At 60.0% G+C, this 52,169-nt stretch carries 47 protein-coding genes and 4 pseudogenes (1 of these 51 only partly in view); 19 read left to right on the top strand and 32 right to left on the bottom strand.

All coding sequences use genetic code 11. The features are described 5' to 3' along the window. Positions 1-614, bottom strand: partial view of an AraC family transcriptional regulator gene (locus tag HV796_RS23955; RefSeq protein ID WP_175228990.1) — the 5' portion only. It extends 220 nt beyond the left edge of the window; 614 of the gene's 834 nt are visible here — the first part of the coding sequence; its start codon is at positions 612-614; the stop codon falls past the left edge of the window. A 706-nt stretch (positions 615-1,320) separates the two neighbouring features. On the opposite strand from HV796_RS23955, the gene HV796_RS23960 reads away from it, so the two are divergent. Beyond that, positions 1,321-1,878, top strand: a complete 558-nt coding sequence (locus HV796_RS23960; RefSeq protein WP_175228991.1) for an SH3 domain-containing protein — start codon at positions 1,321-1,323, stop codon at positions 1,876-1,878. Positions 1,879-2,035: 157 nt separating this feature from the next. Here HV796_RS23960 and HV796_RS23965 read toward each other — a convergent pair whose 3' ends face one another. Continuing rightward, complete coding sequence (locus tag HV796_RS23965) at positions 2,036-3,442, bottom strand: Do family serine endopeptidase (protein WP_175228992.1); 1,407 nt, start codon at positions 3,440-3,442, stop codon at positions 2,036-2,038. Between the two features lie 115 nt (positions 3,443-3,557). Between HV796_RS23965 and HV796_RS23970 the strand changes: the two genes are divergently transcribed. From HV796_RS23970 to HV796_RS23980, 3 genes are all read left to right on the top strand, one after another. After that, entirely contained in the window at positions 3,558-3,818 is a 261-nt protein-coding gene (locus tag HV796_RS23970; protein WP_175228993.1) for a hypothetical protein, read from the top strand. A gap of 510 nt (positions 3,819-4,328) precedes the next feature. Next, positions 4,329-5,606: a bacteriohopanetetrol glucosamine biosynthesis glycosyltransferase HpnI gene (gene hpnI / locus HV796_RS23975; RefSeq protein ID WP_175228994.1), complete on the top strand. Its 1,278-nt coding sequence runs from the start codon at positions 4,329-4,331 to the stop codon at positions 5,604-5,606. Between the two features lie 69 nt (positions 5,607-5,675). Next, positions 5,676-6,680, top strand: coding sequence for a lysylphosphatidylglycerol synthase domain-containing protein (locus HV796_RS23980; RefSeq protein ID WP_175228995.1), 1,005 nt, complete (start codon positions 5,676-5,678; stop codon positions 6,678-6,680). Positions 6,681-6,716: 36 nt separating this feature from the next. On the opposite strand, the pseudogene HV796_RS23985 reads toward HV796_RS23980, so the two are convergent. The 9 genes and pseudogenes from HV796_RS23985 to HV796_RS24025 all read right to left on the bottom strand — a co-directional run. Further along, positions 6,717-6,958 (bottom strand): annotated as a pseudogene (locus HV796_RS23985) (SDR family oxidoreductase); the annotation flags it as partial. Between the two features lie 148 nt (positions 6,959-7,106). Further along, positions 7,107-8,966 (bottom strand): carboxymuconolactone decarboxylase family protein, encoded by a 1,860-nt coding sequence (locus HV796_RS23990; RefSeq protein ID WP_175228996.1) that lies wholly within the window; start codon positions 8,964-8,966, stop codon positions 7,107-7,109. Between the two features lie 57 nt (positions 8,967-9,023). Next, positions 9,024-9,779, bottom strand: a complete 756-nt coding sequence (locus HV796_RS23995; RefSeq protein WP_175228997.1) for an SDR family oxidoreductase — start codon at positions 9,777-9,779, stop codon at positions 9,024-9,026. A 209-nt stretch (positions 9,780-9,988) separates the two neighbouring features. Then, positions 9,989-10,369: pseudogene (locus tag HV796_RS24000) on the bottom strand (acyl-CoA thioesterase); the annotation flags it as partial. A gap of 53 nt (positions 10,370-10,422) precedes the next feature. After that, the gene (locus HV796_RS24005) at positions 10,423-12,144 is read right to left on the bottom strand and encodes an AMP-binding protein (RefSeq protein ID WP_175228999.1); all 1,722 of its coding nucleotides are present in this window, start codon (positions 12,142-12,144) and stop codon (positions 10,423-10,425) included. A gap of 49 nt (positions 12,145-12,193) precedes the next feature. Then, positions 12,194-16,150 carry a type I polyketide synthase gene (locus tag HV796_RS24010; RefSeq protein ID WP_246356010.1) on the bottom strand — a complete coding sequence of 1,319 codons (3,957 nt, stop codon included), beginning with the start codon at positions 16,148-16,150 and terminating at the stop codon, positions 12,194-12,196. Between the two features lie 63 nt (positions 16,151-16,213). After that, positions 16,214-16,555, bottom strand: a complete 342-nt coding sequence (locus HV796_RS24015) for an acyl carrier protein (protein WP_175229000.1) — start codon at positions 16,553-16,555, stop codon at positions 16,214-16,216. A gap of 25 nt (positions 16,556-16,580) precedes the next feature. Further along, a complete protein-coding gene (gene ccrA / locus HV796_RS24020; protein WP_175229001.1) occupies positions 16,581-17,864 on the bottom strand; it encodes a crotonyl-CoA carboxylase/reductase in 1,284 nt (427 codons plus the stop codon). A 486-nt stretch (positions 17,865-18,350) separates the two neighbouring features. Then, positions 18,351-19,097, bottom strand: coding sequence for an enoyl-CoA hydratase/isomerase family protein (locus HV796_RS24025; RefSeq protein WP_175229002.1), 747 nt, complete (start codon positions 19,095-19,097; stop codon positions 18,351-18,353). A 364-nt stretch (positions 19,098-19,461) separates the two neighbouring features. On the opposite strand from HV796_RS24025, the gene HV796_RS24030 reads away from it, so the two are divergent. Continuing rightward, positions 19,462-19,941: a MaoC family dehydratase gene (locus HV796_RS24030; protein WP_175229003.1), complete on the top strand. Its 480-nt coding sequence runs from the start codon at positions 19,462-19,464 to the stop codon at positions 19,939-19,941. On the opposite strand, the gene HV796_RS24035 is transcribed toward HV796_RS24030, so the two are convergent. Beyond that, positions 19,914-21,023: an alkene reductase gene (locus HV796_RS24035; RefSeq protein WP_175229004.1), complete on the bottom strand. Its 1,110-nt coding sequence runs from the start codon at positions 21,021-21,023 to the stop codon at positions 19,914-19,916. The genes HV796_RS24030 and HV796_RS24035 overlap by 28 nt on opposite strands. A gap of 292 nt (positions 21,024-21,315) precedes the next feature. Here HV796_RS24035 and HV796_RS24040 point away from each other — a divergent pair, with 292 nt between their 5' ends. Further along, complete coding sequence (locus tag HV796_RS24040) at positions 21,316-22,209, top strand: LysR family transcriptional regulator (RefSeq protein WP_175229005.1); 894 nt, start codon at positions 21,316-21,318, stop codon at positions 22,207-22,209. Between the two features lie 287 nt (positions 22,210-22,496). Beyond that, complete coding sequence (locus HV796_RS24045) at positions 22,497-23,693, top strand: cytochrome P450 (protein WP_175229006.1); 1,197 nt, start codon at positions 22,497-22,499, stop codon at positions 23,691-23,693. 41 nt (positions 23,694-23,734) lie between these two features. Here HV796_RS24045 and HV796_RS24050 read toward each other — a convergent pair whose 3' ends face one another. The 5 genes from HV796_RS24050 to HV796_RS24070 form a co-directional block, all read right to left on the bottom strand. Next, positions 23,735-24,031, bottom strand: a complete 297-nt coding sequence (locus HV796_RS24050) for a DUF4148 domain-containing protein (protein WP_175229007.1) — start codon at positions 24,029-24,031, stop codon at positions 23,735-23,737. Between the two features lie 203 nt (positions 24,032-24,234). After that, the gene (locus HV796_RS24055; protein WP_175229008.1) at positions 24,235-25,659 is read right to left on the bottom strand and encodes an MFS transporter; all 1,425 of its coding nucleotides are present in this window, start codon (positions 25,657-25,659) and stop codon (positions 24,235-24,237) included. Between the two features lie 51 nt (positions 25,660-25,710). Then, positions 25,711-26,394: an SRPBCC family protein gene (locus HV796_RS24060; RefSeq protein ID WP_175229009.1), complete on the bottom strand. Its 684-nt coding sequence runs from the start codon at positions 26,392-26,394 to the stop codon at positions 25,711-25,713. 15 nt (positions 26,395-26,409) lie between these two features. Next, a complete protein-coding gene (locus HV796_RS24065) occupies positions 26,410-27,864 on the bottom strand; it encodes a UbiD family decarboxylase (RefSeq protein WP_175229010.1) in 1,455 nt (484 codons plus the stop codon). A gap of 139 nt (positions 27,865-28,003) precedes the next feature. Next, positions 28,004-28,441, bottom strand: coding sequence for a PaaI family thioesterase (locus HV796_RS24070; RefSeq protein ID WP_175229011.1), 438 nt, complete (start codon positions 28,439-28,441; stop codon positions 28,004-28,006). A 442-nt stretch (positions 28,442-28,883) separates the two neighbouring features. On the opposite strand from HV796_RS24070, the gene HV796_RS24075 reads away from it, so the two are divergent. Both HV796_RS24075 and HV796_RS24080 read left to right on the top strand, forming a co-directional pair. Then, positions 28,884-29,855 (top strand): LysR substrate-binding domain-containing protein, encoded by a 972-nt coding sequence (locus HV796_RS24075; RefSeq protein WP_246356011.1) that lies wholly within the window; start codon positions 28,884-28,886, stop codon positions 29,853-29,855. Positions 29,856-29,859: 4 nt separating this feature from the next. Beyond that, on the top strand, positions 29,860-31,497 hold the full coding sequence (locus tag HV796_RS24080; protein WP_175229012.1) for a class I adenylate-forming enzyme family protein: 1,638 nt from the start codon (positions 29,860-29,862) through the stop codon (positions 31,495-31,497). Positions 31,498-31,519: 22 nt separating this feature from the next. Here HV796_RS24080 and HV796_RS24085 read toward each other — a convergent pair whose 3' ends face one another. Then, positions 31,520-32,599 (bottom strand): purine-nucleoside phosphorylase, encoded by a 1,080-nt coding sequence (locus HV796_RS24085; protein WP_377692399.1) that lies wholly within the window; start codon positions 32,597-32,599, stop codon positions 31,520-31,522. A gap of 537 nt (positions 32,600-33,136) precedes the next feature. Between HV796_RS24085 and HV796_RS24090 the strand changes: the two genes are divergently transcribed. From HV796_RS24090 to HV796_RS24105, 4 genes are all read left to right on the top strand, one after another. Further along, positions 33,137-33,868, top strand: a complete 732-nt coding sequence (locus HV796_RS24090; protein ID WP_175229013.1) for a helix-turn-helix transcriptional regulator — start codon at positions 33,137-33,139, stop codon at positions 33,866-33,868. 125 nt (positions 33,869-33,993) lie between these two features. Continuing rightward, on the top strand, positions 33,994-34,617 hold the full coding sequence (locus tag HV796_RS24095; RefSeq protein WP_246356013.1) for an acyl-homoserine-lactone synthase: 624 nt from the start codon (positions 33,994-33,996) through the stop codon (positions 34,615-34,617). 357 nt (positions 34,618-34,974) lie between these two features. Further along, positions 34,975-35,604, top strand: a complete 630-nt coding sequence (locus HV796_RS24100) for a lectin OAA family protein (RefSeq protein ID WP_175229014.1) — start codon at positions 34,975-34,977, stop codon at positions 35,602-35,604. A gap of 651 nt (positions 35,605-36,255) precedes the next feature. Continuing rightward, the gene (locus HV796_RS24105) at positions 36,256-36,966 is read left to right on the top strand and encodes a hypothetical protein (protein ID WP_175229015.1); all 711 of its coding nucleotides are present in this window, start codon (positions 36,256-36,258) and stop codon (positions 36,964-36,966) included. 296 nt (positions 36,967-37,262) lie between these two features. Here the strand turns inward: HV796_RS24105 and HV796_RS24110 are convergent, their stop codons facing one another. The 6 genes from HV796_RS24110 to HV796_RS24135 all read right to left on the bottom strand — a co-directional run bounded on the left by HV796_RS24110 (position 37,263) and on the right by HV796_RS24135 (position 43,764). Continuing rightward, positions 37,263-37,655, bottom strand: a complete 393-nt coding sequence (locus HV796_RS24110) for a RidA family protein (RefSeq protein ID WP_175229016.1) — start codon at positions 37,653-37,655, stop codon at positions 37,263-37,265. 3 nt (positions 37,656-37,658) lie between these two features. Further along, positions 37,659-39,056, bottom strand: coding sequence for an MFS transporter (locus HV796_RS24115; protein ID WP_175229017.1), 1,398 nt, complete (start codon positions 39,054-39,056; stop codon positions 37,659-37,661). Between the two features lie 121 nt (positions 39,057-39,177). After that, a complete protein-coding gene (locus HV796_RS24120) occupies positions 39,178-39,675 on the bottom strand; it encodes a (2Fe-2S)-binding protein (RefSeq protein WP_175229018.1) in 498 nt (165 codons plus the stop codon). A gap of 3 nt (positions 39,676-39,678) precedes the next feature. Beyond that, positions 39,679-41,994: a xanthine dehydrogenase family protein molybdopterin-binding subunit gene (locus HV796_RS24125; RefSeq protein ID WP_175229019.1), complete on the bottom strand. Its 2,316-nt coding sequence runs from the start codon at positions 41,992-41,994 to the stop codon at positions 39,679-39,681. Next, positions 41,991-42,887: an FAD binding domain-containing protein gene (locus HV796_RS24130; RefSeq protein WP_175229020.1), complete on the bottom strand. Its 897-nt coding sequence runs from the start codon at positions 42,885-42,887 to the stop codon at positions 41,991-41,993. Before HV796_RS24130 ends, HV796_RS24125 begins: the two co-directional genes overlap by 4 nt. 40 nt (positions 42,888-42,927) lie before the next feature. Further along, positions 42,928-43,764 (bottom strand): alpha/beta fold hydrolase, encoded by an 837-nt coding sequence (locus HV796_RS24135; RefSeq protein WP_175229021.1) that lies wholly within the window; start codon positions 43,762-43,764, stop codon positions 42,928-42,930. Here HV796_RS24135 and HV796_RS24140 point away from each other — a divergent pair. The 4 genes from HV796_RS24140 (at position 43,764) to HV796_RS24155 (ending at position 46,871) form a co-directional block, all read left to right on the top strand. Further along, a complete protein-coding gene (locus tag HV796_RS24140) occupies positions 43,764-43,937 on the top strand; it encodes a hypothetical protein (RefSeq protein WP_175229022.1) in 174 nt (57 codons plus the stop codon). The two genes, HV796_RS24135 and HV796_RS24140, sit on opposite strands and share 1 nt — an antisense overlap. Positions 43,938-44,103: 166 nt before the next feature. After that, positions 44,104-44,895 carry an ABC transporter permease gene (locus HV796_RS24145; protein ID WP_175229023.1) on the top strand — a complete coding sequence of 264 codons (792 nt, stop codon included), beginning with the start codon at positions 44,104-44,106 and terminating at the stop codon, positions 44,893-44,895. 82 nt (positions 44,896-44,977) lie between these two features. After that, positions 44,978-45,970 (top strand): ABC transporter substrate-binding protein, encoded by a 993-nt coding sequence (locus tag HV796_RS24150; protein WP_175229024.1) that lies wholly within the window; start codon positions 44,978-44,980, stop codon positions 45,968-45,970. Between the two features lie 67 nt (positions 45,971-46,037). Further along, positions 46,038-46,871: an ABC transporter ATP-binding protein gene (locus tag HV796_RS24155; RefSeq protein ID WP_175229025.1), complete on the top strand. Its 834-nt coding sequence runs from the start codon at positions 46,038-46,040 to the stop codon at positions 46,869-46,871. Positions 46,872-47,010: 139 nt separating this feature from the next. Here HV796_RS24155 and HV796_RS24160 read toward each other — a convergent pair whose 3' ends face one another. Both HV796_RS24160 and HV796_RS24165 read right to left on the bottom strand, forming a co-directional pair. Further along, entirely contained in the window at positions 47,011-47,484 is a 474-nt protein-coding gene (locus HV796_RS24160) for a C39 family peptidase (RefSeq protein WP_175229026.1), read from the bottom strand. Between the two features lie 78 nt (positions 47,485-47,562). After that, on the bottom strand, positions 47,563-47,970 hold the full coding sequence (locus tag HV796_RS24165) for an RHS repeat-associated core domain-containing protein (RefSeq protein ID WP_343052970.1): 408 nt from the start codon (positions 47,968-47,970) through the stop codon (positions 47,563-47,565). Between HV796_RS24165 and HV796_RS24170 the strand changes: the two genes are divergently transcribed. Continuing rightward, entirely contained in the window at positions 47,870-48,163 is a 294-nt protein-coding gene (locus HV796_RS24170; RefSeq protein WP_246356014.1) for an RHS repeat domain-containing protein, read from the top strand. The two genes, HV796_RS24165 and HV796_RS24170, sit on opposite strands and share 101 nt — an antisense overlap. 100 nt (positions 48,164-48,263) lie before the next feature. Continuing rightward, positions 48,264-48,461 (top strand): annotated as a pseudogene (locus HV796_RS24175) (integrase core domain-containing protein); the annotation flags it as partial. Here the strand turns inward: HV796_RS24175 and comJ are convergent. The 6 genes and pseudogenes from comJ to HV796_RS24205 all read right to left on the bottom strand — a co-directional run. Next, complete coding sequence (gene comJ, locus HV796_RS45875; protein WP_377692411.1) at positions 48,374-48,679, bottom strand: competence protein ComJ; 306 nt, start codon at positions 48,677-48,679, stop codon at positions 48,374-48,376. The pseudogene HV796_RS24175 and the gene comJ sit on opposite strands and share 88 nt — an antisense overlap. A gap of 133 nt (positions 48,680-48,812) precedes the next feature. Beyond that, the gene (locus HV796_RS24185; protein ID WP_175229030.1) at positions 48,813-49,358 is read right to left on the bottom strand and encodes a hypothetical protein; all 546 of its coding nucleotides are present in this window, start codon (positions 49,356-49,358) and stop codon (positions 48,813-48,815) included. Continuing rightward, the gene (locus tag HV796_RS24190; RefSeq protein ID WP_175229031.1) at positions 49,352-49,840 is read right to left on the bottom strand and encodes an RHS repeat-associated core domain-containing protein; all 489 of its coding nucleotides are present in this window, start codon (positions 49,838-49,840) and stop codon (positions 49,352-49,354) included. The genes HV796_RS24185 and HV796_RS24190 overlap by 7 nt, the downstream gene beginning before the upstream one ends. A 44-nt stretch (positions 49,841-49,884) precedes the next feature. Beyond that, positions 49,885-50,112, bottom strand: a pseudogene (locus tag HV796_RS24195) (transposase); the annotation flags it as partial. Further along, positions 50,088-50,606, bottom strand: a complete 519-nt coding sequence (locus HV796_RS24200; protein WP_175229032.1) for a DUF4265 domain-containing protein — start codon at positions 50,604-50,606, stop codon at positions 50,088-50,090. The gene HV796_RS24200 and the pseudogene HV796_RS24195, both read right to left, overlap by 25 nt. Continuing rightward, positions 50,579-52,169: RHS repeat-associated core domain-containing protein (locus HV796_RS24205; RefSeq protein WP_175229033.1), on the bottom strand; the 1,591-nt coding region annotated here is incomplete at its 5' end. The genes HV796_RS24205 and HV796_RS24200, both read right to left, overlap by 28 nt.

Consider the following 52,169-nt stretch of genomic DNA (forward strand, 5'->3'; position numbering starts at 1 on the left):
TGGAAAGGCGGAATGCCGGACCTCGCCGACAGCGCGTCGAGCGTCACCTTTTCGGCAAGATGCTCCGCGAGGTAGGTGCGTGCCCGATCGACCGCGAGCGGCTCTCTCACCTGGTCAGGAATCCATACATTTGCATCTGAGTGACGCAGCAGCAACCGCGCGATCAAGGTGATCAACCACGATTGCCGGTCAAGCGCCGAGGTATCGGATTCAGAGCGCTTGTGCAACTCCAGCAACTCGCGGGCGGCAAGTGGATCGTCGAATGTGGGTCCAACGAATGCGATGGTCGACGCGGGGACCCATTTCCTGAGGTCTTCGGCAACACTTTTGACCATGTCCAGATCGAGGTGAATCGTTCGGCACCGCCAGCCTTCCTCGTTCACGGGCGTGCCGTAGTGCGCTTCCTCGGCGTTGATCAATGTGAACGACCCCGCCTTCGCTATGCCGTCGCGCGAACGGGTACGCAGATGGATCGCCCCTTCGAGGACCAACCCAAGACTGACTTCTTCATGCGAATGCCAGGGGTAAATGTGGTGCACATAAGTGCCCTTGAGCATCTCCGCGTCATTCAGGTCCGTCATCCTCCAGACCTTCACGCTGCTGTCGTGCGACATCTTTGCCTCGAAATTCAGATTCCAGACGCGTTCCTCGACGCAACCGTTCACGCTGGGAAAAGAGAAACCCGCCCTGCAAACCATACCGGATATTCGCCGTTTGCGCTGAGCGCTGCCGTGACGATGTTTTCGCCGCGAATCCTGTTCGCGCTATTCAGCGCGCGCGCATCGCCAGATAGGGACGTCGCGCGCACGCTACACCACCTTTCACTTTCAGCCTACCGGGCTGCGCGGCAATCAGTCTTGAAGAATTTTGCAACTGGGCGCGCGGCCCGAACGATCGCTGCGTGGCCGAAAAAGAGTATTTGATGCTCGTCGCGCCAACGCTGGGTATCGTGTGTCACGCGGAAAACGACGCAGAACGCCGGCGTGTTTGCTATCGAAGCCATTGGTAGGACGACCAGTGCTTTCCTGTTCGCCCGGATTTGACGCGATCGTCAAACACGTCCAGTGAAAACGATCGACGTAATAGCCGCAGCGTCGTTGGCGGCGGCATGCTGTTCGGAATGAGTGACGATGACCTGAATTGCAATCTCAGCGCGCTGCGTGGGCCGGCAATACGCGAAACAATGGCGCAGCGTCCGACGCATGTCACACTACCGTGACATCCTTAGGCACCATCTATTTTTCGAGCGTATTTTCGCCGTGTCGCTACCTGGCCCGCGTAGGCAGCGAGCCCGCGCGTACACGCACACAGGAACCCTTGATGCGTCGACCCACCGTACAGCACGCGTTTCTCGCAGTCGTGTCTCTTTTCGCATTTCCTGCCGTGGGACTGGGGCAATCGCAGGCGTTCACAAACAGGCCGGCCAATGTGCGCGCGGGGCCTGGCCGGGACTATCCGATCGTCACGCAACTTGCGTACGGTGCGCCGGTGACAGTGGCAGGCTGCCTGAGCGACTACTCGTGGTGTGATGTGGCTTTGCCTCGTTCGCGTGGGTGGGTCTACGCCAGGTCGCTGAATTATCCTTACCAGGGAAGCTATGTCCCGGTTATCTCCTACGGGCCTGCAATCGGCTTGCCGGTGGTTCCGTTTTCAATTGGACCGTACTGGAGCAGTCATTATCGCGGGAAGCCCTGGTACCGCGATCAATCTCGCTGGGCCCACCGACCTCCACCTCGCCCCGGTCCCGGACATCGGCCTGGCCACGTTCAACCGCGTCCACCCGGTGGCCGCCCTCCGAGCCATACCGGGCACCCGCCAGGTGGCTCACGTCCGCCTCACGGTGGAAGCGGAGGACGTCCTCCGAGACATCCCTCCTGACGTGGTAGCGGCACGCGTCCCACCGGAGGTCCATCACCCGGACCTGTCGCGTGCGCCCCGAACGGCTCCTGTCAAGCGATTGCCGGGTGCACTGTGCCGGTGTCGTCCCGCCACGCGGCGGACGGGGCAATTTCAGCCGTCGCCCCGTCTCATGCCGTTAGCCAAGGGTCACGGGAACCGACATCGTCGCACCTTCCCGGTTGACGGTGACGGACATACGTCCGCCCGTTTTCGCGGCCATCTGCACCAGTTGCCTGAGTTGCTCGACGCCGGTCACCGTGGTTCCGTTCACGGCGACGATGATGTCGCCCGCGTGAATCCCTGCTGCCGCGGCGGAGCCCGTCGACTGCTCGACAAACACACCTGCCCCCGGCGCGTCGTCCAGCTGCTCATTCTCGTTCAGCGGCCGCACGGCGACACCCAGACGCGGCTGATGCCTGTCATGCGGCCGCACCTGCGCTTGCGAAGCGGAGTCCGACTGGCTGCCGACCACCACCGTCAGCTTGCGGGCGGCGCCGTCACGCCATACGTCGATGGTGGCGGAGCTGCCAGGCGTCAGTTGTGTCACCTGCGACACCAGGTCCATCGGATCGGCGACGTCCGCGCCGTTGACACCGACGATGACGTCGCCCGGCCGCAGGCCGCTGGCCGCCGCCGGGCCATGCGCGTCCACCGCGCCGACCAGTGCGCCCTTTGGCGAGTCGAGACCCAGCGACTGAGCAATGTCAGGGCTGATCTCCTGTACGCTCACGCCGATGCGGCCTTGCCCCACGTCGCCATGCGCGACAAGCCGGTCCTTGACCCGCATCGCCTGGTCGATCGGAATCGCAAAGGACAGCCCCTGGAAGCCGCCCGTGCGCGAATAGATCATCGAATTGATACCGATGACTTCGCCGTCAAGGTTGAACAGCGGTCCGCCCGAATTGCCGGGATTCACGGGCACGTCCGTCTGGATGAAGCGCGTCGGGCCGCCATCGGAAAGCGTCCGTGCCTTCGCGCTGATGATGCCGGACGTCACGGTGTTGTCCAGACCGTATGGCGAGCCAATCGCCACTACCCATTCGCCAACCTTGCTCTTCGACGGATTGCCGATCTTCACCGTGGGCAGGTTATCGGCGTCGACTTTCAGTACCGCGACATCGAATGTCTTGTCGGTGCCGATCACCGTTGCCTGAAATCTGCGGCCGTCGGACAGCTTCACTGTGACACTATCCGCGCCGTCCACGACGTGGTTATTGGTCAATATGTAGCCATCCTTGCTGATGATGAAGCCCGAGCCGAGGCTGTCTCCACCATGATGTTCCCCGTCGCCGTCGTCGACATCGGCCGTGCGTTGGGCGCCGATATGCACGACCGCCGCCCCGTAGGCGGTGACGATACGCGAAAAGTCCGGTGCCGCAGTGCCACTGGCGCCGGACTGCACCGGGCCCGCAGGGGCCGGGAGTTGATCGTGGCTGGGCAGTTCGGATGCGTCGACATTCCGGTGACCGGCCGCATAGCCGCCGACGAGCGCTACCGCGACGACGGCGATTGCGCCGCCGCGCCGATATTTTCTGATACTCATAGGATGATCGGGACAACTGTTGCAGGAGGGAGCCGTAGGCTACTTTTAGCGTCTTAAACCGAACTTAAGAGTGAGAGCGGGGTGCGATTCTCAACCTTGCTTCACCTGCGCAGAAGTGATCACCGTGCCGGCGTTCGCTGTTGTGAAGCATTCCGAATCGCTTCTGTTCGAAGAAGCGACGTCGGTCCGAATGGTGTCCACGAGCGACTTCGACGCGACTCCTGTTGCATCTGCCACTCGGCCGCGCGACACTCCGCTTGCCGAACCGGCGAATGCATCCCGCAGGTTCGGCAACTTCAGGACGCTGGGCGCCAGCAACTTCGAAAAACTGATGAAACAGAACTATGTTAAAGATAGGAAAACGTCTGGCGATTGACAGTGCATCGAATTCGGGCGATACGGTAACGGCGCGTAATCAAACCCCGTGATAAAAATTACGTTGATGTAGCGTTACTTAAGATTTTCTTCAGATACTGTTGCTAGCCTCACATATTGCCGGGATGAATTCGTACTGCATAATTGAAATGTCAATATATAGAAATTGATTCGAAAGAATACCGAAGCACTCGGTTAACAGCACCGGCAACGGCGCCCTCCCCCTCAAACCCAGGCTCTCCATGAATCCGTCGACAATGGAACAATTGCGCGGGTATCTCTGTGGCTCACTGCCTGCGGCGACAGTCACGATGCTGGCGTCGTGTTTTTTCGCAGGCTTCTTCATGCCACTGTCATATATTTCGGTTGTGATGCCGGTAGTCGCCTGTATGGCGTTTGTCATGTGCGCGATCGCACACGTCCCAACGAAAGGATGCCGGCAACGGAGTCGTCCTGAAACCATCGGCGAAAGCGAACGGTCGTTGCAATCATTGCGTGCGTACGAGGCGTGATGAACGCGCGAAGCGACCCACGACGCCCGACGCGGGTACGCTCGAAAAGGTACGCCACCCTGTTCGCGTGCATCGTCGTTGTATTTTCGCGAGTCGCCGCGTCGTATGACGCCGCGCCGCATATCGCGCATATTCTTTGTGCCACACTGGCCGTCGCATTCGCCCTACCCGCCGTTCTCGGCGTAGGCTACACCTGCTTCGCCGCCCTGCTCGTGCGTGGCTTCTTCGCGCGGTCCTGCGCGCAGCCATCGAGCTTTCCTTCCGTCACGCTCGTGAAGCCGCTGTGCGGAGACGAATGGAATCTCGAGCACAATCTCACCAGTTTCTTTGAGCAGGATTATCCTGGTCCAGTCCAGTTCCTGTTCGGCGTGCACGACCCCGCTGACGTCGCGCTCAAGACGGTCGACATGCTGCGTGCACGGTATCCGAAGGCGCAGGTGGACGTCGTGGTCGATTCGCGGCTGTACGGCCCGAACCGGAAAATTGGCAACCTCGTCAACATGCTCGAACACGCGAAGTATGACGTTCTTTGCTTCGCCGATAGCGATGTAACCGTTGAACGCGATTACCTCCTGCACGTGGTCGGCGCGTTGCAGTGCCCCGGAGTCGGCCTCGTCACCTGCGTGTATCGCGGGCTGTGCGCACCGGGCTGGTGGCCAGGCTTTGCCGCGGCGGCGACGAATTACCACTTCCTCCCGGGCGTCGTGACCGGCCTTGCGCTCGGGCGAGCACGTCCGTGTTTTGGCCAGACCATTGCGATGGAGCGTGCGATGCTCGATCGCATTGGTGGTCTCACCCAATTCGCGCATCATCTGGCCGAGGATCATGCGATCGGTTGCGCGGTTCGGCGCACCGGTGCAACCGTCTCCATCCCGCCATTTACCGTACGGCACGCGTGTGTCGAGACTCGCTTCACGAAACTCTTCGCACATGAATTGCGTTGGAGCCGCACGATCCGTTCGGTTGACCCGCTGGGACATCTCGGCTCCGCCCTTATGCATCCGCTGCCGTTCGCCCTGCTGGCTGTGCTGATGTCGGAGGGCGCAGCGTGGGCGTGGGCACTGGCCGGTATCGCGCTCGTTGCCCGCCTCGTGCTCAAGTGGCAATCCGACCGCGCAGTGCAGCAAACTCATCGGGGTCTGTGGCTGTTGCCGATGTGTGACGTGCTATCGTTCATCATCTTCATCGCGAGCTTTTTCTCGTCTCGTGTCGAATGGCGTGGATTCAGCTTCAACGTCGACGGCAACGGGCTACTGTCTCCAGTACATGATGAATAGACCGTTATGCGAATTCCCTGGCGTGGTCGCGAGGATGGCGCGTCTCCACGCGTGACAACCGCTTTGCCGATGAAACATGTCGGACGCGCGACCGCCCTGATCGGTCTCGCAGTCGCGGTGTGGCTCGTGTGGCAAGAACACCCGGCGACGGTGTTTCGGTTGATGAAGGACGCGGGCGCCGGGCTGGTGGTCGCGGCTTTCGCGCATGTCCTGCCGATGCTGACCAATGCGTGGGACTGGCGCTCACTGATCAGGCCGCGGCAACGGCCGCGAGTGTCAACGATGTTGCGGCTCGTGTGGATCCGCGAATCGATCAATGGCCTGCTCCCGGTTGCGCGCATCGGCGGAGAGATCGTTGCGTTCCGCTTGCTGGGACGTCTGGGTGTGCGTCCTGCCGCGGCGGCGGCAAGCCTTGTCGTCGACACGCAGCTTACGCTGATCAGCCAGCTCATTTTTGCGCTCGCAGCCGTCGCCTGGCTGCTCGCCGACCACGCGTCATCCGAAGTCGTCCGCGTGACAGGGCAGTTGGTGCTCGGCATCGCCGTGCTCGCGCCGGTCCTGCTTCTCTTCGCACTCGTGCAGCACGCGCGCCCTTTCGAACGGGCGGCCCGCTTGCTCAACCGCGCGGCGGGCGGCAAAGTCTATGCGCTGGTCGGCCGCTCCGCACGCATTGACCAGTCGGTCAAGCTGATCTGGCGACAGCATGGTGTGATTGCACGTTATCTGTGTATCTGGCAGCCCCTTCAATGCGCCGGTTTTGCGTTCGAAATCTGGCTCGCGCTCCACTTTCTTGGTGCAAACCCGACGCTCGCCCAGGCATTCGTACTGGAAGCGCTGCTCCAGTTGCTGAGCAGCGCGGCCTTCATTGTGCCGGGCGCGCTCGGCGTACAGGAAGGCGGCTTCGTGCTGATCGGCGGCATGCTGGGACTGGATCCGGCGACCTGTCTTGCGCTTGCAGGCGCGAGGCGGATCCGCGATCTGCTGATCTACGTTCCCGGGCTCCTCGCGTGGCAGGCGGCGGAGTATTTGCCTGTGCTTCCGCATGGCATCAAAAACGCGTCGCCGATGCGATAAGTCGCTACCCATCCGGGAAATGCCGGGGGTGACGCCTTAATGCATATGCTGACCACCGTTGACGGCGATATTCGATCCGGTCACGAAGCCGCCATCATCCGAGCACAGGTATAGCACCAGGGCTGCGACCTCTTCCGGTTTGCCAAGACGACCGACAGGAATTTGCGGCAGGATTTTATATCCATGATTTCCTGCGGGACGGCCATGACCATTCTGGTGGCCAGATAGCCCGGCGAAATCGTGTTCACGGTTACACCTTTTTTCGCCACCTCGGATTTGCCGACGCCCGTGCGGGCCGCCGATACGATCACTACATTAGTCACGTTTGGATGCCTTCAGGCTTCGAAAGCCTGTTTATTTGCCTGCACCGACTTGCCATTGGAGCCTTGATCACGCAAAGTTCAGGCGGGTAGGCGCGAGCGTTGCCTACGAGGTGAAGGGTCGTTCCGCGCACGTCGTATACGCATACCCCATCGATTGCTTGACCGACAAAAAGCCCGCATAAGGCAGCATCAGCTCCATCGCTTCGGCGATCTCACACCACTGCACACCGACATCAATCGCCGCATTGACGTGTCTTTCAAGCGGCTCCATGTCGACCATACGCCCGGTCGCGGTCAGAGCCGCGATGATGGCGATCTCTCTCGTCTTTGCGTCCAGCTTGCCCAACCGGCCGGTCGCTCGCCCTCCAAAGAATTCAGCCGAATAGCGCGCGAGCACAGTGCCGATCTCGTCTGCGCCCTTGCTTTTCTGTTCGCGCGATGCTGAACGCGCGTTAAGCGTTTCGAGCCACTGCGGAACGGGAGATGGGGCTTGCGTTGCCTGTACGTCGAACGATTCTGACTCGACCGAAGCTAGCGATGTATCAGGTAACCCGTCTTCCTCGAAGCGATCGAAAACCTCAAGCGCCGGCCCCGTGACGGCCAACGTCAACGGCCAACCGATATACCCTGTCATCTGAATCAGCACTTCAACCAGTTCGGCCCGGGTCCAACCCAGCATCAGGCACCCCTCGACGTGCTTGCAGACTGCCGCAATGTGGTTTCCCTTCGACATCACCATCGCAAGCGTAGCAAGCTGTCGGTCCTTAACGGACAGACCCGGCCGGCTCCAGATTTCTCCGTACGCAAACTTTGCGATAAGTGCAACCAGCAGTGGCTCCATCCTGCCTCCCAGCGCGTCGTGGGCCACCATCAACTTCAAGACTTCCGCTGGAATTTCCCGGCTTCCACCCGACGGTTCATCCGGGGAGGATTCAAGCTCAATATTGCGTTCGCGTAAAACCTCACTCACCAGCTTTAGCGCACTCGACACCGCCGGAAAGCCCGCATACACCACTGCATGAAGTACGCTTTCCACCAGCTGCCGTGCACTCCACCCTGTATTCAACATTCCGCCACAGTGGAATTTGAGCGCCGCAGGTGCATTGCCTAGCGCGGTCAGTGCCGCTACGGTCACGAGTTCGCGACTCTTCAGGGAAAGGCCCGGTCGACTGACGATGTCTGCGTACCCCACCTCCACGAGCAGGTCGCCGAATTCCGGAGATAAGCGATTAAGCGTCTGGATAAATTGCTTGTAGTTGCCCCCGCCGCTGATGGCCTTGAGGGTCGACAACCCCCGATCGAATCGCGAAGGAGAGCATGCTGTATCAAGGCTTTCTCTCGACCGGCACACGTTTGCGTATAACGCTGGATCTGCGTGATTCTCCCGCTTACCCCGCCCCAGCGCGTCCAGCAGCAAAACAATCCATTCAGGGAAATCACCGCCTTCAACGCCCGTCACCAGATTGCGATCAACGACGGCGCCGCTCGGTGCGCTCTCAACGTATTCGGCTCCCGCGCGCCGGACACCGGCAGCAAGTTCGCGGGCACAGGTGACACGATGCCCACGGACGACGTCCGCCGCAACGAGCGCCAGCACGCCGCTACCCAAACCGATGACCGGCTTACCCGCTTCTTCGGCGAAAAACCGGATGATCCGCAATAAACGATCGTCTTCAAGGACGCCATCTGACGTGCGCCCGAAAGCCAGCACGAGCGCGTCAAACTCAGGCAGTTTCGCCTCCGCAAGGGTCGCGTTCAAGGTGATTGAGGCGTGCTCTTCATCGGGCTTTGCCGTCGTGGACCTGTTCGTAGCTCTTGGCAACGAAATTTTTTCACCTGCTTCCCGCTGAGGGCTCGCGATGTGCAACGTGTGACCAAACAGCGCGAGCACTCGAAGAGGCGTGAGCACTTCACGATCCTCGATAACATCGTCGATGAGAAACAGAATGTTCGTGCTTGACATGGGCTTCTTTATTTGAAGTTCATTTCAACATGCTTAAACCCAACGGCCAAACCGTGGCTACTGGGTCGTCCATGCTCCGTCTATAGGCACGGCCGCCCCGGTTATGAACGGAGCCATGTCGCTGGCGAGAAACAGAACGGTTTCCGCTACTTCCTCCGGCTTCCCAAAACGCTGCACCGGATGCATCGCCTGGAGTATCGCCGGATCAACTGCCTCAAACCATTCGTTGGCCATGTCCGTCGGTAGTATCCCAGGACATACGGCATTGACGCGGATGTTGCGGGTGGCAAAGTCGAGTGCGGCGGCCTTGGTCAGCCCCACCACTCCATGCTTCGTCGCGTTGTACACCGTGAGTCCGCCGTTGCACCCGACCAGTCCTGCAACAGAAGACATATTGACGATGGAGCCGCCGCCCCCTTTCAGCATCGCCTGAATCTGATATTTCATCGACAGGAACACCCCCGTCAGGTTGATGCTCAGAACCTGATCCCACTCATCCTCGGACAGTTCGGCAACGGTCTTTCCGAATGAAAAGATCCCCGCGTTGTTAAACGCTATGTCAAGTTTGCCGAATTTTTCAATTGTTCTCGAAACCAGATTTCTGCAATCTTCGGACTTCGACACATCGGTCTTGACGAAAATGGCCTCTCCGCCCAACTCCCTGATTTCGTCGACCACGGATTCACCGAGTTCATCCCGCCTGGCGGCAATCACGACTTTCGCCCCCTCCCTGGCAAACAACACGGCAGCGCTCTTGCCCAGTCCCACGCTGGCGCCCGTTACAATCGCAACCTTTCCCGTCAATCTATTCATTTTCCTAACCTTTCCAATATATGTTCATCGATACGCCTGACAGACTGCTGCTTCAAATATGACGATCAATCTGCTTTTGATAAGCTCACGGTATCTTGTGCGAAGTGCGGCATGCCCGCCAAAGCATGGTTTGGCATTCCGGCTGTAGCGGAAAGCACAGGATGCTTCGTTCCGCCCCAAACAGGCGGTTCTTTCGGTGAACCTTCCGTGATTGCCGGCAATGCGCGTGGTCTGCGATCGTCGTCGGTAGCCACGAAGGTAAGAGTCGCTTCAGTCACTTTTGCGACATCGGCTTCGAGACCCATACGCTGAGCGTAGACCTCAACCTTTACGGTGACCGATGTCCGTCCTGTCGCAACGATCGTCGCGTAAAAGCTCACGAGGTCCCCGATGTAGACGGGTTCCCTGAACACGCAGGAGTTCATCGCAATGGTGACGGCACGACCGTTGGCTCGACGGATTGCAGGAATGGATGCTGCCGTGTCGACATGAGTCATCACCCATGATCCGCTGACATCGCCGTATACGTTTGCGTCATTCGGTTGCGGCACCAGACATAGCGTGGGTATACCGCGTTCTTTTAAATCCATCACAGCAACTCCTTCGGGCATCGAACGAATGTTGGAACCTTGACGTGGCCTCTTTATGCGGTCCGTACGTCGGCTACGTCCAACTCTTCCATCATCTGTTTGCGCATCAGGTATTTCTGCGGCTTGCCCGAGGCCGTCATAGGCATGTCTTGCACAAAACGGACGACTCGGGGGACCTTGTACGACGCCATGCGTCCCTGGCAGAATTCGATTATTTCTTCTTGCGTGATATGAACACGCGGTCTAGGGATGATCCATGCACATACCTGTTCGCCGTATTTTTGGTCCGGAATACCAAATACCTGTACGGACATGACTTTTGAGTGCGTGAACAAAATCTCTTCGATCTCTCGCGGAAATATATTCTCGCCGCCGCGAATCAGCATGTCCTTGAGTCGACCGACAATATTGCAATAGCCATGCTCGTCGAGCACCGCAAGGTCTCCGCTATGCATCCATCCGTCGCGAATGGCAAGCGCAGTCGCGTCCTTGTCGCCCCAATAGCCCTTCATGACGGAATAGCCGCGTGTGCACAATTCACCTGCTACGCCGACCGGCACCGTATTGCCATGCTCGTCGACTATCTTCACCTCGATATGCGGGTGAATTCTCCCCACGGTCGTGGTGCGTTTTTCGATCGGATCGCCAGTCTCACTCTGGAACGACACGGGGCTTGTTTCCGTCATTCCATACGCGATGGTGATCTGCGCGAGATTCATCTGGTCGATGACTCGCCTCATCACCTCGATCGGACACGGCGAACCGGCCATCAGCCCGGTGCGTAATGTACGGAGGTCATATCGGGAGAAATTCGGGTGTTCCAGTTCCGCGATGAACATGGTCGGAACGCCATGCAACGCAGTGCATCTTTCTTCGGAGATCGCCGCGAGCGTGGTTTCCGGGTCGAATGCCTCTGCCGGGAATACCATGGAGGCCCCGACTGATACACAGGCCAGCGAGGACAACACCATACCGATGCAGTGATATAACGGCATCGTTACGCATAGCGAATCGTTGTGTGTGAGTCGCATGCACGACGCGGCATACCGCGCGTTGTTCACAATATTGAAATGCGAGAGCGTCGCGCCTCTCGGTCTTCCCGTGGTTCCGCTGGTGAACTGAATATTGATCGCGTCATCCGCGTTCAATTCAGCTTCGCCGCTTTCGAGTTCGCGCGTATCGAGACGTGTGCCTCCAAGCTTCATCACATCGCGAAACAGAATCATCCCGGGCACGGTGTCATTGCCCATGTGGATGACAATCCGGAGATCGGCCAGGCGAGCGGAATTCAGCGCACCCGGCGTAGCGTCGGCAAGTTCCGGTGCAATGTCGGTAAGAATCTTCGTGCTGCGGAACTGGGGCGGAAGGATCAACGCCTTACAGCCGGCCTTGTTCAACGCATACTCGAGTTCGCCGGCAACGTAGGCAGGGTTGAGGCTGACGAGGATCGCCCCGATTCTCGCGGTGGCAAACTGCGTAAGCAGGCACTCGTAACGGTTGGGCGACCAGAGCGCCACGCGATCGCCACGCTGAATGCCCAGTTCGAGCAGACCGCTCGCGAGAATGTCGACTTGTTCCGCCAGTTCGCGCCACGTCGAGCGAATCTGTTGCGAGCGGAAGACCACTGCAGTGCGACCGGGCCACTTTGACGCTGTGTCTTTAAGCAGTTTAGCGATAGTGGACCAGCTAAGCGGATCGTCATTCGCTCCGAAAACGTGCGATAGTCGAGCACGTGGTGCGATACGTCCGTGCTCCATTGCGAAATGAGTTTCCATGCGTCACTCCATTAGAAACCTGTTACTACGGTTGACTGAATGCGAGAAGTCATCTTGCGGCTACCGTCTCGACGAGTGAGTCGACTGCGCATGACGAGGCGTCCACCGAACCATTCAGGAAAGCAGCCAATCGAGTGACAGTCGGCGCACGCACAATCGAGTGATGGTCGTCTTCGAAGCCGCAGAGCCGAATTTGACCCTGGGTCATCCGGCGCAGAGGGTCGGTGACCTGGTCGCAAGAGCGACCGTTCCGGCCTTTGAGCGCGAGCGCGTACGAGATGGGCGTCCGGACGACCTTCGGTGAATGCCAGGCCGTCGCTGCCGCGGATGATGCGTGCAAATGCGACAGACGGGAAAAAGTTGTCGGCTCAAGCCGCTCCCGAACGCTAGCCAGACCGATTGCGTCCTCAAGCAACCTTTGAAAGCGCGTATCGGCTTTCAGCTGTTCAACGAGTTCGGTACCGCGAGACCAGTTCAGATCGCGCACGATGTTGCGCAGGCTTGCGGCAAACTCGCCATTGTGAAAGGGACTGTCAACGATCACTAATGGGGGCGCCGTTATACCGATCGTCTCCCATTGCGCGGCCATTTCGTGCGCAATAATGCCGCCAAACGACCAACCACCGACCACGTCTGGAAGACGGCCCAACGCTTTCACGAGTTCCTCGCGATAGAGGGCGGCCAGTTGCTCCACCGAACGATAGCGTGCGGCCCGTTCCCCATCGGACTCCGGGTGCCGGACGCCGACCACCGTCAAGTCACCAGGCCAGGCAGCAGCCAGTTCCTGATAGCACAATACGTCGCCACCGACCGGATGCACGAGTGCCACAACCGGCCCCTCTCCGTCACGGAGCGTGACGACGAGCGACTCCTCATCGATGGCTGTGCCGGACGTCGACGATCGCGACGGCTGGTCATCGCCGACGCCAACTCCGGTCACCGCAGTCGCCGCGTTGTGCGGTTGCGCGGCTGCCCTGCGCTGCTCATCCGAAGGTCTCTGCCCCGCGGCGAAAAAGGAAGCCAGGCCGTTTAACGACACCCCTTTTGCAAACAGCGACATCGGCGGCATGCGACCCAACGTCTGGTGCAACCGGACACGCAGCTCCGTCAGTGCCAGAGAGTCAAAGCCCTGTTCCCTCAGCGGTGACGCGTCGTCCAGTTCAGTGGAGTGCGTCGCCACCGAGCTTGCGATCTTTCGAATCGCAGCGAGAATCGTGTCGCCCGAATCGGAGCCGACCCATGCGGATTGGCCTGGCTCGTGAAATGCCGGTGCGGCGCTGCTTGCGTCTGCTTGAGCGTGGTCGCGAATTCCAGGCTGCGCATCCGCACCCGCGGCCGCCCCGCTCGGGGCAGCCGTTTTCGGCAACGGCAGTTCGAGGTGCACTGGTTCAAATGAATAGCTCGGCGCCTCAGCGGGAACCCGCGGTGCTCCGTAGAGCGGGTCCCACTTTACGGCGTGACCCACGCTGTACAGATGGGCGCATGCATGCGCAAAGCCGGTCGGTTCCGTTTCTTCATCTCCGTCGGGCCCATCGGCCAACGAAGAAACGGCGCGCTGCCAGTCGCCCGTCGCGGCACGAGCGAGATTCGATAGTGCGGCGCCCGGGCCCACCTCAAGAAACGTCAAGTCTTCTCCGACCAGCACCTTGAGTGCATCGGAGAATCTCACGGGCTGTTCCACCAGATCGAGCCAGTGGTCGACCGTGGCGACCTCATCGCCGACCATTTGCCCCGTGACCGTGGAAACGATACGAATGCGCGGCGAGCTGAAGTGAAGCTCACTGAGCGCTTGCCTGAATGGGGCGCGCATCGTGCAGAGCAACGGCGAATGGCCCGGTGTGTCGTACGTTTTGAGCAGAGACACGCGCCTGCCCATCGCGATCATGGTTGCTTCCGCAGCAGCAACGGCCGCCGCTGTACCGCTGACAACCGTCTGTTCGGGGCCGTTTAACCCCGCGACGAACAGTTCCTTGCCAAACTCCATCAGGGTCGATAGTTCATCGACGCTGGCTTGTACCGCCAACATCGCGCCACGCGGCGTTGCCGTGTCAAACAGCCGGCCCCGCGCCTCCACGGCCTTAAGCCCATGTTCCAGCGACATCACGCCCGCTATCACGGCGGCCACATGCTCGCCCAGCGAATGCCCGATCACGACATCAGGGATCTGACCCAGTTCGATCCAGGTTCTAGCCAACGAAAATAGAACAACAAAATGTGCGAGTTGTCCGGGATGATGACGAACCGACGTCGCGTTGTTCCCCTGGATCGCGCTTAGCACCTCGCCCGCGACCTGCGGCGTCAGCAGACTCAGACACTGATCGGCAGCCGCCCTGAAAATGGCGTTGTGCTGGTAAAGTCCGGCTCCTGCGCCGGGGCGCCACGCTCCCTGGCCAGGAAACAAAAAGGCAAGGCGCCGGCTTTTCCGGGTGTCGCCGGCATGCCAGGTTCCCGTGGGATCGGATGCCATGAAGTCGTCCAGCGCTCTGACGAAGTCGTCTTTCGAAGAACCGACGACAGCAAGCCGGAAATTCCAGTGGTCGCGCTTGACGCTTGCCGTATAGCAGAGGTCGCGCAAGTCAACCCGTTCTCGCTCGATCAGCTGCCGATATTCGTTCGCAAGCCGGAGTCGAGCCTTGGCTGACTTCCCTGAAACGGCTAGCACCAGTTCCTGCGAAACGGGTGCCGCAACTTTGTGACGCACGCCAGGCGCAAGAATCAAATGGGCGTTCGTGCCGCTAATGCCGAATCCGCTGATTCCAACGAAAACGTCTCGGTCGGGAAGCGCCTGGCCGACTGACGAGACCTGCACATGCGAACCGTCCCATCGGAACCGCGGATTCGGTTTTGCAAAATGGGCCTGCGGAGGAACAAATCGATGGCGCAGCACCAGAATGGCTTTTACCAGTCCGGGTATCCCGGCGGCCACTTCGAGATGTCCGAGCTGTGACTTGACCGAGCCGACCAGCAACGGGGCCTTTCTATCGACGCCCCGGGTGTAAACGTTACGCAGCGCCGACAGTTCAATGGGGTCGCCGAGAGGCGTACCGGTCCCATGCGCCTCCACGTACGCGATGTCTTCCGGCCGCGCATTCGCCTGCTTCAACGCGTGTCGGATCACGGCCTCCTGGGCCGCGCCGTTGGGCGCGGTCAACCCGTTGCTTGCACCGTCATTGTTGATGGCGGAGCCCGCCAGAATGGCGTCGACACGATCCCCCTGCCCGATCGCTTCGGGTAACCGCTTCAGGACGAATACCCCGCCGCCCTCGCCGCGCATGTATCCGTCTGCGTCGCTATCAAACGGACGACAGGTCTCGGTGGTGGACATCGCATGCAAGCGTGCCACGCCGATGGTCTCCTCCGGTCCCAGAATGAGGTTGACCCCTCCGGCAATGGCGAGGTCGCAGTCGTCCGTGCGCAAGCTTTGTGCGGCGAGGTGCACGGCGACGAGAGACGACGAGCACGCGGTATCGACGAACACGGCAGGACCCTGCGCGCCCAGACAATACGCGACCCGACCGGCCGCGACGCCGCGGTTCGACCCAAGCTTGGCATAAGTCGTAATCCCGCGAGCGTCCCCGGACCACACGGTTCGCCGGCCGTAGTCCACCTCGCCGACGGTCAGAAACAGGCCGACGCGCTTGCCTCGGATCTGGGACGGAGCAATGCCCGCATTTTCAAGCGCGGCCCAACACAACTCCAGCAACCAACGCTGTTGCGGGTCCATCTCGAGAGCTTCCGCCGCTGAAATCCGGAAGAACTCGGCGTCAAATGAGTACGGGTGCCGTACAAATCCGGCACGCCGGGAATAAGTCGTTCCCGGCACATCGGGATCGGGAGAGTAAAACGGTTCGATGTCGAAGCGGTCGGCCGGCGTATCGCATATCGCCGTTTCTCCCGAGTTCAGAAAATCCCAGAAGCGGGTCGCCGAAACATGATCGCCGGGAAAACGAAACGCCATGCCGATGATGGCGATCTGCTTCCCGGTAGCTTCAGTTGAATTCATCATTGCCTCGCAACGCGAACGTTATTGCCGTCACCATTCTTCCGTCACCGTCACCAACAGACCGTGTCAGGTAGCGGACTCTCCCGCGGCGCCCCGGCGTGCGTCGGACTGCGGCTTTCCCGATGCCGCGATCAGTTCAGCCACATACTGAGCGAGCGCGTCGACCGCCGGATAGCTGTAGACGATCGTCTCATCCAGCTCCACGCCGCACTCCTTTTCCAGGAACAGCGCTAACTCGGTGGAACTGATCGAATCGAGGCCAAGCTCCGCGAAAGTCAGGCGAGGGTCAAAGGAGTCCGTCAGATGCTGCGAGATAAGCCACGTCGAAATCGCTTTTTCTATTGAAGCTGACAACATTTTGGTGTCCTTAACCCATTCGCCAAGTTCGTTTTGTGAAATACGTCCCACAGCGCCAAGCGTCTTGCGCGTTTCGTTATGCCTGCGCCGCGGGTCGCGGCGTACGCCGTCCTGCGCCGCTACGGTCCGCATGCACGAGAACGGCCATATTGCCGGGGGCGTGCTTGTTCAGATGCATTTTCTGGTGAGCGAGCGCAAGCTGATCCCACGCGAAAACCTCCGACAGGCAAGGATCGATTTTGCCGCTCATGACAAGACGATTTGCCTCGGCAGCCTGCTTAAGATTCGCAAAGTGGCTTCCCTGAATACGCTTCTGACGCATCCAGACATATCGAGCGTCGAAGCCAATGTCGTATCCGCTCGTCGCCGCGCAAAAGACCACCATGCCGCCTCTTTTCACCACGAAGCACGACACGGGGAATGTGGCACGGCCCGGATGCTCGAACACCATGTCGACATCCCGCTTCTCGCCGGCCGCCTGCCATATTGCCTTTCCGAAACGCTTTACGTTCTCCATATAGAGCGCGTAGTCGGCTGGGGAATCCGTGGGCGGTACGCCCCAACAAGAGAATTTCGAGCGATTCAACACGCCCGTTGCGCCAAGCTGCTTGACGAATGCCTCTTTCGTTTCATCGGAAACGACGGCCAACGGGCGCGCTCCGACCATCGCCGCAAGCTGGATCGCCATCGAACCCAAGCCGCCCGCTGCACCCCAGATCAGCACCGACTGGCCCGGTCCGAGAACATGGGGGCGATGCCCAAACAACATGCGATACGCGGTTGCCAGCGTTAGCATGTAGCACGCGCTTTCCTCCCAGCTAAGGTGCCCTGGTTTCGGTACCAGTTGGGTTGCCTGTACGCGTGTGAATTGGGCGAATGATCCGTAAGAGGTCTCATAGCCCCAGATGCGCTGGCTTGGCGAGAACATCGGATCGCCTCCGTTGCACTCCTCGTCGTCGCCATCGACCTGACAGCAGTGGACGACCACCTCGTCCCCCACTTTCCAGCGGCGGACATTGGATCCCACCGCCCAGACAATGCCTGCGGCATCCGAACCGGCAATGTGGAACGGCTCATCATGAAAGTCCAGAACCGATACCGGGTATCCGAGGGCCGCCCATACACCGTTGTAGTTGACCCCCGCGGCCATCACCAGGACAAGGACGTCGTCGGGCCCGATGGAGGGAACATCCACGACCTCTCGCGCAAACGCGACCGATGGCTCACCATGCCGCTCACGCCGGATTGTCCATGCGTGCATCCGTTTCGGAACGACCCCCAACGGAATGTCACAACCGGGTTCAAAAATATCGTGTTGATCGACCCGCACCTCGACTGCTCGGTCAGCTAGCGCTTCCATAATCAGCTCCAAAACGGTTTCTTCGTTATCTGCTAAATTTCCGGACTCTATCTATTTAATTAGCATTACTAATACAAAGCACTGGCACTTCCGCTTTAATATCCACCTGGATCAGACCTGGTCCCGACAGCTTCGTGCTCTGCCCTTGCAAGCCGTGCCGTCGCGCGAACGATCTTCCGCTGCGTGATAGATCGACTCGTCTCCTCACATGACTCTCTATTGCACCGCACGATCATACGAGGTGAATCGGCGTTCTAAAAGTGAACAATTGTGAACGTCTCTTTAGCAATGCTTGTTAACTCAATTACCATGCATCGCGAGATACGATACTGCATACGCTAATTTTTTTATTCTGATGCGTGTTTTGGATTTCGACATTTAAGGAAATGTCATTTTCGATATTAAAAAAATGGGGTTCAAAACAAGCCACAACCAGAAATGCGCGGTATCTATGCAGTGCATAGCTTCCCCTTCTCCCCGGATCTTTCAACGTTTCCCCATATCCGAGATGCGGGACGCAAGCACCGGGCTTCGCAGAGACCGCTCATAGTCTGCCTTGTCAGATGCGGCCTTTTTATCCCCGGCGCCAATCGCGATGAACTGGCGCTTCATCGATCGCACGGTTCCCGTGTCGCACTCCATCAGTGCATCAAGGTATTGCGATATGCGGCCTGGGAGCGCGGGCGGGGCCACCCTCTCCGTGAGAAACCCGATCCGCACCATCTCGGCGGCATCAATAGCCATTCCTGTCAGCATCAGCCGCTTTGCTTGCATCAGGCCCAACTCCTGTGCGTATCGGCGCATGCCATCGGGGTAATAGTGCAGTCCGATGCGGGCAGCGGGCATGATCATTCTGGCGTTGTCGACACCAATGCGTATGTCGCAGCACAACGCCAGGTCGGTGGCTCCTCCATAGACGCTTCCGTTCAACGCGCAAATCGTCACAACGGGCAAGCGCTCGACTTCATTGAGAAACGCCTCAAAGGAGCCATCCATGCGACCGTCCGCAAGGGCCGATAGCGTGTATCCCGAGCTGAACGTTCGGGTACCCGAACCCGTGATCACTAACGCAAGGGCCTTCTGATCAACCGCAATACGGGCGATAGCCTCTCGCAGCGCGCTGATGTCCGAGGGATCAATACGGTTGTGCTGATGCTCCCGGTCAAGACGAATGGTATAAACACCGTCTTTCATGGAACAGACAAACCCTAGCAGGTCTATGGGTGCCTCCATTCAATATGCCCTTGCCTCTGTTCGACGAATACCATGGTCGAGCGAATGTGTGGTCGTCCTTCGTAAACCGCGAACCCGTTCCCCTCGAACGTCACGGGCTCACATTATCGAGCGTCGAGTGTAGCCGATACGTGTTGTAAAGCCGAGCGAATCAATCGCTTCGTCCATCGCCACGCACCGGTTCAGGAAGCACGCCGAACGTGGACCAACGCCGAATTGTTTGAGTTCCCCGCCTTTAAAGTGACAAAAGTTCACTTTGCCTGGTCCGAAGTTGTTCTACTCTTAGTGCTCGCCGCTTTTCGCCGCTCGAGCGCTTTTCCGTGGGAATACCGAGAGCCGCATAAACGACAAAAGGGATCCAGGCATGAACGACGCAGGTGGATACGATCTTGAAGATCTGGTGGTCGGTATGAGCGCGCAGTTCAAAAAGACCTTGACCGAACGTGATGTGTTTTTATTTGCCGGTGCAAGCGGCGACCGAAATCCGGTTCATCTTGATGAGGAGTACGCAAAGCGCACGCGATTCGGTGGACGTATCGCGCACGGCATGTTGTCCGCCTCAGTGATCTCCGCGGCGATCGCCGCGCGTCTACCGGGTCCCGGGTCGATTTATCTGTCGCAGAACCTGAGCTTCCGGAACCCGGTGAAGATCGGCGAAACCGTCTGCGCGACCGTCACCGTCAAGGAAATACTGACCGGCCGACGGCGGGCGGTGCTAGAGACGATCTGCGAGGTCGACGGGCGTATCGTGGTGCAGGGTGACGCCGTCGTCATGCCGACCTCTATCGCCGAGCGTTTGAAACAGGAAGCCGAGGTTCACGCCGCGACGTTCAGCTCGTCGTAAAACGGATAGTCGGTGTAACCCACTTCGGTGCCGCCAAAAAATGTTGGCCGGTCGTATGGGTTCAACGGCAAATTGCGGCGCAGACGTTCAGGCAGATCCGGGTTCGCAATGAAGTGCCGGCCGAACGCGACGAGATCCGCGTCGCCGGATTGCACCATGGCTTCGGCGCCTTTGCCATCGAAGCCGCCCGCTGCGATGATCCGCCCGTGGAAGTGTGCGCGAAGCTTCTTTGCCACAACCGGCTGCTGGTCACGCGTCCCATCCTCCACATTGCCGGCGATGCGTGGCTCAATAAGATGCAGGTAAGCGATACCGAGTTCGTTGAGCTCCGAAGCCACGTACGCAAACAAGGCTTCCGGGTTGCTATCGGACATGTCGCCCCACGAACCGCTCGGGCCCAGGCGAACCGCAACCTTATCCGAACCCCACACCGAGATCACGGCGCGCGTCACGTCGAGCAGCAGGCGCGCTCGATTGGCGATCGGGCCGCCATATTCGTCGGTGCGCTTGTTGCTGCCGTCCTGCAGGAATTGATCCAGCAGATAGCCATTCGCCGCGTGGAGTTCGATGCCGTCAAAGCCCGCTCTTATACCGCGTTCGGCGGCGGCGCGAAAACTTTCGACGATGCCGGGGATTTCCCCGGTCGCGAGTGCGCGATTCGGCGTGTTGGGCACCCAACCGGCCTCCGTGTACGCGAGGCCGCCGTGCGGCAATTCGGATGGCCCCACCGGGCGAGCGCCGTCGGGCTGCAGCTGGGCATTCGACTGTCGGCCCGCGTGATACAGCTGCAGAAAGATCGTGCCACCCTTTGCGTGCACGGCGTCGGTGATCGTCTTCCAGCCGGGAATCTGGCTGTCGTCGAACAGACCGGGCGCGCCCAGATAGCCGTTGCCGTTGGGCGCGGCGATGGTCGCTTCGCTGATCAGCAACGCGCCGGGCGACGTGCGCTGCGCATAGTATTTGGCCATCAGCGCACCTGGGCGCGCGCCGCGCTCGGCGCGCATGCGGGTGAGCGGCGCGAGAACGACGCGATGATCCAGTTCATAGGGGCCCAGTGTCACTTTCGAAAAGAGTTTCGACATCTTTGAATCTCCACACGTGCAGGTCGGCAAGGAATGGGAAGCCACTGATGAGACGGTGAGCGGCTTGGCTTGACACCACTGTAGACGTCGGCCGGCCTGGGAAAAACGGCTTGCGGGTCGAATGACTGCGGACACGGATGTCCGCAATCGCCCCGCTCAGATCGAAAATTCGATGCACAATCATCCTTGGTTCGACCTTTCAGGAATCCGTGTGATGGTCAAAATGGACGTCGCATCAACGAGGGCAGCTTCGCACACCGTACCGGTGGCGAACGGGCGGACGAGCGGCGCGATGGATCGCATGAGCGGCATGGCGATCTTTACGCGTGCGGCGGAAACGCTGAGCTTTGCGGAGGCCGGGCGCCAGCTCGGGATATCGGCGTCGGCGGTCGGCAAGGCCATTGCGCGGCTGGAAGCGCGCCTGGGCCTGCGGCTATTTCACCGCAGTACGCGAAGTGTGCGGCTCACCCCCGAAGGCGAGCTATTTCTGGCGCGCTGCCAGCGCATCCTCAACGAGATCCTCGACGCGGAGTCCGAGCTGGCCCAGTCGCGCTCGAACCCCGCAGGCCGCCTGCGCGTAAGCATTCCGCTGGTCGGCATGTTATTGATGCCGGTTCTGTCGGCGTTTATGCGCCAGTACCCCGATGTGCAGCTCGATATCGACTTCAGTGACCGCATGGTGGATGTCATTGAGGACGGTTTCGATGTGGTGCTACGCACCGGCGAGAGCGTGGATTCGCAACTCACCATGCGAACGCTCGGTCACTATTCGCACGTGATCGTCGCGTCGCCGGCCTACCTGTCCAAACGGGGCGTGCCGGCCACGCCCGAAGACCTGATTGCGCATGCGTGTTTGCAGCATCGCTTTTCCCGAAGCGGGCGGCTGAGGCGTTGGCCGATCATCCGCGACGGCGCTGCTTTCGACGTCGAGTTGCCTTCGACAGCGATCGCGAGCGCCGTTGAACCGCTTGTCGCGCTCGCCGAGCATGACGGGGGCCTGACCTGCGTGCCGGAGTTTACGGTGCGCGCGCAATTGGCACGCGGATCGCTCGTGACCGTGCTGCAAGAATTCACTGCCGACCGCATTCCGTTTCGCGCACTGTGGCCATCGGGGCGTATGACGCCGCTCAAGGTGCGGGTGTTCGTCGATTTCCTGAGCCAGAATCTGTTTCCCGACGCGGCCTGACCCGGCCGTTGCCGTTAGCTTAACAACCGTTCGTCACGCCAGCGTCGCGCTTATGGAATTTACTGGCACATTAATACGGATACCTACATACTTTATTTCGCCCTACACAACCTATCTGTTGAAACTTCTAAAATGCGATTAACTGGTTACACAAATTTTTGTGATTACCCGTTTTGGAATTTTTGGTTGTAACCGTCCCGTTACTGGCATCGGAATAGGCTCAACCGGTCGAGTGTTCTTTCGAACATCGGGTGCCCCGCCCACTTTCGATTGATTCGCCCGCGACCATGAAACTTGCCGATTTCTCCAGTCCCGAGTTCTTCCAGAACCCTTATCCGCTATACGAAAAACTTCGCGCGGAAGGCCCTCTGGTCCCGGTGGGCCCGAACATGATGATGTCGGGCCACTACGACGTGGTCGACACGCTGATGCACGACCGACGTATGGCTCGCGATATTGAAGGGTCGGTACGCGCCCGCTACGGAACGCAGGGTTTTCAAAACCCGGTGCTGCAGGCGTTGCGGAAAATGGTGTTCGCGCTGAACCCACCCGAACATACGCGCATGCGCAGCCTGCTGATGAAGGCATTCAACGCGCGGCAGGTCGACTCGATGCGCAACCTCGCCGACTCGATTGCGCATCGCCTGATCGACGGCTTTAGTGGGGACGGGGCCGCGGATCTGCTATCGGCCTATGCGCTACCGTTTCCGGTCGAGTTGATCAGCGCAATGTTGGGCGTGCCGCGTGAGCGAAATCCGGAACTCGCCGCCGCACTAAAGCAGATCACGAAACTGTTCGAAGCCGCGCCGGTGGATGCGGAAGATCTCCCGAACGTCAACGATGCCTATCTGATGCTCGAACGCTATTTCGGGGAAATCGTCGAAGCCCGCCGCAAGCAGCCGCGCACCGATCTTATTTCCATGCTGATCGGCGTCCAGGAAGACGACGAGAGGCTCACACACGATGAAATTGTCGCGAACGTGATCGTGCTTTATCTGGCCGGACACGAATCCACGTCGCATATGATCGGCAATGCGCTGATTACCCTTCAGCGTCATCCGCCGCAGTTCGAAGCATTGAAGAGCAATTTAACGAAACTGCCGAACGCGATTCTCGAATCGCTGCGCTACGAAAGTTCGGTGCACCTGGCGACCCGCGTCGCGACAGAAGATATGGAAATAAGCGGTGTGCCTCTGCCGCGCGGCACGCTTGTATTTATGTCGCTGGGCGCCGCGAACCGCGACCCGGCCAGGTTCGCGCATCCCGACCGCTTCGATATCGAGCGCGAACTGCCGCGCGCCATCACGTTTGGCGGCGGCATTCACCACTGCCTCGGCTATCGCCTCGCGATGCTGGAACTCGAAGCCTCGCTTCGTGTGCTGTTGTCCCGGCTGCCGGGCCTCACGCTGACCGGCATCGATAACCTGAACTGGTTCCCGCGCGGCACGCTGCGCGGTGTCGAAAAATTGATGGCCCGTTGGTAACGGTGCGCGCGCTACCGTGAACGAGTGCGAATGACTGAAAACTACTGCGAATTGACGCGCGGGTAAAAGTTACGCCCTGCTCCGGTCACCCTCGAAGCAGCCGCGACACTGTCGAACGTGCCGTCGGCCTGCATCGCGGCGAGGCGCCGCTGCGCGCTCTGGACGTTCTCCGGGTAGTCGGTCGAATTCGACGTCGACGGGTTGTAGCCGGCAATCTGCAGCGCGATCGTGTCCTGCCGAACCTGCTCGCGCGTCAGCGGTGTAGTCGATTGGGCATAAGCGGACAGCGACAGCAAGCAGGTTGCGCAAAACACAGCGCCTTTCGACAGGTCATTCATGGCGGTCTCCCGACAGGGTTGTAGCGTCAACCCCATCTTACCGCCCCAACGCGCGCACAACAGCAGCGCGCGTACGAAACCGCACGCGCGTCCGATGACAGCCAACCAGCAACCTCAGCTGCGTTTTATCCGGTATCTGTTTCCACTTTCATCGGAAATCGTCCTCGTTCATCGAATCAATGGATAACAACAAGCCTGGTCAGTCAGGGCGCAATCTCCTCGAGACTGCGCTCGCGTGTCTCGGTCATTTTCAACGCGCAAAGCGCACCGACCACCGCAACCAGCGCGAACATCAGGAAGACCGACCCGATCCCTCGTCTGTGCAACAGCAAGCCCGCGAGCGACGGACCGACCGCCGACGCGAGCCGCAGCCATGACGTCGCGAGCCCCGTGCTGGTCGCTCGCATGCGGGTCGGGTAGACCTCGGGCGTGTACAAATACAGCACGGCCGCGATCGAACCGACGAGCCCATAGCTCACGGTCGCCAGCACCATCACGCTCCACACATCGTGTGCGCCGAATAGCCTCAGGCACGCAAACAGCACGGCTGCCAGACAGAATGCGGACACCGTCCAGTTCCGTCGTCCCACGCGATCGATCACATAAGCACAGACGAGCAGCAGCGCAACCTGTGCGACATTCGTCAACGATGCGGCGCGCAGCGCCGTTTGCAGCGGCAAGTGATAGACCGATCGATACAACGTCGGCAGCCAGTTGTTCAAACTGTTCGCAATAAAAAACGCACTCGCCCACAGCACCCACACCACCAGCGTACGGCTGCGATAAAACGGCGACAGCAGCTCGCGCCAACCGGCGCGCGCATCGGTTGCCGCATGCGCCGCGTTGCGCGGCGCTTTCGGCTGACCAGCGGGAATGCGCCGCTCGGTACTCGCTTCCATCTCCTTGACGATCGCGTCAGCCTCGACGAGCCGCCCTTGTGCGATCAACCAGCGCGGCGACTCCGGCAAACGCGACACGAGCACGGCAATCAGAAGGCCCGGCACCGCACCGATCCAGAACATGATCTTCCAGCCGATCAGCGGCACGAGCCACGCACCCATCTGTCCGGCCGCCATCAGCCCGACCGGAAAGATCAACTCGTACAGCAGAAAGTACTTGCCGCGGCCATGCGCATTCGACAACTCGCTAATGTAGGTCGCGGCGACCGGCATCTCGCCGCCGACGCCGATCCCCTGAATAAACCGGCACACCAGCAGCAGCGGAAAGCTGCCGCTTAGCGCGCACCCCATGCTCATCACCGACATGATCCCGGTGGAGATCGTCGCGCTGCGAATCCGGCCATGACGTTCGGCGAACCAGCCAAATATCAGCGCGCCGATAAACTGCCCGATATAACTCGCGCCGATCAGCACGCCGATCGCGAGCGGCCCGATATGCCACAAGCCGATCAGCACCGGCAGCACAAACGCGATCGACAACGCATCAAATGCATCGAAGAATGTCGCGCTGCCGATAATGATGCGGGCCTTCGTGTGCCACCGCGAAAATGGCACGCTTTCGATCCGTCGCATCAGTGCCGCGCTCGCGGCATCCATCGACGACTGCGCGGCATGCGCGTCGGCGTCCGTGGACCTCACCGCCTCCTGCAGCGCGTTGCCGTCCTGCATCTTCGTCTCCTATCCGATGCCCTGCGGATACAGGCCACGTCGTGGTTGTTATCAATGCAACGCGTACGCCGCCACCAACGCAATGACGACCACCACGCCGAGCGCCCACGCCCATGCCTTGCCGGACAGAGCCGATCCGGCATGCGCGTGCGGATGACCGATTGCGGCGGCCGCCGCGGCGGCGGAACGCGGCACGGCAGAGCTGGCCGCGGCGTCATCTGAAGCAGAAGCGGATGTCGCCGTCGACGCTGCATCGTTCGCGCGCTCAGCATCGTTGGGCTGCTCATCCTGCGGCCCAAGCACGGCTACCTTGAAGCGGCCGAAAAACTCCTCGGCCATCTTGCGCGCGACGCCGTCGATCAAGCGGGCGCCGACCTGCGCGAGACGTCCGCCGACCTGCGCATGAGACCGGTACACGAGCCGCGTACCGCCGTCGCTATCGGCGACCAGATCGACATGCGCGCCGCCCTTGCCGAAGCCCGCCGCACCGCCGGACCCTTCGAAGGTCAGCGAATACGACCGTGGCGGCTGCAGATCGGTCAGTACCATCTTGCCCTTGAAGCGCGCCTTGATCGGCCCGACCGTCGCGGCCATCACCATCTGAAACTGGTTGTCGTCGACGCGCTCGAACGACTCACATCCCGGCACCGACGCCTTCAGGATGTCTGGGTCGTTCAATGCGGCCCACACACGTTCGCGCGGCAGCGGCAGAATCTGTTCACCCGTCAGTTCCATCTGTCATTCTCCTGATCAGCCGAGTAGGTGTTCCCAACGGGCGCGGGTCTTTTGCTGCAATTCCTTGCTGGCTTCCGCGACCTCCGGGAATTCGTGAAGGAAATCGTAAGGACGGCAAGCGTCAATGATGGCCTTCGAGTTAAACGGCGCCTTGTATGGGTTCGCAATCGACATCGGATCGTTTTTCGAACCCATGCCCCGCTTCACGATGTCGATATCGATGTCCGGGTCGGTACGCGTCGCGACAGCCCACATCACTTCCTGCAGATTCGCTGGATCGATATCGTCATCGACCACGATCGAATAGCGCGACATATACGCGCCGACGCCGCACTGGCTGAGGATATGCGCGGCCTGGCGCGCATGGCCCGCATAGCGCTGCCGGATCGACACGACGTTGAACATGCGCGCGCCGCCGATTTCATGCGCCCATACGCCGGCGACATCCGGCACACCCGCGGCCTGCAGCGCATCGACGAGCAGCGCCGAACGCATCACCGCCTTCGAATACGAATAGTCATTCGGCGGTTTCGCAGGCGGGCTGCCCATGATGATCGGGTTGCTGCGATGGTAGATGCGCTCGATCGTCACGACCGGCGCGGTTTCGGCCTTGCCTGGGTAGTAGCCGTGAAATTCACCGAACGGTCCTTCGACTTTCACATCACCCGGATGCGCATAGCCTTCGATCACGATCTCCGACGCGCTCGGAAAGGGCAGTCCGGTCAGCTGTCCTTGCACCACCGAAACCGGCTTGCGCAGAATCGCACCGATATAGTTGTACTCGCACATACCGTACGGCACTTCAATGCCTGAAATCAGATACCCGAGCGGATCGCATCCGATCACGATCGCCACCGCAAACGGCTTGCCGGCCTTCATATGCTTGTCGTACTGGATCGCACCGTGCTTGCCGGGAATCATGTCGAGGCCGACGTGATTGCGGTCGTGAATCATCACGCGATACGTGCCGACATTCACCCAGGCGGAGTCGAGATCTTTCGTCACAACCATGCAGCCCGTGCCGATGTAGCGGCCACCGTCCTTTTCATGCCACAGCGGCGCGGGGAAGGAGAACAGATCGACGTCGTCACCCGCCTGGACATGCTCGAAAACCGGGCCGTCGCCCACCGTGACGGGTTCGTATTCCGGCGCGTGCGCCTGCCATTGTTTAGGCTTGCCGCGCAGCGTCTGCACAAGGCCGCGATGGGTCGCTTCGTGCCCCACCCGCAGGATGGAAGAAAGCCGCGCCGCGCTTGCCGTGCTGCACGTCAGCACGCGATGCCCTTTCGGATAGCCTGGAATTTCATCGAATAGCAGCGCGTTCGGCCGCTCCTTTTTCACATTCAACTCGCTGATCGCGCCGAGTTCCAGATTCCAGTCCGCGCCCGCTACGTCGGTCAGTTCACCGAGCGTGCGAGCTTCATCGAGCCAGTGGCGCAGATCGAGCGAGTCCGTGGTCAAGTCCGTCACGTCGTGTGTCTCCAGATTTTTCTACTACTCCACATTGAAGGACCGCGATCGTGCACGCAAACGACCTTCGTTCATATCGAGGATGAGAAGGATTCATGTCGCCCGCGCAGATTGCGCAACCGTATGCCGGCTTACCCGGTCAATCGAGTTCGCCGCGCGGCGCATTCAATGGTTCGCGCCGTCCATAGCCGCCCGCATACTTGAACGTACCTTGCGCGGTCGCGATCAGCGTGGTCGCATCGATCCATGCTTCGCCGCGCGCGAAGAAGATCGAACGGCCTTTACGTTCGAGAAATCCTTTGCCGATCAGCGTTTCCCCGACACCTTTGTCAAGGAAGTTCAACGTTAGCGACAAGGTCACGCCGTGTATCGGCCGCTGCGGGTCGGCGCTATAGAGCCCCGCGTAGCCGCATGCCGCATCGAGCAGCGTCGCGACCACCCCGCCTTGCAGCACGCGCTGGCGGTTCAGCATGCCCGGCTGCAGGCGAAGACGAAACTCGGCATAGCCTTCACGCCACGCGGTGCGCGACATCCCGAGGCTCGCGAGGAACGGGTTTTCGAGTTCGTCGATCTCCACAAACGGCCTCCGCGTCAACGGGCAAACGGGCGGGCCCGCTCAACGGCCGCCGGCCGCTGCGGCATCGTCTGCGCGATCCGTTCGCGCCGCCTGTGCGCACGGTTGGGGGTCTTGGCTGTGCCGATCGTCATCGTGTTTCGGGTTTGTAATGATTGATTCGCGCGCGCCAATAAACGACGCTTGGTTCGACGGGCCAAGAGTGCATGAGCGCTTTCATCGCGCGCAAACTAACTTTTTTCATGCCCGCATGAGAAAGTTTCATTTCCTCGGGGCCTGTAACAAGCCGATCATCCGTGCATCCGGTGCGAACTTCGGCCGGCGTGCGAACCGGTTCCCGCGACGAGGCTGGCAGGTGTGCTGATAGCAAGACCTGCTGGCCATCGCATCGCATTGAAACCCGCTAGAATCCGCATCAGTGACCCTGCGCTGCGCTGACACTTGAATGAGACCCTACATTCCCTCTCTGCAGAGCTTGCTTGCGTTCGAAGCCGCATCGCGGCACCTGAGCTTCACGCGCGCCGCGCAGGAGCTCGAACTGACCCAAACCGCGATCAGCCATCAGATCAAAACGCTGGAAGACCGGCTCGAGGTCAAGCTGTTCGTGCGACGGCGCAACGTGCTGACGCTCACCCCTGCCGCGCGCGAGTATCTGAATTCCGTGCACGAGGCGATCAATCTGCTTTCAATCGCCACGGCGCATGCGCGCAAGAAAAAACCGAGCACGGTGCTGACGGTCACGTGCTTACCGACTTATGCGGTCAAATGCCTGATTCCCGCGCTGCCTGAATTTCAGCGCGCCCATCCGGACATCACCGTGCATGTCGCCACCAGTTCGACCTTCAATGAATTCGAGCGCAACAGCTATGACGTGGCGATCCGCTACGGCACCGGGCGTTGGGCCTCGACGCGGTCGGACCGGCTGCACAGCGAAGAGTTTTTCCCCGTCTGCTCGCCTGAAGTGCTCGCGGAAGCGGGCCGATTCGGCTCGATTGCCGAGGGACTCGCCCGCATGCGGCAGATCCGCACTTACTTCTATTCCATGTACCAGGACGACTGGCCTGCGTGGCTCGAGGCCGCGGTCCACGAGCCGGTCGAATTCGCCGGCGAATCCGTGTTTCATCTGCAACTGACTTCGCTCGCGGCGGCCGTCGACGGCGTCGGCATCGCGATCGGCCGTACGCCGCTCGTCAACGGCGATCTGCAAAGCGGCAAACTCGTTGCGCCGTTCGAAGTGCGCGTGCCGTCGAGCTCCGCCTATTTCGTCACATCGCCGATCGACAAGGCGCGCACGAAGAAAGTCGAACTGTTTCGCGAGTGGGCGCTCGCGCGGCTCGGCGAAAACCGCGAGCGTGCGGCACGCACGTCACCGCCGCGCGCGGTGGCCGCTGCTGTCGCTGCCGACGCCCCCTGTTGAGTTCATGGCCAGCGCCAATCCACCCGTAGCCGACCTACCCTGGCGCACCGTCGCGGCACTGCTCGAACACTATCGGCGTGAAACACCTCGGAAGGACGCGATTGTCGATGTCGAGCGGCGTGCGAGCCTCTCATTCGAACAACTCGCGAAGCGGGTCGACGGTATTGCGAGGCAACTCGCCCGGCATGGCGTGACACGGGGTGCGCGCGTCGTGCTGGCTAACTGCGAAGCGCGAGACAAGCTGCTGTTGTGGCTCGGCACATGGCGGCTCGGCGCTGTCGTCTGTCCGCTTGATGTGCCGTTTGTCGGCAGCGCGATTGCGCTCAAGCTGCTGGACACGCTGAGGCCCGCTCTCGTCGTGTGCCCCGCGGATAACGGCGACACGCTTTGCGGCATGACGGATACGCCGCTCGCGCGCTTCGCCGCGCATCCGCAAGCGGCGCATCACACCGATACCGATACGCGCCCGGATACCGATTCCACCCGTGACAGCCTGATGACGCTCGACGAAAATCCGCACGACGATGCACCGTTGCCCGACGCTGCAAGCGTCTGCGCCGCGCACGATATTGCATCGCTATGCTGCACGTCGGGCACCACCGGCATTCCGAAGATTGTTGTCTACGACCACGCGTGCTATTGGCTCAACGGTCTCGACAGTATCGACCTGCTTGGCCTGACTCGCGAGGACCGCATGCTCGAATACCGGTCGTTCGACTGGTACTCCGCACAAATTCTCAGCCTGATGCCGTTCCTGCAACTCGGTTCGACACTCTGCATTGCGCGCAAGTTTTCGCGCAGCCAGTTCGGCGACTGGATTCGCGACAACCGCATTACCGTCAGCGCCGGCGTGCCGACGGTGCTCAATCTGCTGCTCGAAGCGCCGCTCAATGTGAGCCCCGACACCTTCGCGTCGCTGCGTGCGATGACTTGCAGTACCGCGCCGCTGTCGCCGGTTCAATGGAAGCGGTTCGAAAAGCAATACGGCATCCGCATTCTGAATCTGTACGGTTCATCGGAAGCGGGCTGGATGTGCGGCAGCCGTTTGCAGCGCCGCAAGATCGGCACGGTCGGTTATCCGGCCGCGCGTATCCGCTTCGATATTGTCGACGCTGGCGGCCTGTCATGCGCGCCGGATATCGAAGGCCAGGTGGTCGTCGACGGCGCGAAGCTCGCGCTTGGCGTGTTGCAAGCGGATGGCGCGATGCTGCCCATCCGTGACGCACCGCTGTTCACACGCGATATTGCCGCACGCGATAAGGAAGGGTTCGTGCGCATGTCGGGCCGCATGGACGATCTGATCATTCGCGGCGGTGTCAAGATTGTGCCGCAGGAGATCGAAGATGCGTTGCGTGCGCATCCTCTGGTGCAAGACGTCGCCGCGCTAGGCGTGCCCGACCCGGTGTATGGCCAGGAGACGGTGTGCTTTGTGGTCGCGCAGCCCGGCGCCGCACCGGACGCGCAAGCGCTGCGCGTGCATTGCCGCGAACGGCTCGCGCGCGAGAAAGTGCCGAAGGACGTCTATGTGGTCGCGTCGCTGCCGCGCAGTTCGCGCGGCAAGATTCTGCGCGATGCACTGCGCCAGCAGTGGTGGCAATTTGTCAGTGCGCGGCCGGATTTGTCGGAGCCGGAGTTCGACTAAGGTCCGCGCCCTACGCTCGCACCTAGTGCCGCGGCACGCCGTCTTTCCATTCGCTCCAATGCGACACGATGTCCTGCACGAGCGGATTGCCTGCCAGGAAAAGGTTATCGAGTGCGATCGTAAAGCCGCCTTGGGACGCGTAGTTCAGCAGATTATCCGCGCTTGTCTGGCCGGCATATGGGCGGTCGAAGTCCGAGCCGGCGCGCAGCACCGCAACGCGCTGCAGATCGACCCGGTGATCCACAGCCGCCCGCTTCAGCGCTTCATAGGTCGCGTTGTCTTCCTGTTGCGTCGTGCAATAGGTGCCCTTGCCGTTGGTCATGATTTTGGTCCATTGACGCGCGCGTTCGCCAAGCGCGGTGCCAGACCACCACGTGTCGCCCGCCAGCGTGTCGCAGCGAATCACGCTCGGCGGACGGTTGGCCGGCGCATAGCTGAACTTCGCGCGCGCGGCCTGCGCCTGCGCGTCGTCCGATAGCGTCACCTGGTGCGACAGCGCGAAGGCCGCGTCGACCAGACGCGGGTTCAACTGAAACACTTCAGTGCGATAGTCGAGCGGCGGCTGATCGGTGGGGCTTTTGGTATTGATGCCGAGATAGCCGGTGCTCCAGTCGGCGGGAATCTCACGCGCATCGATCTCCCATTGAATCCCGAAGTCGACCAGATAGTCGGCCCAGGCGGCGGAGCCCACCGTGCCCTGCTGCGGATCAATTCCGGCGATCCCGGCCACCATGAAATACGTGTGCCGCAAATCGAAACGCGATGAAAACGTCAACGCCATTGTCGATGCCGCAGCATTCGCGTGCCCCATACCGGTTGTCATGACGCACACGTCCTGACGGTTGCATTGCACGGCCGGATAGTCCGGCGACAGGCCAGCTACCGGGATGGTCCGCCAGGGGCCGAGCCTATCCAGCCACACCTGTCCTTCCGGGCCGAACATTGAAATAATCATCACCTTGACGGGCTGTGCGCCGGACTCACCGTCGCCATGCGCAATGCGATCGTCATCTTGTGCGATTGCGGTCGTGGAGCAGGCGGCCATGCAGGCAGTCAATGCCCACGCCCACACCGTTGACTTGACCGAAATGCGATTTACCATGAATCCCCCTTTTGTCAATGTCTTATGCTGATCAAGTGATAAAGAACGACTGATACCTACCGGGTGACCGCTTAACTGATTGCGGCGAATATTATCCTCGGTAGCATCGTCAAGCATGCGCCGGAAAATAGAGTGCCCTTTTACGAATTTGCAATTGTCAACCGGCTTACAGATAATTCCATGCCAAGGCAGGCACCACGACTATCAACTCGAATAGCTACACGACACGCAGATTCAATGGCCGAGGCCAGTCGTCGGGTCCGAGACGGCGTATGACCAATTTGGAACAACAACAATCGTATTGCCTCGTTCGTGACAGCAAATCCGCGAATTGCAAAAAATTTGCGGCCGGTCTAAGCTATAAATCAACGACTATAAACGACGTTCTTTGAACATTTCGCCAATGCGAAATGAGTGTCGCGCCGCGCTGACACGGATATTTTCCGACGCATTCAAAATCATTAAATAAAAGAAGAAAAATTACCGGATATCCAAAGCAGATATCGGTATGACCTACGCATGTAACAGGGGGAAAGCATGTCATCAAGCATACTTAGCCAGGACGCATTGGATCAACTTTCGCGAGCTAAATCCGAGGAAGATGCCAGGAACCAATTGAGCAACATCGCCGGCACGCTCAATTTCGACTTTTTCCTGTATGCAGAGATCTTCAGTTTCGGAAAGCAAAATTCAATCGTAAAAATTATCTCAAACTACCCGAGAGAATGGCGATCGAAATACGATTCGGATAATTACATCAATATTGATCCGATCATGGATCACTGCGAGCATCGACTGGTGCCTCTGATATGGAGCGATATCGTATACAGGTCTTACCGGCAGCAGGAATTCATGGAGGAAGCCCGTGGTTTTGGTCTGGTCACAGGGATCAGCTTCCCCAATCATTGGAAACATGGAGACGTTGGCGTCCTGAGCTTTGCAAGCCGGGCGGGCGCGGATTTCACGTCAGCCAGCCAGCACTTCGAACCGTTGACGATCGCGCAAGGAGCGTTGACGGCCGCATTCATGCACGATGTCATGGAGCGACTTCTAAACAAGCAGGAGAATGTGCTGCGCGCACCGCTAACGACGCGGGAACTCGAGTGTTTGAAATGGATCGCGATAGGAAAGACGACGTGGGAGATATCGTCGATACTGGGCATATCTGAACACGGTGTCCTCTATCACGTCCGCAACATCATGCTGAAGTTCGACGCTCAGACCCGCCACGTCGCGGTTTTAAAAGCTATGGCCTGCGGCCTTCTCTAGCGGCATATACCAGGGATACCGGACCACAGCATTCAGCGCAGGCACCGATCGCCCTGCAAGTTCTTGTAGTGGCGTTCAATGCGCTTCCGCGTTCAAATGTCACAGCCAGGACCGGGAGATGAGAGTTGGAAATACAATTCAAGCGTCTTAACGGCGCTTCGTGGACAAAGGATCACGAGGCGATGTTCAGACTGCGTCATCGTGTCTTTGTTGAGAGGCTCGGGTGGGAACTGCCGGGAACTGCATTGCTGGAAAGTGACAGCTATGATGCGGAGCAAACGCACTACCTGGTAGCGTTCTTACAGGACGTGTGCATTGGTTGCTGGCGTCTATTGCCCACTACCGGTCCTTACATGCTTCGCGACGAGTTTACCGCTCTACTTGGGGACAACATCCCGCCGCACGACGCCTGCGTCTGGGAACTGAGCCGGTTCGCAATCGAAAGCGAGCAGCAGAACGCTTTCGGTTTCGCGGATGCGACGCGGCAAATGTTCAGTGAAGTCCATCGGTTTGCGATGGATCACGGCATCAGGCGCTATGTAACCGTAACCACGGTAGCAATCGAACGCATGTTACGACATGCGGGAGTGGCGTGTGAACGCTTCTCGGCGCCCCAACCACTGGGGAATGACCTCGCTGTCGCCGTGAGTCTTTCACCAGCGGACTTTGGACGTGCGGGTGCCGCCGTACGCAAAGTTGGCACCATGGCCAAAGACGAGCACAATCTCCGGGATATGAGCGCTGCATAGTGGTCCACACCTGCCTCCTTTCGCAAAGACCACCTGCGCTGACTCCCAGCCATCCCCGAAGCAACGCACATTCTGGCCGATCCGGAGTCGCAACCTACAGATTGTTCTAGTTGCGCAAGGCAGTTCAGTTGATTACCTTCCGGTGGAAGCGGATCAGGTATTTAACGCTCCGCATGCTCGGCGGCTCCGTTTCACACACCACCGTATTTCAAAACCTGTTAAAGCGATATCACATTCAGTTAATTAGTATTTCCATATATTTAAATAGCAAGTCGTTCCGGTAAAACATGCAACGATAGATCACCCGCTAGCCGAAGCGCCTGTTCGTCGCTTCATGCACGAATACGAAGAAGATAGATGGCAAAGACGACCATGGGTTTTAACAATCTTCAGCATGTCCAGATTCAATGGGGTGAGATGTCAGCTCCGTGGCGCGAGGGCGGTATGTGGGTCATCGGCGGCCGGTCAGGCCAGAATGTTGTCGCGCTTGACATCAAATCCGGCGACAGCGGAAAAACGCTGACCGGAACGATGACCTATGCCGGGGAGGCCCCTATAGGCTTCCGCGCGGTGCTCGCGCGAACTAACACGTATCTGGTGGAAAATCAGTTGGGAGGCGGCGCCGCTCACTGGCATCCGGGGGGTACGTGGATTCTTGGTGGCCGCGATCAACCCGTCGTTGCTGTCGATATCTTCTCCAGCGACAGCGGTAAGACGTTGAATGGCGACATGACTTATGCAGGGGAACATCCCGTCGGCTTCGAAGGGATCTCGACCGCTGGCAACAATTATTCCGTCCAGATTCAATGGGGCGGCTCGTCCTCGCCATGGCACCCCGGCGGTGTCTGGCTGCTCGGCTGTCGTGCGGGCCAGAGTATTGTCGAGCTCAATGTTACGTCGGGCGACAAAGGCAATACGTTCAACGGTACTATGACCTATTACGGCGAGGGGCCGATCGGCTTTCGCGCTACCGCGTTGCCACAATAGTCATCGGCTGGCACGTGGGTGAGACAGTTCAGCGCATCGCATCACCATCCCAGCACCGCGCGCTATCGTTGAGTGCGCCCATGCCCGGTTTGTTCCATTTCCCAAGTTCCGAAATTGCCTGAAGCGACGACCCGGCATCCCTACCGCAGAGCTCGATCCAGACGCAGCGACGTGTCTACTCACGCTTCGTACATAACGCGTTTTACCCAGATTTAGCTCCATACACATTCTCTTAGGATATCAATTAATCGTGACGATGCCGGACGTGAATTCCGTTTTAAATCTGGTCACCTGCAAGGTCTGGTAGGTGACGACGCGGGGAGCGTCGATGATACTCGAAGCAATGCGTGCTGAAGCGCTCAAAGATATAGCGCAATACGCGGCGCTTGCGCCCGAACTGATTCCTGACGGCGTTTAGCCTATCGACGCGCATCGAGGATGCGCAGATGAACGCTGTCACCGCCGTTTGCCGGAATAGTGTGTGTGCTTGGGGACAATCAATTTTTGTTGCTGGCCGGGGATATCGCCACTCCGGATGCTGCGAAACCTGTCGCTGAATCCGCTCCCAGGTTTCATGGCGTAAACCTGGCGATCTACTACGGGTGCGAGCCTTTGAAAAGGCGAACGAATACACCTGTTCAGGAGGTTTCCATGGCTTCGACGAATTGGAATAATGGACAATTGATTACCCTGAATCCAGGCGACACTGCGACTTGCCAGAAGCTCAACGCGAACCAGATATATGGGCTTATCTTTTATAACAGCGCAGGCAACGACGCTGGAGCTAACATATCGGTCGTATGGAGCCAGTCGCAACCGCCGGCGCCCGTATATGTGCCGGGAACGACCGGTAATCAGGGCCTGGCATCGGTTCTGTTTGTGAATGGCTCTGACACCACGACGGTCTCAGCCGCAATGCTACAGAGCCAGCCGGGGGCACAGGTACAGACGTATATCGCCAGTGTCAAGATGCCCGTTGACACGAGCGGCATCAATAACCAACCTCTGCAGGCCGACGGCCAGACACACGCCTTCAGCAAATTCACTCGTTACTATACGGTGCCGGCTTCTCACTGGTATCAGGCGCAGATACAAAGCACCATCAATCAATTCATCACGATTCAGTTTACCGAACAGACGGCTACCGTCAACGTGGTCAATTCTCTGGTCGATCCTGGCACCCTCATCCAGGCGGTGGGCAGTGCGGTCGGCCAGGTCACCAAAAACATCGTTAAAAACCAGACGCTCTCGTGGCCACTGCAAGGCAACGGACAGCAGATTGTTTTCGTCAATGCCGACAGCGTTCAAAACTCGCAAAGCGCCAGCATTTCTTTGCAATCGCTGAGCGCGTTATATTCCTGATTCCGTAGAAGCGGACTGCATCTTCCTGTGAAGATGCAGTCCGCAATTCGCTCCCATTACCGCCCTTGCCCTCGCGTCACCGTCTGCGCTGGATAAAGGTTCGCGTTCGAACCCGCAAATGCACCTGTGGAACCTTTCAGAACCGGGCGGTGAGCTGCGATCCGAACCCCACGTGACACCTCCGCTTCTAGCGTCTTTGCTGAGCGAGTCATTTATCTGGTGCTCCTGGCATGACGACGACCACCTCCACGATAAAAGCGGTAATCCCAGGTGGCCCTTCAATTGCCGATTGGAGTCTACTCCGCACGCAGCAACGCGTCGCGATACGCAACCATCTGCAACTCCACAAGAAAACCATGATGCAGTTCGGGCACCGGCACCACTGCGCGCGCCGGTTTGTGCGCACCGAAACGCTCCGCATACAGCCGGTTGAATTCCGGCCAGTTATTCACGCCGACGATATACGCGGTGCACTGCACGACATCGGTCAGCCGGCAACCGGCCTCTTCCAGCACGCGTTGACAATGATCGAGCGTCGCACGCACCTGACGCGCGAAATTGTCCGGCCCGTCGAGCGCAACGCCCGGCCCTGGCAGCATGCCCGACACGAAGGTAAAACCGCCTGCCTGCACGGCTTGTGAATAGTGACCGCCAGGCGCCGGCGCTTTTTCGGTGAAGATAAAGTTCAAGGTTCAGACCTCTTCGGGTAGGCGTTGGCCTCGTGTCTCCGGCAACCATGGCGCCAGCACGAGACCCACAAGATAGATAAAGCCGACCATCACCGCCGCGTGGCCGTAGCCGCCGAAACGGGTAATCAGCGTGCCGGCGATGAGCGGCCCGGTCCACGCGAGAAAGCGCGGCACATTGAAGCACAATGCGATCGCCGTGCCGCGCACGCGTGTTGGGTAGAGCTCGGGTAGCCATGTCGGCATCCACGTATACTGCCCGAGGCTGAAGAAACCGGCGACGCACGCAATCGCCAGCAGCAGATAAATTTCATGCGCCCACATGAAGAGCACCGGCGTCAGCACGAACGCCATCGCGAAGAACAGGAAGGTAATCGACTTGCGTCCATACGCATCCGCGAGAAACCCGAGGCCAATATAGCCAGCAATCGCGCCAACGTTATACGCCATGCCCGCGAAGCTTGCCCACCTGGCAGCCGCCATACCCGCCTGCGCCGCGACGGAACCGATATAAGGCGGCACCCACGTCGAAATGCCCCACCAGCCGAGTGTCGTGCTAAGCGACATCAGCACCGCGATCACCGTGCGGCGGCGCAGCTTCGGGTCCGCCAGCAGGTCGAACAACGTGAAACGCACGAGCGCCTGTTCGCGATCGTCGAGGGTTGCACCCGCCCGCTTGCGCGCAAGCGTCGCCTTGCGATACGCGTTGACCCGTTGCCACTGATCGGACTCCGGAATGCCCGCACGCATCCATAAGGTCGCCAGTCCCGGCAGCACGCCAATCAGGTACATATATCGCCATGCGTGCTCGCCTGCCCCGCTCATGAAAAGCCACACGAATGAAGCGACGAAAAAGCCGGTACCGAGCCCACACTGCATCAGACCGGCGCCTTTACCGCGATGGCGGTCCGGCCAGAGCTCCGCGGTCATCGCGGTGCCGGTCGCCCATTCCGACCCCATCGCAAGGCCGACAATGAAACGCAGCGCGGCAAACGACAGCCAGTTCCACGATAGCGCGCTCAGTCCGGTCGTCAGCGAGTACGCCAGGATCGCGAGCATCATCATGCGCTTGCGGCCGATGTAGTCGGTGAGCACGCCGCCGATCAGGCCGCCGATGCCCCAGCCGAGCAGCGTCAACGCAATGACGAGGCCCGCATAGAATGGAATCTGCGCGTGCAGCGACGGTTCGAGCAGCTGGCCGAGCGCACCACCGACCGTCAGAATCAGCGCGTAGGTTTCATAGCCATCGAAGAACCAGCCGAGATTGGACGCAGCGAGCGCGCGCCACTGTTGCGCATTGATCGACCGATACCACACAACGTTCAAGGCCATATCGCTCGTTGCACAAGGCGGCGCCTGTACGCCACGCGCGCCGCCGTTCGACCTCTCCAGAGGTTGATGCATCGACCGTCTCCTTCGTTATTGTTCCGCGCGTCTTGTGTCTCCGTCGTCCTGGCGGCGCACGCGGTGTTGTCTGACCCGCTGATGCCGGTGCATGCACGATCGGCGTGCAAACCGCTGTGCTTTACTTCACGAGCTCAGCAGTGGACCTGCGCATCTGCGCCGCCAATTTCACGGCCTCGATAATTTCGGGGTAGGCCGCGCAACGGCATAGATTGCCCGACAGGAAATGCCGGATCTCCGCTTCGGTCGGATCGGGGTTGCGCTCGAGCAGTTGCCGGCTCATCAGAATGAAGCCGGACGTGCAAAAGCCGCACTGAAACGCGCCGCATTCGATAAATGCCTGCTGCACCGGGTCGAGTTCGCCATTCGCGTCCAGCGCTTCGATCGTGCTCACTTCGCCGCCATCGGCCATCGCCGCAAGAAACAGGCAGCCTGACACGCTCTCGCCATTGACGATCACCGTGCAGCATCCGCACAGTCCCTGCCCACAGCTTTCACGCGCGCCATACAGCGAAAACTGTTGCCGCAACACGTCGAGAATCGTGTGATGCGGTTCGATCCCCGCACTCACCGGTTCACCATTCAATGTGAAATGAATCATCAGCGAAGTCGCGCTCATCGGTTATTCCTCGGCTAGCGGTTCGTTACGCGCCGCGCACAACGCGCGGTAAACACGTTCAGGCGTCAACGGCAGCGACTTCAGCCGCACGCCGACCGCATCGTCGATCGCCTCGGCGATCGCCGACGCCACGCCGAACGTCGAGCTCTCGCCAACGCCTTTCGCGCCGAACGGACCGTTGTGCTGCACGGAATTCACCGTCTCGCGGCCAATTTTCGCGGGAATGTCATGAATGCCCGGAATCTTGTATTCGGCAAACGACGCATTGCGCAGTTGTCCGACCTCGTCGAACTCCATGCGTTCAAACATCGTGATGCCGAGTTGCATGATCGCGGCACCGGAAATCTGCGTATCGACCACTTTCGGATTGATCGGCGTGCCGCAATCGACCACATGTTCGAAGCGCAGCACGCGGAAATGACCCGTCTCCGTATCGACCTCGACTTCGACGCCGCATCCGCCGACCATCCAGTTCGGCGTAATGTTTTCCGACTGTCCCGTCTCATGCGACGGTGACTGGTAAGGCGGAATAAAACTGCCGATACCGACGATATTGCCCGCTTGCATCCCATACTTGCGCCGCAGCAGTTCGCCCGCGCGAATCGCGGGCACCGGCGGCACATCGAGTTCTTCGGCAAGCTCCGCGAGCTTGCGATTGACGTCCTCCGCGGCGAGGCGCACCGCGTGGCCCATATGGAAGGTCGAGCGCGAGCCGAGTGTCGCCATGTCGTACGGCGTCACGTCGGTGTCGGGCCGCATCACCTTGATGCGTTCGGCGGGAAGTCCGAGCACGTCGCCCGCCATCAGCGCGATCGCCGTCTCCGACGCCTGGCCCATATCGACCGTGCTCGAATACACGGTGCAGCTGCCGTCGCCCGCGAGGCTGATCATCGCCATCGAAGTCGTCGGTGCGACCAGCGCCTTAAAGCCGATACCGATGCCGCGGCCGCGCCGCACGGTGCCGCAGCCGCGCTCGAACGGCGCGCGCCAGTTCATCCGTTCGGCTACGCGCTCAAGGACCAGATCGATCGCCGCATCGTGCATTGGCGTGCCGGTCGGATGCAACTGTCCTTCGCGCAGAATATGGCGGCGCCGGAACTCGACCGGATCGATGCGAAGCGCCCGCGCGATCATATCGGCGTGGCTCTCATACGCCCACACCATTTGCGGAATGCCGAAGCCACGAAACGCGCCGGCAGGCGGCAGATTCGTGTACACCTGGTACGAATCGATCCACACGTTCTCGATATCGTACGGACCGGACGCGGTGAAACCCGACTTCTGCGTCACGCGAGGACCGATATCCGCATACGCGCCGCCGTTCCACCACACTTCGCACTTGCGCGCGGTAATGCGCCCGTCCTCGGACACGGCTGTCTTCATGCGAAAGGTGGTCGCGTGTTTGGTGATGGTGAAGAACTGCTCTTCCATCGTCAGCGACACTTTCACCGGGCGCCGCGCGAGCAAAGCCAGCGCAACCACCAGCGCTTCGAGCTTGATATACAGCTTCGCACCGAAACCGCCGCCCAGCAGCGCGGACTTCACGCGAACGCGGTTTTCGTCCCAGCCGAGCAGACGCGCTATCTCGATGCGCACGAACGACGGGCTCTGCGATGCGGTATGCACGGTCAGCGTACCCATGCCGGCATCGGGCTCCGCAATCGACACCATCGGCTCGAGCGGCGTGTGCATCACCTGCTGGGTCGTGAACGTGTCGTCGAATACCTGCGCGGCGCGCGCGAAGGCCGCATCGACATCGCCGCGACGTAACCGGAAATCGAGTGCGACATTGGTGCCCTTGCGTCCCGCCAGATGCTTCAGGTCGGGAAACGTGCCGGCCGGCCGCAGAAAATCGTGCACCAGCACGTCGGACCGCGCGGCCTCGACTTCATCGAACACGGCAGGCAGTTCTTCGTAGTCGGCCATGATCAGATGCGTCGCTTCTTCCGCGACATGCGGGTCGGCGGCGAGCACGACCGCGACCGGCTCGCCGACATAACGCACTTTTTCGAGCGCGAGAATCGGCTGATCGTGAAACGCGGGGCCGTAATACGGCTCCGGAATCACCTTCACGATATCTTGCGCTGTGTAGACGCCGAACACGCCAGGCAGTTCGCGCGCCGCGCTCGTGTCGATACTGACGATCTTCCCATGCGCGACCGTGCTGCGCAGAATCTTGCCGTATAGCATGCGCGGCAGCACGAGGTTGTGAATGTATTCGGCGCGTCCCGTGACCTTCGAGCGCGCCTCGAGCCGGTTCAATGAGCGGCCTACCTGCTTCTGTGCCGGCTGTTCATCCAGCTTCGTTTCAATCTTCATTCAGCGTGACCCTTGAGTTGGGCACCGCGTGCACTTGCGGCGTCAAGCGCCGTGCGCACCGCGCGGCCCAGATAGACCTTCAGCAGTTGCTTCTTGTAGCTGGCCGAGCCATGCGCGTCGCCGACGATATCCAGTTGCGCCGCGCCGGCTTCGCCCGCGTCGCGCAGAATCGCGTCGTCAGGCGATGCGCCACGCAGGAGCGTTTCCGCTTCGGTGAGGCGTGTCGGCCGATCGGTCGCCGCGCCGACAATCACGCTTGCCCGGCCGATTGCCGCACCTTGCATGTCCAGCACCACCGCAATACCGAGCGCGGGCCAGTCGTGCGCCGCACGGGTCGTGACTTTCATGTACGCAGCTGGGCGGCCCGCTTGCGGCGGCACCGTCACGCGCGAAATCAGTTCGTCGCGCGCCAGCACGGTTTCGTAATAGCCGGTGCACAACTGCTCGACCGGCACCGTGCGCTCGCCATTCGGACCGGAGATCGTCACGCGCGCACCCAGCGCGCTCAGCACCGGTGGCATGTCCATATGCGGGTCAGCGTGGCCCAGGTTGCCGCCGATCGTTGCCACATTGCGCACGCGCACATTGGACAAGGTCCGCAACGTGCGCGCGAGCAGCGGCCAGCCTTCCTTGACGAGCGGCGAATGTTCGAGCGTCGCCAGCCGGGTCAGCCCGCCGATCACCAGTTCGCCGTTCGCGCCGGGACGAACCTGCGCATACTCCGGTTCAACATCGCGCAGGCTTACGAGCCGCGTCGGGCGCAGCACCCCCGCCTTCATCATCAACATCACCGCCGTGCCGCCGCCCACTGGACGGATATCCGGGTCCTCCGGGTCCAGCAGCGCGATCGCCTCCTTCAGCGATCGGGGCCTCGCGAGCTCAAACGGAATCATCAGATGCGCTCCTTTGCGGACATGGCTATTTCTGGCAGCTTCAACGGGCACATCCTGCGCGATCGAGCAGCGTATGCAGTTCTCGCGCGACGATATCGGGTGTTTCAAGCGGCGTCAGGTGCCGCGCTTGCGGGATTTCGACGAAGGTCGATCCGGCGATGCCTGCGTGCAGCGCGCGCGCCATCGCGGGCGTGGCCGCATAGTCCTCTTCACCGACGATTACGCACGCGGGCACAGTCACGTGTTTCATCAGCGCGCGGCCGTCGAACGCACCGAGCATGCGGCCCGTTGCGGCAAACGGTGCAACGTCGTTGCGCAGGAACGTATCGACGCAGCGCTGCACCACCTCGGGGTTCGCCGCGCGGAAGGCGTCGCTGAACCAGCGTGTCGTCTGGAAGTCGACGAGCGGCGGCAAGCCGCCTGCTTCGGCCTTTTCCGCGCGCACGTTCCAGTCCTTCGGCGCGCTCTCGCCGTACCATGCGGTCGTATTGATCAGGCCTGCGGCGATCGCATCGGGATAGGTCGCGGCGAATTCCAGCGCGACGCAGCCGCCCATCGATGCGCCCGCAATCAACACATCGCGAAAGCCGGTTGCGCCTATCACGTCGTACACGTCCTGCGCAAAGAGCGTCACCGTATACGGCCCCGCCGGCTTGTCCGACGTGCCGTGACCGCGTGCGTCGATCGCCAGAACCGATGCGCGAGGCAACAGGCGCTCGATTGTTGGTGTCCAGAAGTAACGGTCCATCGCCAGCGAATGCACAAGGACGACGCGCGTCTCGTTCTGCGTGCCGCCATACAGGGTGTAGGTGATACGCGTGCCGTCCCGCACGGCGACATGAGACGAAACGACATTGGGACTGTTCGGTTGATTCATTGCATGCTCCGCTGGAAATCGGCTTCGAGACGTCGAGTCCGCAGCCGGATATTGCGGCGCCGCCGCAGGTGCGGCAAACGATGATCATTCATGCCCCGCATGAAAACTATTCATTGCGCGGCGAACAGGCGGCTCGCGCGATGCGCAGAGGCCGCGCGGCGGATACCGGATGAATTTCTCTCATGTTCGGCATGAACAATTAGCGTTTGCCCACGGCGGGGCACGCCTTCAATCTTGCGACAAGCCCAACGCGCCCGGTCGCAAACCGCGGCGCAACGTATCCATCAGCGGTTCCGCTGCAGCCTGTTTTCAGCCCGTCAACCCGAGAGGTCGAATGCCGTGAATCTCGCCAGGAAAATCCTGTACTCGCAGTGGGTACGCCCTCTGCTGTTGATCGTCGTGGTACTCGTCGCGTGGGATCTGGTGATCCGCATCTTCAAGATTCCGCCGTACCTCGTGCCGACTCCGGAGGCAATCCTGCAGCAGATCGTCGCGCAATGGCCGATGCTTTTGCAGGAATCGGTGCCCACGCTCTATGCGACCCTCGGTGGATTTGCGCTGTCGGTGCTGATTGGCGTACCAATCGCGATGCTGGTCGCCGCGTCGCCGCTGATCGAAAGCTATCTGTATCCGCTCGTGGTGTTCTCGCAAAGCATTCCGAAAGTCGCGATTGCGCCGCTGTTCGTGGTCTGGTTTGGCTTCGGACTCTTTCCGCGCATGCTGGTTGCCTTTCTGCTCGGCTTCTTTCCTGTGGTTGTGTCGACCGTGCTCGGCTTCAAATCGGTCGAGAAAGACCTGATCGACCTCGCGAAATCGATGGGCAGCTCACCGCTCAAAACGTTCTTCAAAATCAGCCTGCCGCACGCGTTGCCGTCGATCTTCTCGAGCATGAAGGTGTCGATCACGCTCGCAGTGGTCGGCGCGGTGGTTGGCGAGTTCGTCGGCGCGAACTCCGGGCTCGGCTTCGTGCTGCAACGGGCGAATGGCAACTTCGACCAGCCTTTGATCTTCTCAGCGCTGGTCGTGCTGTCGGTCATCGGCGCGCTGCTGTTTGTCGCGATCGACATGCTCGAGCGCATCGCGATTCCATGGCATTCGTCCCATCGCGCACGCCTGCTCGACCGGACGTAGCGCAGATCGCACACGTCACGCCTCTCGCGCGGCCCATGACACGCGCTTCGATATTCCACATCAGAAACAGGCAGGAGACGCTATGAAGGTGAAACGGCTGTTGCGCGCAGCGGTCACGCTGGGCATTGCCGCACTCGGTTGCGCAAGCGCTCACGCGCATGCAAAAGATTCGTTGACCTTGATGCTCAACTACACAGTCACTGGTGCGGTTGCCCCGTTCTATCTCGGCAAGGTCAGGGGCTACTACGACGCTGAGGGCATCGACCTGAAGATCGTCGAAGGCCATGGTTCCGGGCCTACCGTGCAGGCGGTGGCGACGCATAACGCCGACATCGGCTACGCCGATTTCAGCACGATGGTGAAAGTGGCGGCGATGGGCGCGCCGGTCAAGACAATCGGCGTGCTGATGCAGGAAAACCCGACATCGGTGGTCGGCCTCGCGGAAAAAAACATCAAGACGCCGCAGGACATCAAGGGCAAAACGGTGGCCGTCGCGCCGGGCGATGCATCGTCGCAGCTATGGACGATGTTCATGAACAAGGTGGGTCTTAAGGACAGCGACTTCAAGACGATCACCGGTAACCCGCAGACGACGATCAATGCGGTGATTACTGGACATGCGGATCTGCTGGTCGGCTTTGCGACCAATCCGCTGATTTCCGTTGAACAGGCGACGAACAAACCGGCACGTGCGATCCGCTTTGCGGACTATGACGTCAACGTTGCGACACTGAGCATCATCGCGCGCGACGATACGATCAAGGACAACCCCGATCTGCTCAGGCGTTTTATGCGCGCGACGGCGAAGTCAGTCAGCGAGAGCGAAAAAGACCCGGCCGCCGCGGTCGACGCACTGCTCAAAACACTGCCCGCGGCCGGCTCGCGCGACACGATGCTGCGCACGCTGCAAGCGACGATTCCGTTCTACCGGACGCCCGAAACCAAAAACCAGCCCATCTTCCACGTCACCACGCGGAACATCGACAGCTCGGTCGCCTCGATCGTGCAATACAGCAAGCTCGATCCGTCCGCGAATGCGCCGGCAAAGTACTACACGGGTGTGTTCGTGCCCTGAGGCACCACGGTTGACAGGTCGCCGCCGTGTTCTCCCCCCTTCTCCTTCCATTCAGGCCCGTTACGTTATGACCACCGTACTCAAGCTCGACGACACCCCGTACCGATCTCCCGCGGCGGCGCCGGCGCGGCCGCTGATCGAGTTGCGTAACGTGACCAAGCGCTATCGCAGCCGGCAAGGGATGATGCAGGCGCTGCGGCCGCTCGACTTCGATATCCGCGAGCGGGAGTTTGTGTCGATCGTCGGTCCATCGGGCTGTGGCAAGAGCACGCTGCTGAAAATGGTTGCCGGGCTGGAGCCGATCTCGTCGGGATCGATGACGCTGTCGGGCCATGCGATTCGTGGTCCGCAGAAGAACGTGGGCATTGTGTTCCAGAGCGCGGTGCTGCTCGCATGGCGCAATGTGCTCGACAATATTCTGCTGCAAGCCGAGATGCGTCATATGCCGAGACGCGATGCGCGCGACAAGGCGAAGCGGTTGATCGAAATGGCCGGGCTTGTCGGGTTCGAGGACAAGTACCCATGGCAGCTGTCGGGCGGCATGCAGCAACGCGTGTCGATCTGCCGCGCGCTACTGCATGAGCCGTCCGTGCTGCTGATGGACGAACCGTTCGGCGCGCTCGATGCGATGACCCGCGAAAGCATGAATATGGAACTGCAGCGCATCTGGCTCGACTCGAAGAAGACGGTGCTGCTGATCACGCATAGCATTCCGGAAGCCGTGTTTCTGTCGGACCGCGTGCTGGTGATGTCCGAGCGTCCGGGCGGTATTGCTGCGATCTACGATATCGACTTGCCGCGGCCACGCCCGCTTGAGGTGATGGCGACGCCGGCGTTTCTTCACTATACGAAGACGATCCGTGCGCATTTCAATGCGCAGGGGTCGCTGGATGATCACTGACGCCTGTCGCGGCCGCGCCGTCGGCCTCGGCGAACCTTCGTGGACAGTCGTGCGTAGCCGTGCATGAGCCGACGAAGGCGACGCCCGCCCGGCCACGCTCTCGACCTGCGGTGACAGGCCGCGTTAGGTGCGCACACACCTATTCGCGAAGCATGTACACCGTATGCCCCGGGCCACCCAAGCCTGTGAAGGCTTGCTCCGATACGGTCTTGACTTGACCGTCCCATGGGTCGAAATACGTCGTCTGGCCGTTGTCATCGTCGTAACCTAGCACCACGATGAAATGCCCCTGGATAAAAACCTGAATCGGCGCGAACTCGATCAGTTGCGTCATGTGGCCTTGCCAGGTATTGGTGGTCTTCATGACCCAGCCTTGCTTCGACAAGTAGTTCTTGTTGAAGAAGCCGACCAGCTGCTCCACCTGGTTCACTGTAATGCCTTCGATGCGCCACTCGTGGAAAAGACCCGTGACGTAGTTCTCTGTCACGTTAATACCGTGAACGCGCAGAACGACGGATAGCGCGCAGGCCCAGCAATTGCCGTCATGGCGTTGAATTTCGCCAATTTTGATGATCTGACGGAAATTCTGTTCCGTAATGCCTCGGTAACCCATGGTAGCCCTCCTGTTGAGATCTGGTTACGCTCAAAGGCGTGCCGGTATGGCGAGTCCGGCACGGGCAGTGGTGCGCTGTTATTGCGGCCTGGTTTCGCAATGCAGCGTGACATGCCTTCCATGGATACCGTAGCAGGCGGTGTGTGCGCGTTGATGATCGTTTCTGACGGGAGCCTGTTTCGACGCAAGGGCTGCTTCCGTTATGAACAACCGCATAATTGTGTACGTAAGGCACGCTTTGTACGTGGCCCTGCCCACGTACGCATACCAGTTCACATCATCCGTATACCCTACGGGATCCGTCTGCAGAAACCGCCCCAGCGCCGGCCAGTAAAACCGCGCCTTGTAGTAGTACAGACCCAGCGGCGCCAGATACTGCGGCCCCGTGTACCCGAAGCGGGTCGGCAATGTGCCATCCGTCTCGCCGAACGGTCCGTACCCCTGGCCACTGGTCGTCGCGCCTGTGCTGTTGGCCACCGCCACCACGCTGCCCTGCTGGTTCGCATACAGCCAGCTCTTCGGCGACGGCAGCCAGACGATCACGCACAGCTACGACGGTCTGGGGCAGCTCACGCAGACGAGTGCGGCGGGCCGGACGCTGCGCTATACGCACGATGCGGCGGGCAACGTGACGGATATCGCACGGTTCGCCGTCCTCAGCCGGTTATCGAGGTCATAGGCGTACGTCCACACCCCGTCGCCCGTCAGGTTGCCGTTCAGGTCGTACGTCGCGCTCCGTCCCGCCGCCACCGTGTACTGGTTCAGCGCGTTCGCCGTATACGCCGTGCATGGCAGAAAGCTTCAAGACGATGAAGCGCGACTACGTTGGGTTCATGCCGAAGCCAGACGCGGTGACCGTCCTGCGCAATCTGGCCGTTGCCTTCGAACACTACAACGAGAAGCATCCGCATAGCGCACCGAAATACCGCTCGCCGCCCGAGTTTCGACGCAAAACCGATTCATCAACCTTAGTGTGAGATGGTGTTGCGAAGTACGGGGGCAAATCCAACCTGCCTGGTCGCCAAGCAAATCCTTGTACAACGTGTCGATCGCTCCAGTCGTTATATGGCTGCGAAAACGCGCTCGCAAATACCGCAAGCTGACTATACGAAACTTCAAATTTAATCGTGATTGACATGCTAATCTCTAACCGTGATTCGAACACGAGGGCCATCGGGTAAGCCTCGGCATGCATTTCCAATGCAAGCGCCACGCTCCCGCGTGCGCATTACCGTCGAGCACCGGCGGCTTGTCATTACCCCAGCCTAAAAGACGAAGGGTCGCGCAATCGGCCCTTCGTCTATGCAACAGTATTCCTTAGTAATCGCTTAGGTTTTGTCCGGGTCACTCGCCGACTCAACCGCGATTGAGCCATCGTTTGTATAGCCTACGGACGATCCATCCTTGCAGTGGAGTCGCCATTGATCTTCGTCAGGATCGAGATCAGGATCCCTGTCGCTTCGTGACCATAATTTCAGATTTCCGCCAAGATCGAACTCCAGCGTGAATGTTTTCGTCGCCTCATCGACGCTTGCAGATACAAGATATTGCCCTTCAACGCCTCGGAACACATTCTCCATGTCTTCCGGCGCATCCGCCTGACAGACAGATCTCTGCTCGTTTGTCAGCGTCCAATTGCAATCCTGGACAAGAAGCGACCAAGTTCCCACAACGAAGACTCGGCGCCTGCGCAGACTGATCTTTGATTTCTCAGAAGCCCCCGGCCTCAGCACAATGGGCTCTCGAATTCGCAAATGGGGGTCCCCAAACTCGACGAAGAAACAGCTTCCATGAGTCTGTTTTAGAGAGAAAGCAATCTTCCCTATTACCGGAGCGAAAATCTCTTCCAAGCTTTCCATTTTTTTGCTCACCATTTGTTGAACATATCCTTCGCGCGCTCGAGCGCCTCGTGATATCCCATCCCCTGACCGCCGATCTCTCTATGGAGCTGTTGAGATTGATCTTTAGTCAAGCCGAGTTGGACCGCGATAGCACGAGTCTGCTTGTTCTGCGTATAGTTGTTACCGGGCATCCCGTCCGCGCCAGCTAATTGAATCGCCGGCTTATCCCCCACTTCCGACTTTGGCATGCTGAACGTCGGTGCACCCAGCTTCGCATCGCCAGTTGACGACTGGGCCGCAACATTCGCCGCCGCCGGCGACGACGTATTCGCGAAGTTGCCCGACGCCGACGCAATCATCCCGCCCGGATCCGTCAGGTTGATGGGGTTGTTCTTTGCATACGCATACCAGTTCAGATCATCCTGATACCCCACCGGATCCGTCTGCAGGAACCTCCCCAACCCCGGCGAATACATCCGCGCCTTGTAATAGTACAGACCCAGCTTAAAAGACATAGGGCCGCGCGAGCGGCCCTATGTCTTTTATCACCTACCAGATCGTGAGGCTGGCCGCGGCGTGCGATTTGAGTAGCGATGCCGGTGGCGTGTAGTGGGCGGCGGTATTTGTCGTGATCGTAGCCGCGGTCGCCCTGAACGACGCGCGGCTTTGAGAGTGGCCGGCCGCGCTTGCCGCGAACGGGCGGGATGGCGTCGATCAGGGGATGTAACTGCGTGACATCATGGCGATTGGCGCCAGTGAGGATCACCGCGAGCGGTGACCAGTCCGCCCCGTCTCGTACTGAAGCAAACCTTTTTCTTCGCTAACCTGCAAATAATTGGCGATTCTCTGCGCTTCGGCATTATCAGATGCGCTAAGTGCAAGCAAATTTTCTGAAGACCATTCCATTAAGGGTTTCATGGCTTCTATCTCACGCACCAATGCTTCTCGTGTCGCCTTATCTTGCGCACCAAACCATACCCTGAAGGTGATTTGGCCCGAGCTACGAACGACATGTTGAAGAACGCAGTTTGCATCGATTTCAACCTCATCGCCTAGAGCCACATCGTAAACGAAGAAGGGGATGCAACACACGATGAAACGTTGAGGCGTCACTTGCTGTCCCCACAACTGCTCCCATTCGTTCTTCCCATCCCTCGTCCCTTGATATGCTGCGAAGACGAAGTTGGCGCGATCACGCCAAATTGGAAACGAATGCACGGCTACGTGCTCACCCGTTTGGTATTTCATACGTATCAGTTTCCCCAGTGCGATGGTGGCCATTTGCCAAAGTAGTCCGGTGGCGGATTAGCAGGAAAGTCTCTCGCGCCTTTCGAAGCATTGCAGTGCGGGCACGCAAGTTGGGCATTGTCCAACGTAGCATTTCCGCCTCGCGCCTTCGGTATCGCATGATCAACTTGTGTCGCCACGCCCTCGCGACCACAATAAACGCAGACCTTCAGCGGGTTTTCCACGTTAGCAGCATCCTTGACAGCCTGCGGGAAGACCTTGCCTGCCGTTGCACCGCCCGCTGAACCCGCCTTAATAAGCGGAGCGGCAGCGTCGGCGGCAGCCCCCAAACCCTTAACCAGTCCCCCACCAATGAGCGGAACATCGCTATTGGCAATCTCGTTGACCACCAAACCGAAGACCGCAAGCGGCAACAACGGCAACGCTGCAACCTGAACGCCAGGACCAACATAGCCCGGAGTGTATGTGAACGCCCTCGCGTTCGCAAAGCCTGCCAATACCGAATCCAACCCTGTCGGATCACTGAAGTTGACCGGATTATTCCCCACATACGCATACCAGTTCAGATCATCCCTGTACCCCACCGGATCCGTCTGCAGGAACCTCCCCATCGTAGGCGAATACATCCGCGCCTTGTAATGGTACAGACCCAGCGGCGCCAGATACTGCTGCCCCGTGTACCCGAAGCGGGTCGGCAATGTGCCATCGGTCTCTCCGAACGGCCCATACCCCACTCCACCCGTCGTCGCGCCCGTGCTGTTGGCCACCGCCACCACGCTGCCCTGCTGGTTCGCATACAGCCAGCTCTTCGACGTGGTCCCCGCCCCTTCGTACTGCACCAGCGGCGCATCCACCCCAGGCCCGAACACATACCGTCGCGTCAGCGTTCCCGCGCTGCCATACTCCGCCGCCAGGTTCTGCCCGTCATACAGCAGGCTGGTGTCCACCCCGTTCACCGCCGTCTTCACCAGCCGCCCTTCCGGGTCATACGCCAGCGTCGCAGTGGTGCCCGCACGGCTCGCCGTTTTCAGCCGGTTATCGAGGTCGTACCCGTACGTCCACACCCCGTCGCCCGTCAGGTTGCCGTTCAGGTCGTACGTCGCGCTCCGTCCCGCCACCACCGTGTACTGGTTCAGCGCGTTCGCCGTATACGCCGTACTCGCCGCCACCGGATTCCACGCATAACGGCTGTTTGTCACACCCGCCTGCCGGATCTCCCCCAACTGGTTGCGTGTGAACGTCGCCAGCCAGTCCTCCGTGCTGCTTGTGAAGCGGTGGTTCAGCGTCGACAGCCCGCCCTGACCGTCGTACGCGAACTCCGTGCGCGTGCCGTTGCCCAGGTCCACCTGCGTGCGACGGTTCAGCGGGTCGTAGCTGTACTTCGCCAGACTCACCGTGCCGTTCTCCAGTATCTGCACCGGCCGCCGGTAACTGTCGTACGTCGTCGCCACGTGGAAGCCGTCCGGCCACGCGATATCCGTCACGTTGCCCGCCGCATCGCGCGTATAGCGCAGCGTCCGGCCCGCCGCACCCGTCTGCGTGAGCTGCCCCAGACCGTCGTAGCTGTGCGTGACCGTCTGGCTGCCGTCGCTGTAC

Origin of the sequence: Paraburkholderia humisilvae, assembly GCF_902859855.1 — a bacterium.
Taxonomy (GTDB): Bacteria; Pseudomonadota; Gammaproteobacteria; order Burkholderiales; family Burkholderiaceae; genus Paraburkholderia; species Paraburkholderia humisilvae.

Coding starts and splice junctions, on each gene's coding strand:
- HV796_RS24040 (WP_175229005.1), top strand. CDS start 21,316: ATGGATCGCATGAGCGGCATGGCGATCTTTACGCGTGCGGCGGAAACG.
- HV796_RS24010 (WP_246356010.1), bottom strand. CDS start 16,150: ATGATGAATTCAACTGAAGCTACCGGGAAGCAGATCGCCATCATCGGC.
- HV796_RS23965 (WP_175228992.1), bottom strand. CDS start 3,442: ATGAGTATCAGAAAATATCGGCGCGGCGGCGCAATCGCCGTCGTCGCG.
- HV796_RS24190 (WP_175229031.1), bottom strand. CDS start 49,840: ATGTCTTTTAAGCTGGGTCTGTACTATTACAAGGCGCGGATGTATTCG.
- HV796_RS24155 (WP_175229025.1), top strand. CDS start 46,038: ATGACCACCGTACTCAAGCTCGACGACACCCCGTACCGATCTCCCGCG.
- HV796_RS24060 (WP_175229009.1), bottom strand. CDS start 26,394: ATGGAACTGACGGGTGAACAGATTCTGCCGCTGCCGCGCGAACGTGTG.
- HV796_RS24150 (WP_175229024.1), top strand. CDS start 44,978: ATGAAGGTGAAACGGCTGTTGCGCGCAGCGGTCACGCTGGGCATTGCC.
- HV796_RS24045 (WP_175229006.1), top strand. CDS start 22,497: ATGAAACTTGCCGATTTCTCCAGTCCCGAGTTCTTCCAGAACCCTTAT.
- HV796_RS24005 (WP_175228999.1), bottom strand. CDS start 12,144: ATGGAAACTCATTTCGCAATGGAGCACGGACGTATCGCACCACGTGCT.
- HV796_RS24030 (WP_175229003.1), top strand. CDS start 19,462: ATGAACGACGCAGGTGGATACGATCTTGAAGATCTGGTGGTCGGTATG.
- HV796_RS24130 (WP_175229020.1), bottom strand. CDS start 42,887: ATGATTCCGTTTGAGCTCGCGAGGCCCCGATCGCTGAAGGAGGCGATC.
- HV796_RS24185 (WP_175229030.1), bottom strand. CDS start 49,358: ATGGTGAGCAAAAAAATGGAAAGCTTGGAAGAGATTTTCGCTCCGGTA.
- hpnI (WP_175228994.1), top strand. CDS start 4,329: ATGAACGCGCGAAGCGACCCACGACGCCCGACGCGGGTACGCTCGAAA.
- HV796_RS24035 (WP_175229004.1), bottom strand. CDS start 21,023: ATGTCGAAACTCTTTTCGAAAGTGACACTGGGCCCCTATGAACTGGAT.
- comJ (WP_377692411.1), bottom strand. CDS start 48,679: ATGCATGCCGAGGCTTACCCGATGGCCCTCGTGTTCGAATCACGGTTA.
- HV796_RS24080 (WP_175229012.1), top strand. CDS start 29,860: ATGGCCAGCGCCAATCCACCCGTAGCCGACCTACCCTGGCGCACCGTC.
- HV796_RS24085 (WP_377692399.1), bottom strand. CDS start 32,599: ATGGTAAATCGCATTTCGGTCAAGTCAACGGTGTGGGCGTGGGCATTG.
- HV796_RS23990 (WP_175228996.1), bottom strand. CDS start 8,966: ATGTCAAGCACGAACATTCTGTTTCTCATCGACGATGTTATCGAGGAT.
- HV796_RS24200 (WP_175229032.1), bottom strand. CDS start 50,606: ATGGCCACCATCGCACTGGGGAAACTGATACGTATGAAATACCAAACG.
- HV796_RS24135 (WP_175229021.1), bottom strand. CDS start 43,764: ATGAATCAACCGAACAGTCCCAATGTCGTTTCGTCTCATGTCGCCGTG.
- HV796_RS24055 (WP_175229008.1), bottom strand. CDS start 25,659: ATGCAGGACGGCAACGCGCTGCAGGAGGCGGTGAGGTCCACGGACGCC.
- HV796_RS24105 (WP_175229015.1), top strand. CDS start 36,256: ATGGCTTCGACGAATTGGAATAATGGACAATTGATTACCCTGAATCCA.
- HV796_RS24160 (WP_175229026.1), bottom strand. CDS start 47,484: ATGGGTTACCGAGGCATTACGGAACAGAATTTCCGTCAGATCATCAAA.
- HV796_RS24100 (WP_175229014.1), top strand. CDS start 34,975: ATGGCAAAGACGACCATGGGTTTTAACAATCTTCAGCATGTCCAGATT.
- HV796_RS24025 (WP_175229002.1), bottom strand. CDS start 19,097: ATGGAGGCACCCATAGACCTGCTAGGGTTTGTCTGTTCCATGAAAGAC.
- HV796_RS24115 (WP_175229017.1), bottom strand. CDS start 39,056: ATGCATCAACCTCTGGAGAGGTCGAACGGCGGCGCGCGTGGCGTACAG.
- HV796_RS23980 (WP_175228995.1), top strand. CDS start 5,676: ATGAAACATGTCGGACGCGCGACCGCCCTGATCGGTCTCGCAGTCGCG.
- HV796_RS23995 (WP_175228997.1), bottom strand. CDS start 9,779: ATGAATAGATTGACGGGAAAGGTTGCGATTGTAACGGGCGCCAGCGTG.
- HV796_RS24075 (WP_246356011.1), top strand. CDS start 28,884: ATGAGACCCTACATTCCCTCTCTGCAGAGCTTGCTTGCGTTCGAAGCC.
- HV796_RS23960 (WP_175228991.1), top strand. CDS start 1,321: ATGCGTCGACCCACCGTACAGCACGCGTTTCTCGCAGTCGTGTCTCTT.
- HV796_RS24120 (WP_175229018.1), bottom strand. CDS start 39,675: ATGAGCGCGACTTCGCTGATGATTCATTTCACATTGAATGGTGAACCG.
- HV796_RS24090 (WP_175229013.1), top strand. CDS start 33,137: ATGTCATCAAGCATACTTAGCCAGGACGCATTGGATCAACTTTCGCGA.
- HV796_RS24050 (WP_175229007.1), bottom strand. CDS start 24,031: ATGAATGACCTGTCGAAAGGCGCTGTGTTTTGCGCAACCTGCTTGCTG.
- ccrA (WP_175229001.1), bottom strand. CDS start 17,864: ATGGAAGCGCTAGCTGACCGAGCAGTCGAGGTGCGGGTCGATCAACAC.
- HV796_RS24125 (WP_175229019.1), bottom strand. CDS start 41,994: ATGAAGATTGAAACGAAGCTGGATGAACAGCCGGCACAGAAGCAGGTA.